Source organism: Pseudomonas sp. LBUM1659 (genome assembly GCF_059716045.1).
In genome coordinates, this window is the sequence record NZ_CP166797.1 from 458069 (window position 1) to 515588 (window position 57520).

Sequence of the window (57520 nt, forward strand, 5' to 3'; positions counted from 1 at the left end):
CGGGTTGATGCTGAACACATGGCTGACAGGGTCGGGGCGGTTTGGATTGCGCAAGCGCGCGCTGACGGTGCGCTCGGTGGTTTCTGAGAGTTTTGATAGGTCGGCGGTGTCAGCGTCTTTCTGGTCTGGCGACTGCGGACGATCGGGATTGATTTTTTTCATTGTGGAACTCCCTTATTTTTTGAAGAAAAGCGGCATCCTTTCCGGCTATTCATGATTCATCGGCAGCGATATATGGGCTGGCGATACGGATAGATTTATAACTAAAAAAGACCTTCTTATTGTTCAAATAAGTGAACATTTGTGTAATTAAATGATTCGTTAGAAATTTCTGTAAGCAAGATCATTTTGTTCTGTGGGATTCGTCTACTGCATAGTGTGTGGAAATAAACATCGAATTAAACGCTATTTTATGAATGTATAATCAGGCTGAATGCGTCTATTTGTGCGCCAAGCAGGCGGCCGAATGATAGTCACAAAAGCAAATCGATATATTTGGTTGAAGTGATCGAATTTATTACGGGTGATTGGAAGGTTTTTAATGCATAAGATAGAAAAGACAGAAAACTTAAAGAAAAACATTAAATACCTTATTAAAAGCCGAGGAGAAACACAGATATCGTTGTGTAATTCAGTTGGGTTGACCAGGACTACTATCTACAACATTCTGGAAGGGAGGGTTGTTAATGTTCAGCAGTCTACCATTCGTAAAATTTCTGATTTTTTTGGCGTGTCCTATAAGGAGATAGAAACGGTAAATTTTGAAGAGATGGAAGTTATAGACAGCAGCGTTTCTTTGCTGGGTAATATGAATCCTGCGGCGGTTCCTGTAATTAAAGAAAGTTTGCTTGTGCAGAGTCTTGATAAGAGGATTGGTGAGTTGGTAGTAACCCATCCTTTGACCTATTTTTTCGGTACAGCCTGCAATTTAATCGGTGTTCTTCTAGAAAGCGAAATCAGCGGCGTGAATGAGTCAGGGGACTTGTTGATAGTGAAGAAAGGTTTTTCAAGCAGCGATAAAGAAAAACTTGCATACGACAAGGTAACAAAGAATTTGTTTATAATCAGAGAGCATTCCTGTTGTTCTGATGATGTTCTTGTAATAGGAGAGATAGTTGAGGAAAGGTTCAATGGATAGCCATTCGGAAAATAGTAGCTACAAATTGCTAGGGTTTGAAAATAGTAAAGGCCTTGCCGTTATCATGATCGTTTCAACGGGGAAGGTCATAAAAATTAAGCTTGATGATTTATTGAAAAGTGATGTGGTTGATAATTTAAACAGAGCAGAAATAAAATCTGTGTACAGGAAGTTTTATTCTGGTGGGGCGGCATTGACAGCATACGAAATAAATGATCGGCAAGAGAAGTCATGGATGACTTATGTTGCTCTTAATCTGCTGCTTTTTGCGCTATATATCTTCACAAATGTTGCCGCGACGAAGCTGGTATACATAGAGTGGCTTGATATCGTTGTCACTCCAGGGGTTTTTATTTATCCATTAACGTTTTTAATAGTTGATATGTTGAATGAGTTTTATGGGCTTAGGCTTGCGAGGAAAGCCATATTATTTGCTTTTGCGAGTAATGCTCTGATTACTGTTTTGTTAAGCGCTACCAGCGTTCTTCCGGGTTTGTCAGGCTGGAAGCTTGATGGCCCATATAGCGAGGTCATGACTCATGTGTCGTCTGTGTTGGTGGCGTCTTCCATTTCCTTCATTTTTTCTGAATATGTAAATTCTTACTTGTTGAATAAAATAAAGCAGCTTACAAGCTCTAGGTTTTTATTCTTGCGGGTTTTTTTAAGTACGTTGTTTGCGGTGATAATAGACAGTTTCATTTTTTGTTTTATTGCATTTTACGGATCAATGACTACTGCCGAAATACTTGATATCATTTATGTTCAGATCGCCATAAAAATGTGCTTCGCTATTTTTAATATTTTGCCCGCCTATGGAGCCAGGTCCTTATTTAAAAGATATGTGGTTAGCGCATGAAACGTGGAGAGGGGGAAGTGGCATGGCTTCCCCTGGACTTTTACAGTTTTATTTTTAGTTTGTTTTCCAGGCTTTGCATAACCGTAGCCTTGTTCTCCAGAAACTCATTCAGCCCTTTCGCTCGAAGATTGCACGCATCGCAATTCGCGCATCCAGTTCCGATTATGCCGTTGTAGCAAGTCAGTGTCTGGTGCTGAATCAACTCAAGCTTTCCATGCTGCTCCGCGAGAGCCCATGTTTCCGCCTTGTTCAAACACATGAGCGGTGTTTCGATGTGCAATTTATAATCCATGCCCAACCCAATGGCATCATTCAAGGTTTTGACAAAATCATCGCGGCAATCTGGATACCCTGAACACTCGGTTTCACAAATACCAGTTATTACAGTTTGCGCTTGCACTTGATAGGCATAAATAGCAGCCAAGGTTAAAAACAGAATATTCCGGCCGGGCACAAAAGTACTTGGCAGGCTGTCCCCTGAACTATTTACGCTAGGTACTGGAATGTTGTCACGCGTCAAACTGCTGATAGCCAGTTCATTCAACAACGTAGTGTCCAGCACCTTGTGCACGGTCACGCCAAGCTCTTTCGAAAGCTGCTGCGCCACCTCGATTTCCGCGCGGTGGCGCTGGCCATAGTCGAACGTAATGCAATGGATTTCATCGTAGAGCGGTAACGCATGGATCAAGCAGGTGGTGGAGTCCTGCCCACCGCTGAAAACAATAACGGCCTTTTTAGTCATGGATCGTTCTTCCTTGTGATGCCCCGACGTATCTCGGGCATAGACCCTAGCGCGAAGGCCCCATTCTGGCTGTGGGACGCTTCCGAAATGGAGTACTCCGCTTTCCGTTTGTGTCTGTTCGTTCCTTATGGCCAACGCCGAAAAATCAGCGAAGTATGCACACCAGGATTCCAGCGCACCGCAGGCGCGGAGGGTTGCACTCAGAAGTTCCGCGAGGCCAGGAATCCTGCCGCATCGCATCCGTCGGGATATATTGTCAGCGGCTTACGCGTGTGCCAGTCGGATCTTGTGCGGTTCTTGGCCTCCATAGTTGAAAGCTTCGGCTCCATACCACGTACTCAGCAGTCAGTGTTTTGAAGGCTTCGAGTATCGGCTTGTTTACGGCCCAGTTTCCGTGGCAGTTTTGGTATACATAAGCTTCGCCGAACATCAGACGGATCTCCCGCGCAGCGAGGGCTTGCGGTAGAAAGTTCTGTTTTCGGTATTCGGCCAGCATCCACTGGGCGATGCACATGTCTTCATTTGTCCAGGTCATGGCGTGGATTCCTGCTGAAGGCCCTTCGTTCACAATTGCTGATCGGGGCGCAAGAGGTGTTGATCGAGAATGCGTTCAACCTGTTGCGGCGTCTTGCATGAGAACCACAAATTAGCGGGGTAAATCACCATGACCGGGCCGTGGTCGCAGCGTCCCAGGCAGCCCGATGCGTTGGCGCGCGATGTTCCTGGGTCACCCATTTTGGCGAGCTTGCGCTTTGCTGCGCTGAGTAGTTCATGAGCACCTGAGCCCGAGCAACTACGGCGTCCATCGGGGCGCAGATTGGTGCAAATCAATACATGGTGTTCGTAGGCCAGGGTCGGATTTTCTGCGTCATTCATAGGTGATTACGACCTCTGTTCAAACTTTGTCGACAGGTACTGCGGCTTTAGAGGGTTCGAGATTGAGGGCGAGTACGCTCGTCAGCACAATGGCCGTTCCAGTGATGACCATGGCAGTAGGGCGTTCACTCAGAACTAACGAGGCCATCAACATCGCTGTGGGGGGGATCAGATAAAGTGAAATGGACGCGCGGCTCACATTGCTCTGCGCCAGTACGTATGCCCACGCGAGGTACGCGAGGGCGCTGGGGAAGATGCCCAGAATGAGCACCGCCAGGTTGACCGAAGTTGAGGCGTTTTGTGCTTCGTTCCATAGCCCCGGGACATAAACAAGCAGCAGTACCGTGCCTGACCAAATGGTGTAACACACCATCGTCAACCCGTTATAACGATGGGAATGGCGTTTTTGCAAGGCGAAATACAGACTCCAGGATAACGCCGCCAGCAGAATCAACAGCCCATGCGCGTTCAACTCACCCAAACCATGGTCAGCGGTGACTACTACCGCGGCGCCGAGTAACCCGCATAGCACACAGATCCATTGCCAGCCGTTGACCCGATCTTTGAACACGAAATGCGCCAATAACGTGCTGAACAGCGGCGTGGATTGTGCCAGTACGCTGGCGGCCCCGGCGCTAACACCTTGTTGGCCGTTGTTGAGGGCTATGTGGTGCAGGCTGACGGCAAAGAACCCCAGTACCGCCAGCAGTGGCAGGTCTTTCAGACGAGGCAGGGAAATTCGCATCACCAATGCAACGCCAGCCATGAACGTTGACGCGATGAGAAAACGCACCAACGCGAGATGCCCAGGCTCATAGGCCGTTAGCCCGATGTGGATTCCAATGGGGGAATAGGCCCAGCAAAGAATTACAAAAATCGCCGCCAAAGCGATTTTTATGCCGGGCCTTGTATTCATTGAGCCATAACCTTGGACGCAGCCCGATTTTGCATGCTAGGCATGGCACGGGCTATACCGTCCCAGTACTGCTCGGTGATGTTCAGGAAGCGGTTGAACGAAGCGCTGACTTCTTCTATGTGCTGGTCGGAGGTGCATTCTTGAGTGGCTGCTTTCACCGCCTGAGTCTTATGTTCTTTTTCTGCATCCCCGATGTGGATGTAGAAGTACTCGCAGTGCTCATGAAAATCGTCGTTATTGGCGTACAGGTGCTTATAGTTGCGCGCCCCTTCGTACAAACGGGTGAGCATCGAATAGGCCAGCCACTCTTGAGCCAATAACGTGCCGAGCACATGGCGTGGATTGTTGTTATGGCCACCGTCGGTATAAAGACTCAATTGTTCGCGGCTAAACGTCTGGGTGCTTTCCAGCACAGGCAAAGCCGTGAGTTCGTCCATGCTGTATGGCCGATCAGCGAGACGACTGAGAAGGTCGATGAGGTAACTTTCCAGTAAGGCAAGGTGGGCCTTTTCTGGGTTGCCGTAGCCCATTTCGGAGTACAGGTTTTTGACGATTTCGACTTGAGCATACAGGTCGTCAGTGCCCACAAATGATAGGGCAACCATACGAGAAGTCTGTGTGGTGCGGGCTAGGTAGTTTCGAGCAAACACCTCAACGTCGGCGAGGGGCAGTGACCCGCCCATCCACCGTCGATAGAACGCATTATCCAAGGCTTTATGGGTAAAAACACTTTCGGCTAGGGACTGGATTTTCCGCTCAACTAACTCCATGAAAACTCCTGTTTATCGAGGGATAGGAAGGCAACGACGCACTGCAACGTGCGCCGGTTGAAGTATCAAAAACATCGGTGTTTACTACAAGTGACTTAAACTGAGCTGTCCATTCACTATGGGTGAACGATGGAATTGTCCCAACTGCGTATGTTCAAGACGGTTTATGACGTCGGCAGCATCGCGCGCGCCGCCGAGTTGTTGCACTGCGTGCCGTCCAATATCACCGCACGACTCAAGTCCCTGGAGCGAGAGCTGGGTACACCGCTGTTTTTCCGCGAGGGTCGAGGATTGCGGATCACTCCTGCCGGGGTGGTATTTCTCGATTACGTGACGAAAATCCTGGGGTTGGCTGAAGAAGCTAAACGCGCGGTAGCGCCCACCAATACGCCTTGCGGTCCTCTGCGCATTGGCGCCATTGAATCCAGTGCTACGGGACGGTTGCCACGGTTATTGGCCAAGTACCATGCGCGGTACCCGCAGGTATCGCTGGAGTTGAGCACTGGCACTTGGGCTCAACTGCTGGACGACGTTCAGCATCACCGGCTTGATGGGGTGATCGTGGCGGTGAACATTGAACGCCCCGGTCTCGAGCGGGCAGTGGTGTACCGGGAAGATTTGATTCTCATCGCGTCCGAGTCGCATGGGCCATTACGCAAAGCAGCGGATCTGCAAGGTAAGGAAATTTTCATGTGGCCTCCGGGCTGTCCATACCGGTTGGCACTGGAGCAGTGGCTGTTGCGCCATGACCAGGTGTTGCCGATCGTCAGCATTGCAAGCTACGGCACCATAGTAGGTTGCGTCAGTGCCGGTGCCGGCGTTGCGCTGGTACCTCGCGGCATCTATGAGCAATACCGCCAAAGTGCGGGTTGGCAAGGATATGAGTTCCCGGAACTGACGAGTATCGACAACCTTTTTTATTGGCATGAAAACGCAGGTCGACACCCCGCTCGGGAGGCGTTTTTAGCGCTACTGCAGACTGAGTTCGAGGACTTGGAGGCGTTGGAAGAAGGCGCTTGCGCGCCTCAGGTAAAACCAGCCTGATTACCGAGCCTTCACCAGACCCCTTCAACGCAATCCGGCCATCGTCCCGGCGTGGCATTCATAGGTCTTGGGGTGTGCGTTCATCGCTCTTGTAGACGCTGAAGACATCCTTGACCTTGAAGTTCCAAGTCACGACCAACGCCGAAAAATCAGTGAAGTATTCACACCGCCAAACGCAAAATTGTTGTTCATCACGTATTCATTGCTCATCTGCCGAAACTCACCGCGCAAGTAATCCAGCTTGCCGCAATGCGGATCGACCTCGTCGAGGTTCAGCGTGTGTGCATACAGATCGCGGTTCATCATTTCGATGCTGAACCAGGATTCCAGTGCACCGCAGGCGCCCAGGGTGTGGCCGAGGAAGCTTTTCTGCGAACTGATCGGCATGTGTTCGCCGAACAACGCGCTGGTTGCCAGTGTTTCGGCAATGTCGCCCTGTTCTGTTGCGGTGCCGTGACCGTTCACGTAGCCGATGTCCGACGGCTGAAGCCCGGCGTCTTCCAGGGCCAGCTCCATGGCTCGGCGCATGGTGAGCTGTTCTGGACGGGTGGTGTGCTGGCCGTCGGCGTTGCTGCCGAAGCCGACGAGTTCGGCGTGGATGCGCGCACCGCGAGCCAAGGCGTGTTCCAGCTCTTCAAGCACCAGCATGCCGCCACCTTCACCGATCACCAGGCCGTCGCGGCCTTTGTCATAAGGGCGAGGGGTGGATTGCGGGGTGTCGTTTTTCAGGCTGGTGGCGTAGAGCGCGTCGAAGACCATGGCTTCGGTCGGGCACAGCTCTTCGGCGCCGCCAGCGAGCATCAGCGGCAGGCGGCCGAACTTGATCGACTCGTAGGCGTAACCGATGCCCTGGCTGCCGCTGGTGCAGGCGCTGGACGTCGGGATCAACCGACCGGTGAGGCCGAAGAAGATGCTGATGTTCGCGGCCGTGGTGTGCGGCATCATCCGCACATAGGAGTTGGCGTTCAGGCCTTCGGCCACCGAGTTGAGCAGCATGTTGCCGAATGCCTTGATCTCGTCGGTGCTGCCGGTGGACGAACCACACGCGACACCCATTCGCCCGTCCTTGATCAACTCGTCGCCGAGCAATCCGGCATCGGCCAGCGCTTGTTCAGCGGCGCCGACGGCCAGCCGTGACACGCGGCCCATGCTGCGCAGTTGTTTGCGCGTCCAGTGGCTCGGGACTTTGAAGTCATCGATGGGGCCGGCGAGGCGGGTATTGAGTTCAGTAAAGCGATCCCACTCGTCCATCCGGCGAATGCCGCTGCGATTGGCCGCAAAGTGGCCGGCGATGGTTTCCCAGTCGTTGCCCAACGAGGTAATGCCGGCCATGCCGGTGACGACGACGCGCTTCATCAGCACAGGCCTCCATTGACGGCCAGAACCTGCCGGGTGATGTACGACGCTTCCGCCGACATCAGGAAATTCACTGCGCCGGCCACCTCTTCAGGGGTGCCCATGCGTTGTGCGGGGATCATTTTCATCAGTTCTTCCACCGGCACATTTTCGTCGAGCATGGCGGTGTCGATAAGGCCGGGCGCGACACAGTTGACGGTGATTTTGCGCTTGCCCAACTCGATCGCCAATGCCTTGGCCGCGCCGATCAGCCCGGCCTTGGAGGCGCTGTAGTTGACCTGGCCGCGATTGCCGATCAAGCCGGAAACCGAGGTGATGCAGACAATTCGCCCGGCGGCGCGACGACGGATCATCGGCATCATCACCGGGTGCAGCACGTTATAGAAGCCGTCGAGGTTGGTGCGCATCACCACGTCCCAATCATCCTCGCTCAGCGCCGGAAAAGCACCGTCACGCGTCAGGCCGGCGTTCAGCACCACGCCGTAATAGGCACCGTGGGCTTCGACGTCGGCTTCGAGAACGTCTTTGCAGCTGGCGCGGTCGGACACGTCGAATTGCAGGACGCGGGCGGTGCGGCCCAAGGCTTCGATTTCGCCTTTCACGGCAATGGCGTCCACCAGACCGCTGCGGCAATGCAGCACGATGTCATGCCCGGCCTGGGCCAGACGCAAGGCAATGGCGCGGCCGATGCCACGGCTGGAACCGGTGACCAGTACGGATTCAGTCATGACTGGACTCCTTCGGGTTCGTGAAGATATTGAGCGGCCTGAGGCGGACGATATACGTTCAGGCGAGCGCTGGCGTGGATGCCGGGGGCGTTGATATGGCATTCGAACACGCCCATGCCATTGTCGTCTTCCAGCGAGCGAATTCCGTGGATGGTCAGTTCGGTGCCGGCCGGGAACTGCTCGACGTTGCATTCGAATTTACGGCTACCGAGCAGAAAGCCCAACTCCACCTCATCACCGCGCTGGCGTGCACGGCAACCGGCAAAGGCGGCGACGCTCTGGGCCATTATTTCAATGCCGACCCAGGCCGGCAGGCTGCCATCGCAATTGTTGAACAGGCCGCCGGGTCTGACGGTCAGGCGGGTGTGAATCTGCTCTTCATCGAACGCCAGGATCTGCTCGATAAGGATCATGTCGCCAGCGTGCGGCAGCAACTCGGCGAGCGGCCAGTCAATCATGGTGCGTCTCCGATAATCAGGCTGACGTTGTTGCCACCGAAGGCAAAGGAATTGCTCATCAGATAGCGAGGTGCAATGGACGTCAGGCGATTGGCCGGGGTCACCCAATGCAAGGCGGGCAGCAGCGGGTCGGGCTGGGCGTCCCAAATGTGGGGTGGCAGCGCGTGGTCGCGATTGTCCGGGCTCAGGCTCAGCCAGCAGAACGCGGCTTCCAGGGCGCCGGCAGCGCCGAGGGTGTGACCGGTCATCGGCTTGGTCGACGAGCATGGCACGCCTTGCGGGAACAGCGCCGTCACAGCGAGGCTTTCCATGGCGTCGTTATGCTGGGTCGCGGTGCCGTGCAGGTTCAGGTAATGGATCTGTTGCGGTTGCAGGTTGGCCCGGTTCAGGGCTTTGTTCATGGCTTGCAAGGCACCCCGGCCGGTCGGTTCCGGCGCAGAGATATGGTGTGCATCGGAACTGGCGCCGCTGCCGAGCAGGGCGATGGCCTGGCCATTTCCGGCGGTTTTGCTCATTAGGAACAACACGGCCGCCTCGCCGATGTTGATGCCGTTGCGGTTCACCGAAAACGGATTGCAGCGCTGCCCGGACACCGCTTCCAGTGCCGAGAAACCGTTCAAGGTCAGTTTGCACAAGCTGTCGACGCCGCCGCACAACACGGCGTCGCACAGGCCCAGATCCAGCAGCCGTTGGGCACTCATCAGCGCCCGTGCGCTGGAGGTGCAGGCGGTGGAAATCACATAGGCCGGGCCACTCAATTGCAGCCAGTCAGCCAGGAAGTTGGCCGGCGCACCGAGTTCTTGTTGCTGATAGTCGTACTCAGCAGGGAATTCATGCTCGCGGATGTAATGGGCCAACCCACGGCTGGCCTCATCGATGCCCGAGGTGCTGGTGCCCAGAATCACGCCGATACGGTCGCGACCATAAGTCTGGATCGCCTGGTCAATCTCTTCGCGAATTTGCAGCGCGGCTTCCAGCAGTAATTGGTTGTTACGGGTGTTTTGCTTTTTCAGCTCAACCGGGACCGGTGCCAGTTCGCCGCACACCGCCGCCACTGGCAAGGCACGCTCCGGCACCCAGCCGGTTTCGGTACGCAGACCTGAGCAATCGCCGGCAAACAGATTGGCGGCGACTTGCCGTTTGCCACGACCCAACGCGCAGATCACACCGAGGGCGTTCAGATAAGCCGTCATGGCGTTTCCCCACTCAGCGGCGTGACTTGATACCGGGGCCCCTTGGGCAGGTTCAATTCAAAGCTCATGGGTTGTGAATAACTGACATCCCAGCGCTTGGGCAGGGAACGTTGCCGGCCGTGCTGCCAGGCGGTGGGATAGTTGCCCGCCAGTTGATCTTTGGGGGTCAGGGCAAACAGCAACGCGGCGAACAGCTCCCGGGCTTCCGGGTTGGGCGGCAACAGACCGTCGGCCTGCCACTTGCCATCGATCAGTACCTGACGCGCCTGTGGAATGCCCAGCAAGTCCATCATCGACCAGCGAAGGCCCGCGTCTTCATGCTGGATCACCAATACCCAGTCCTGACGTTGGTCAGCCACCAGGCGCTGGATGTGCATTTGCAGGGGCAACGTCAGGTTTGGCAGGTGCTCGGGCAGCGGTGCCCGGCTGGCGCAAGCGCTCAGCAACAGCAGGCACCCAAGGAGCAGAAAACGGGTCATCAGGCATTACCTTCAAGGGTGTTGCGCCGCAAACAGGCGGTTCTGTCATTCATGTGACATCTTTTGCGCAGAGTTCTGACAACACCCGCAGCCGACGCTTGGGTTCACTGACGAACGGGTTGCGTTCGTCCCAGGCATAACCGGCGAGAATCGCGCTGATCATGCGGCGGATGTCCGGCGAGCTGCCTGGATGGTAGATCACATCCTGGAAGGTCCCGGCGTACCAGCCTTCGACGTAACAACGGAAGGTGTCGACGCCACGCTTGAGCGGTTCGGCGAACTCGGTCTGCCAGTCGACGCTTTCCCCTTGCAGTTGGCGATGCAACACGCCGGCGGCCATGCTCGCCGAACGCATGGCGATGGTCACGCCGGAGGAGAACACCGGGTCGAGGAATTCCGCGGCGTTGCCGAGCAGCGCAAAGCCCGAACCGTGGAGCGTTTTCACGTTGGCCGAGTAGCCGCCGATGGTTCGTGCAGGGGTGTCCCACACGGCATTTTGCAGTACGCCAGCCAGGCTTGGGGTTTCAGCGATGAACCCGCGCAGGCATTCGTCCAGATTCTCCATGCGGCCTTCGAAATGTTCGGCGGCCGCGACCACCCCCACCGAGCAACGGCCGTTGCTGAACGGGATGGTCCAGAACCAGATGTCGCGATGGATGGGATGGGTGGTGATGAGGATTTTTTCCCGCTCGAAGGCCGGGCTGTCGATGTGGTCTTCGATGTGGGTAAACACGGCCTGGCGCACCGGGAAGTTCGACGGCGCTTCAAGGTCCAGCAGGCGCGGCAATACGCGACCGTAGCCGCTGGCATCGAGCACGAAATCGGCTTCGATACGGTACTGGCTGCCGTCTTCGCGCAGCACGTCGAGCTGCGGTTTCGGCAAGTCGAAATCAACACTGACGATGGCTTCGCCGTAACGAACTTCCACGCCTTGCAGCGCGGCCTGATCGGCCAGCAGCTTGTCGAAATCGGCGCGCTGCACCTGAAACGTGGTCGGCTTGCCATGGCTGAACGTGTCACCGAAATCAAAAGCGCTGTACTGCTCACCCCAGGCGAATGCGGCGCCGTTTTTTAACTGGAATCCGGCAGCATTCACGGCATCGAGCATGCCGGCTTCTTCAACGAAATCCAGGCAATGCGACAGCAGGCTTTCGCCGATGGAAAACCGTGGGAAGTGCTGGCGTTCGATCATCAGCACATCGTGACCGTTGCGTTTGAGCAGCGCGGCAGCGATGGCACCCGAAGGCCCCGCGCCGATGACGACGACTTGTCGACGTTGCATTTCAACTGTTGGCACGAGGGCTCCTTGCCGGGGCGGCGATGTTCAAAGGGGGAGTGTGCATGCCGGCCAGTGCCGGCAGTAATGTCGCGATCAGGCCCATCACCATCAGCGCAAAGTACAGCGCGGGGCTGATGAGCTGTAGTTGCAGCAGCAGGTTGAGAAAAACGATCTCACTCAAACCACGAATATTCAGCAGCAGGCTTTCCCGCCATCGGCTGGCGCCTTCAAAGGATGCGCCGGCCCATCCCAGACCCAGCCAGTTGCCCAGCAGTTTGCTGGCAATCGGCAACAGCAGCAGGGCGGCCAGTTGTAGCCAGCTCAGGCTGGTGATGGCGGCGTGTACGTTGATCTGCACGATGCCGAACGTGAGGATCAGCGGAATGGCGATCCAGGTTTGCAAACGGCTCATCCACACCGCCGATACTGGCCACACCAGCGGTACTTTCAGCGCGGCCATGCACAGCAGATAACCGATGCCGAAAATCAGCGCATTGAGCTTGAAGTGCTCGGCGACCACCAGCTGCGCGAAGAAGCAACCGCTGTGCAGCAACGGCTGTCGCAGACCGAGCAAGCGCAGCAGTACCGGCAGACAAGCGCCGGCCAGCGGCAACAGCAAACTGCTCAGGTGCAGGCTGCCCTGAGCGAAGCCGAACAACGTCCAGCACGTCAGGTCGATAAGGATTGCGGTCTGCACCAGTCGCCGGGTGGCATCGGGCGGGTAGTTGATGTGCCGCAGGTACAAATACAACACCGGGATCGCGGTGATGGCGAATACCAGACCCACCGCCAATGAACTGATCCACGGCTGTGCGGGTAGCAACCAGACCGCCGTCGTCAGCCCGCCCGCGAACGGAATGCAAAAACTCGGCAGGGCGATTTTCAGGCTCTGGCGATCCAGCCGCAGGTCGATCACGTCGCTGAGAATGTGCCCCAGCAGCAAGGCGAAGCTCAGGCTGTAGAGATTTTTCAGCCATGCAGGCGAGATCAGTTCAGCGCCGCTGAGCTGCCAACCGGGTTCGATCCAGAAGTACATCAGCAGCGGCAGGCCGAAAGTTGCCAACAGCAACTGGCTGACGATGGGGATCAGACCGAAATGACGACCGACACGGGTGGCCACGGCGAACAACGCGAGGGCCATCAGCCAAAACAGGGCGATCATCATGCTGCCGACTCCGCGACCGGAACGCTGTGGACATGTCGTCCCGCCCACGGCGCCAGGATGAAACTGAAGGCCAGGCCCAGACTCACCGACAGACCAAAATTGCTCACCGCCGGTGTGCTGGACACCGCGAGCAAACCGAACGACAGCCAGGTGGTCAGCGCCGCCAGCAAGGTGCCCAGCAGGCTCACTGCCGCGCCGCCGACCTGTTCGCGCATGAGGATCGCGTAATCGACGCTGATCGCCGTCACCAGCAGCAAGCCAAACAGGCTGAACAGCGTCAGCGGTTGCCCCAGCCAGCCGAGACTGGCCAGGCTGCACAGCGCGGCGAGCAATGGCAGGGCGACGATGCGCAGGGCGCCACCGAGACCGAATGGCAGCATCAACACCAATACGATTAACGCGCAGGAGGCGAGTTTGAGCTCTGCTGCGCTGATCTGTGTTGCCGCGAAAACGCTGTTCAATTCACCGAGACGGTCGACCAGTTCGACGCCTGGCAAGTCCAATGCTTGAACGCGTAACAGGGTTGGGTCGTTCAAGCCTTGCAGGCTGACCATCGCCGCCACGCCACCGTCATCGGTCGGTCCCAGCCACAGTGGGCGATAGGGCTCAGCCAGCGGACCGAGCAGTGCGCCGTCGATGTCTTCGGCGGGCAACGCCTGCAATTTCGTCAACTCTGCGTGCAGCGCTTCTGCCGGTACGCCGACGTCGAGCAGCGGCTGCCAGAACTGCGGCAGTTTGCTCAACGCGTCACGCACTTGCTGCTGATCGCTCGGCTGGCTGACCAGCTGATTCAGCGACAGGTAACCCTGGAGTTTTTCCAGGCCGACCAACTGATCCAGGCGCTCGCTCAACGCGGTCTGACGCTCCAGCAACTCCTGCTGATTCGCGCCGCGCACCAGGAAAAACTGGCTGGTCGGTTGAAATCCGGTGATGCGCGCAATGGTCCGGGCTTCGTCCGTCAATTGCTGTGGTGCGCCGATCCACTGGCGAATATCGTTTTTGCTTTCGAGTTGCAGCAGGCCGCCCACGCAGAAGGTAATCAGCAGTGCCAGCAGTACCGGCGTGTTGAAATGTCTGAGCACTGCCTCACGCAGACTCAGCAAGGATTCACAGACGCGCAGCGGCCATTGCGCCGGACGTATATCCATGCCCTTGAGCAGTGCCGGCAGCAGGCAGACAGCGGACAGATATGCGCCGAGCAAACCGGCGGCGGAGAACACGGCGATTTGGGTCAGGGCCGGGAACGGTGTCCACGCCAGCGCGAGGTAGCCGATGCAACTGGTGATCAGGCTCAACGTCAGGCCCGGCAGCGTCAGCCGCAGCGCTGGCCAGCTGTGCCAGGGTTTCAGGCTCCAGCTTTTCGACAAATAATGCAGCGGATAGTCGACGGCTACGCCGATCAGGCTGGAGCCGAGCACGAGCGTCATCACATGCATATGGCCGAACATCGCCACACAGGCCACCGCGCCAAACAGCATGCCCACCAGTACCGGAACGAACGCGAGCAATACCCGCCAGCGCCGGAAGGCCAGCAACAGCAGGGCCAGAATGCCCAGCGTGGCGCCACCACCGACCCACGTCATCTCGCGGGTGGCTTTCTGCTGACCGCTGGCGGCGTAGAGCAATCCGCTGGCAGCCAGCAGTTGCACGTCAGACTGAGCCGCTTGTTCGCGGCTGTGTTCAAGCAGGCTGGCCACTTGCAGCGGCAGGCTCATGTCAAACGCATTGCCGGTGGTTTTCGCCCGCAGCAGCACCCAGCTTTTGCCGTCGGCATCGGCGATCAACGCGCCGCTGCCGATGTCCAGTTGCACGGCGCCGTGTTGCGGCTGGCTGTTCTGGATGCGTCCGGTCAGGCCCAGCCAGTCATCCTGGCTCGGCACCAGGCTGAACCCGGTGAACGGGTCGAACAGTGCCTGTACCCGCTGCTGGATGAAGGCGTCCGGATGTTCAATCAGTTGCTGGCGATCCGCCTCGGACAGCATCGCCAATCGGCCTTGCAGCAGTTGTGTGCGCAACGCAGGCAAGTCGGCTTGCAGGGTCCACTGGACCTTTTCGAACAAACCGCTGGCCTGCCATTGCTCGCCGAGTTTCTGCGCCATGGCGATGGCTTGCTCACGATCTTTATGGCCGACCAGCATCAGCAATTCGCGGTTCAGCGGTTCTTGCATGCGTTGTTCGGCGCGCAGTTCCAACGCGTCCGGCGCCGTGCCCGGCACCAGTTCCATCAGGTTCGCCGACAGCGGTGCGCCGTCACGCCATTGCCAACCGGCGAGCGCAAGCACCGCCAGCAGCAGGAACAGGAACAGCCATGGCAGCCTGCGTTCACTCGGCAAAGTCATGTTGCTCCGCAGTGCTCAACGGTTGGGCGCTGGTGCTGTCCTGCATGCGCAAAAGCGTGCTGTCGCCTTGGGTTTCCAGCAGCTCGATGGTGCTCACCAATTCGCCACCGGTGATGTTGATCTGGTTGAACACCTGCTTGAGTAACAGCGAACGCGGAATCAACGTCAGCTTCCAGTTCTGCGCATCGCCGCTCATTGAAAGCTCGAAGTCACGCTGCAAACCGCTGCTGTCGCCTTGCAGCACGGCGAGAAACAAGCGGTTCTGCTCGGCGCCTGCACTCTTGCTCGGCAGCATCTGCCAACCACTGGCGTCACGTCGGGCGATGCCTTTGGCGGTGATTCGATAATCCTGTTGCAACGGGGTTCTTAGCAGCCACAGCAGGCCATGGTTTTTCGCGAGGACGAACGTGCCTTTGCTGGTCAGCGGCTGGGGCAGGGCGCGCAGGTGTTTTTCCTGGATGAAGTTGCCGTGGATCACCTCCGGTTTGGCCAGTTGATCGCTGAGCTGTTGCAGATCGAAAGCGTTGGCGAGTGATGAAATGACGAGCAGTACCAGAGCGCCGAGGCATTTGAAGATCGGGTTCATGCGAGCGTCCTTTCGACGGCGTCGGTAAAGACCTTCGGTGAGGCCAGCTGCATTTCGCGGCTGGCCATGTCGACGGCGACCTGCACCGAGCTGGCGCGAGTCAGGCGTTCGCCGGTTTCCAGGTCACTGATCAAGTAGTTGATCTTCAACCGGTTCTCCCACTCCACCAGATTGGCGCGCACGTTCAATTTTTGGCCGAACATCGCGCCGCGCACGTACCGCAGTTGCAAGTCGATCACCGGCCAGGCGTAACCCGACTCGGCCATCGCCGTGTAGTTGTGGCCGATCTTGTCCAGCAGCGCGCAACGGGCGACTTCCAGATACTTGACGTAATGGCCGTGCCAGACCACGTGCATGGTGTCGACGTCAAAGAACGGCACGAGGATTTCCGAATCGGTGTGAAGCACTCCCTTGCTACGCATGCAGCCTCCAGTGTTGCTCGGCAATTCGTTTCAGGCACAGGCGCAATTCACCTTCCAGGGCGCGATCTTCGATGACCGGAGGGAAGTCCTTGGCCAGCTCTTCATGCATGGCGGCCAGGGCTGGCGGCAACGGGCGAGCGTCTTCGGCCTTGCTGCGCAGCCAGACGCCCTGATTGGCGGCGAGCAGGGTCGCGGCGGCGACCTGCTCGGTCAGCTCCAGCACGCGAATCGCATCACGGGCGGCGATGGTGCCCATACTCACTTTGTCCTGGTTGTGGCACTCGGTGGAGCGCGAGAACACGCTGGCCGGCATGGTGTTTTTCAGTGCTTCGGCGGTCCAGGCGCTGGTGCCGATCTGCACGGCTTTAAAGCCGTGGTTGAGCATTGCCCGGTCAGCGCTGGCGCCGGACAAATTGCTCGGCAAACCATGGTTGTAACGTTCGTCCACCAGCAGTGCGAGTTGACGGTCGAGCAGGTCGGCGACGTTGGCCACCAGGTTCTTCAGGCTGTCCATCGCGAATGCGATGTGGCCGCCGTAGAAATGCCCGCCGTGCAGCACGCGCTCGGCTTCGGCATCGATGATCGGATTGTCGTTGGCACTGTTGAGTTCAATTTCGATGAACGAGCGCAGCCAATTCAGGCTGTCGGCCAACACACCGAGGACGTGAGGCGCGCAACGCAGGGAGTAGCGGTCCTGCAGGCGGTGCAGCGGCGCGGTCGGCGCGTCGATCGCCAGATCCTTGCGCAGCCACGCGGCGACTTGCATCTGTCCCGGGTGTGGTTTGGTAGCGAACAGACGTTCGTCGAAGTGTTCCGGGTTGCCCTGCAAGGCCACCACGTTCAGCGCGGTGATGCGCGTGGCCAGTTGCAGCAGATAATCAGCGCGGGCGAAGGCCAGGCAGGCAAGGCCGGTCATCACCGCGGTGCCGTTCATCAATGCCAACGCTTCTTTGGGGCGCAGCACCAACGGTTGCCAGCCGAGTTCGCGGTGGACGTCGGCCGCGTGTCGGCGCTCGCCACGGAACATCACTTCGCGCTCGCCCGACAGGGTCGCGGCGACGTAGGACAGCGGCGTCAGATCACCGCTGGCACCCACCGAACCTTCTTCCGGGATCAGCGGCAGGATGTCGTGTTCGAGGAACGCTTGCAGGCGTTCCAGCAGCTCCACGCGCACTCCCGACACGCCATGACACAGCGACTGCAAGCGCGCCGCGAGCACCGCACGAGTGGCCTGGGCGTCGAGCAGTTTGCCCAGGCCACAACCGTGAAAGGTGTACAGATGACGAGGCAGCGCCTCGACGTGATGCAGCGGCACCGCGACCACGCAAGAATCGCCATAACCGGTGGTCACGCCATAGATCACGCCTTCCTTGTCCAGCAGGGAGTCAAGGAATCGCGCGCCCTTGGCGATACGCTCGCGGTAAGCGGGATCGCCCTGCAACTGCGTCGGCACCTGACGGTTGGCCAGGGCCAGCACGTCTTCGATGCGCAAAGGGAGTTCGCCGAAGGTTACCGGCTCATGCGTTGGCGTCGTCATCGGTCTTCCAGAAAGGGTAAAAGTTGAACCATTGTTGGGGCGTTTCGAGGCAATAGTGACCCAGTCGCTCGGCGTAGCGGGACGCCCACTGATGAATGACCTGTTCACGGTCGCTGCGTTTCCACACCACGGCCTCGGCAAACGGTTCGAGGGTCACGCGATATTCGCCCGACGGTTTCTTCAGACACATCAACAGATTGATCGGGCATTTCAGCAAACCGGCGAGCAACCACGGCCCCTGCGGGAACGCCGCCGGATGGCCGAGAAAATCCACGTTTACACTGCGTCCGCCGTGCAGCGGCACACGGTCGCCGGCAATCGCCAGCCATTCACCGCGCTCAAGGCGCTCATGTAATTGCAGCATGATCACCGGGTCCAGCTCGCTGACCTGGATCAACCGCAGATTGGTTGCACCGGCCTCGCCGAGCAAACGGTTGAACTGCTCGGCGTGTTTGGTGTGGACCAGCACGTTCATCGTGACTTTTTCGCCGATTTCCGCCAGTGCGCGGCAGACCTCGAGATTGCCCAAATGCGCGCCCACCAGCATCTGTCCGCGGCTGCCACGCAGTTGATTGCGCAGCAGTGCCGGGTCGATGATTTCAATCTGGTCGATGCTCAGCTTGCCGTTCCACACGTCGAGCTTGTCGAGCATGGAGTCGGCGAACGCCATGAACTGGCCGAACACGCGCCAATGGGTAGGGCCCAATTCAGGGCGAGCGCTCCAGTCGGCGAGACGTTGCTGGTATTGCCAGGCGCTGTGGCGAGCGCTGCGCCCGAACAGGAAAAAGTACAGGACGATGCCGTACAAAATCGGGCTCAACAGACGCCGCCCCAGGACTTTGGCGCCGAACGCGGTGAGCTTCATCAGCCAGAAACTGCCTCGCTCCTGGCGGTCAGCCCAGTGCTTCTTGTCTACGTCACTGCTCATGCTCGCCACCGTCGCCAAAGGATCACCGGTGCCCGCAGCAACATGCCGAAAAACAGCCGCGTGTGCATGCTGGAGATCAGCACATTGTCGTGAAACAGGCGAAAGTGCGAGATGCCGTCCAGCGGGTAATGAACCCGGGTCGGCAGCCATTGCATCGGCAGGTTGCGCCAGGCCAGGCGCACGAGAATGTCGGAATCGAAGTCCATGCGCTTGCCGATCTTCGCCGAGTCGATCAGCGCCAGGGTGGGCGGCAATGGATAGACGCGAAAGCCGCACATGGAGTCGCGAATCTGCAAGGACAGCGTGTTGATCCACACCATGACGTGTGTCAGGTAGCGGGCGTACAACCGACCTTTGGGCACACTGGCGTCGTATTGCGGGTAACCACAGATAATCGCGTCCGGGTGGGTGCGTGATTGTTCAATGAACAGTGGGACGTCTTGCAGGTCGTGCTGACCGTCGGCGTCCACTTGCAACGCGTGGCTGAAACCCAGGCGTGAAGCTTCGCGTAAGCCAGTCATCACGGCGCCGCCCTTGCCCTGGTTGGTGGCGAGGCGGATCAAGTTGACCATTTCGCGCTGGGCGAGTTGATCGAGGACTCTGGCGCAGGCTTGATCGCTGGCATCGTCCACCAAAATGCACGGCAGACCACTGGCGATCAGCGCGTCGACCACCGTAGTGATTGCGGTTTCGTGGTTGTAGACCGGGATCACGGCGCAGGGGCTATGCATAGTGGTAAGCACTCGAGGCATCGAGTTGATCCCATCGCGAGCAGCACTCACCAAAGTTATGCATTGCTTGCCGCCTCCAACAAAATCCGCCCACTGGAGCAGGTGGCGATCTCGTTGCGATAGGCGAAATACAACTTGCTGCGTTCCGGGTCAAAGCGCAGGTGCAGCTGGATTTCGTCGCCCGGGCGCACCAGTTGCTGGAACTTCAGCACTTCCATGCCGGCGAATTTAGCCGGCAGCTCCATCAATTGGCGGCCGAGGCTCAGCGCCCACTCCACTTGCACCACGCCGGGCAGTACCGGCGTTTGCGGGAAGTGGCCGCTGAAATAAGCGAGGTCCGGCGGGACTGCCAGTTGCAGGCTCCACTCTCCCTCGACTTCGACCTGTTCGAGCACTTCGGGCGCTTTGACGCGGGGCGCCAGCAGCAAGGCCTCGACATCGGCCTGAGGCAGTTTGCCCTGAGCGTTCAGTGGCAATTGCCGCAGCAATCGCCAGCGCCGGGGCAGAGCGAGGGCTTCGCAATGCTGGCTCAGGTGCTGTCGCAGTGTTTGCGTGAGCGTGCGTCGACCCTGATTGCGCAAGGCATGCAGGCCTGATTCGCTCAGCACTAGCAGCGCACCTAGCGAGGCGCGGTTTTCCTGGATCACGCCGAGGCGTGCTTGCGCGACCCAGTCATGGTCCATCAGCGCTTTTTCCAGCATGGGCAGCGAGATGCGTTTCTCTTCCAGTTTGACAATCCGGTCCAGTCGTCCCAGCAGTTCGAAGCGGCCGTTGGCCTCGATCCGTACGGCGTCGGCGGTGTGTTCCAGGTGGCCGGCCGGTAAGTACGCAGATTTGATCAGCAGCGCGCCGTCGCTGTCCTGGCTCAACTCGACGCCAGCAAACGGCTGCCAGAGATCGCTGCCCTGACGCCAGGCGATGCCGCCGGTTTCCGAACTGCCGAAGATTTCCGTCGGCCATTGTTGCAGGCGTTGGTGCAGGCTCTGCGCAGCCTCGGCGGGCAATGCGCCGCCGGAGGAAAACACCCGTCGTACGGCGCTCAAGGCCGGCCAGTCGAGGTTGTCACCCATGCGTTTGAGCAGCGCCGGGCTGGCGACCCAGGCGAAGGCTGGGTGTTCACGGCTGGCGCGCTGTAAGTCTTCGGGGAACGCCAGTTGCTTACGCACGAACGCCCGTCCTGCGCACAAGGGCCACAGCACCCGAAACAACAGACCAAAGATGTGTTGGGTGGCGACGCTGCCGATGATGCACGCCTCGCCCAGATCCGCGCCCCAGAGCTGTTCCAGCGCTTGAACTTCATTGGCCAGTTGGTGCAGGGTTTTGTCGATACGCTTGGGTTCGCCACTGGAACCGGAGGTGCAAAGGCTCAGCTGACAGGTGTCTAAATCCAGCGCGGCACCCGCGAGAGGCGAATGGCGGTAATCGCTCAGGTGCGCGTCATCGGCCAGATCGGTCAGCCACAGATCGACTTCGCTGGACCAGCGCTGGCGCGTCTGCGGTTGTAAATCGGCAGGCAGCAGCACGCTGACACCGGCACGCCAGGCACCGAGCAGGGCAATCGCGAGGTCGGCGGCGTCTTCAAGATGCACGGCGATGCGCTGCACACCTTGGGCTTGCAGGCCGGCCGCCAGGCCCAGGGCCTGTTCGCACAGTTGTGCATGATTCAACGCCGGTTCGACCGTTACGGCACGCTCCGGCTGAGCCTTGAGCAACAACTGCTCAAGCTTTATCCAATTCATGAGTGGCCTCGTACCCGTTGTCGTATCAGCCATTCAATGGCAAACAGCAGGCCCATCAATCCGTAGGAAATCAGGCCGGTGTACAACATCCACCAGCTCAGCGGCGCCCAAAGGGTCAGGGCGGCAGCGAGCAAGCCGTTAAAGATGAAAAACACACACCAGACAATCGTCACCTGGCGCGTATAAATAATGGCCCTGGCCGGCAGGTGCGGTTCACGCAGGCGCGCCAGGCGTTCGACCATCGGCGGGCCGAATTTGAGGCTCAGGCCGAATAGCCCGAGCATGAACGCGCTGATCAGCACCGGGTACCAGCGCAGCAACAGCGGACTGTCGAACAGCGCCAGCAACAGGCAAAAAACTATCGCGATGGTCGCCATCCACAGGCTGCCGGGACGGCGCTTACCGAGCAATGCCCGAGCGAGCCACAGGCTGCCCAACAGCAGGCCGAATTGCCATGGAGCAAAATGTTCCATGCCGAAATACACCGCGAAGGGGTACAACAGGCCCGCGAGCAGCAGGCCAAGGCCGATCAGTCGGCTCATGCGGCGGGTTGAACCAGGCGATAGACCGCCTCGACCACGTCGCTGACAGTACGCACCGATTTGAATTCTTCGGCGGCGATTTTCTTGCCGGTCTGGCGCTTGATGTGATCGATCAGATCGACGGCGTCGATACTGTCGATTTCCAGATCCTGATACAGGTTCGATTCGAGGCTCACGCGTGCCGGGTCCAGCTCGAAGAGTTCGACCAAGGCATCACGCAGGGTGTTGAAAATGTCGTCACGAGTTTGCATGGTCCGGTCTCAAGCTGCCTGCTTTGCAGTGACGAACGCCGCAAGGCTCGCCACGTTAGTGAAGTGATTGCGGGTGTCTTTGGCGTCGGCATCGATTTTGATGCCGTATTTTTTCTGGATCGCCAGACCGAGTTCCAGAGCGTCCACCGAATCCAGACCCAGGCCTTCGCCGAACAGCGCCTGATCGTTGTCGATGTCGTCGGCACTGATGTCTTCGAGGCCGAGGGCATCGATGATCAGTTCTTTGATTTCCAGCACCAGGCTATTCGTGTGCAGATCGCTCATCTTCGGCGAGCTCCTTAATAAAGTAAGTATGCAAATAATCGTTGAGCTTGCGAGAAGCCTGTGGGGGCGGGCCACTCTCGGCGAAAGCCTGTGGGTCTATATCGGCCCCGACGCGCAAGCTGAAGTGCACGCGGCGTTTCGGGATCCGATACCAGGGCTCGGCCTTGGTCAATGTCGTCGGGCTGACCTTGATGATCACCGGGGTCAGGATTTTCGCACCTCGCAGGGCGATTGCCGCGCCCCCCCGATGAAAGGCCGGTGCCTCGCCAGGCTGGGTGCGCGTGCCTTCGGGAAAGATGATCAAGGTCTGACCGCTTTTCAGCGCGTCGGCAGCCGCGTCGAGCATGTCCATGCTGCCGTCGTTGCTGATGTATTCGGTACGGCGCAGCGGGGCGCGGGTAAAGGGGTTTTCCCAGAGGCTTTGTTTGACGACGCAGTTGGCGTGTCGTACCAGGCCAATCAGAAACACGACATCGATCAGCGACGGGTGATTGGCGAGAATCATTTGCCCGGGGCGACCGAGCTTTTCCGCGCCCTGGATGTCGTAGGTCAGAACGCCCGCGCGGGCCATGAACCGGATAAAAAGCCAGAAGCAGCGGCTGACGGTTTGTCGCGCGCGTAGGCGGTGGGTCTGGGCATCACCGGGCAGCCAATTGAGCAACGGGAAAACCACCAGCCGCAGGCACAGGCCACCCAACCCGAAGAGGGTGAAGCTTGCTGCAGTGGCCAGCAGACGCCAGTAATAAGCGTCGCGGTTTTTTTCGGTTACCGGGTGCGATGCCAGGTCCATACACGATTCTTCCAGGCATGTTGGCAGGTGGTTTGCTGGCCGAGCAGGATACGCAACAGATTCAGGGCATGGGGCCAGTGGGCGTTGGACAACCTTTGCGTCGTACTGTTCAGGGACAGCTGCCAGTCGGTACCGGGGGTCAGCAACAGAGCGACGGCATAGGGAAACGGCACATCGTCGATCCAGGTTTCGTAGGCGTTGGGCGGCTGTTCTTCGGTGACAATCAGCAGGACGGCAGGTGCGCCTTCGTCCAGCATCGCCGCGGCCTCTAGCATGCCGTGTTCAAGCCCGTCGCCGGCTGCGGCGAGGGCCGTCATTTCGCTGGTTTCGCCACGCATGATCGACCAAAGGCCAATGACGGCATTGTGGACGGACAGGCTGAAGTGAGTTGGCGACAACGGTTGGTCGGCTGCCAGATCGCTGAGGATTTCGAACGTGCGCGGGGTTTCGCCATGGCGGGAAATAAAGACCAACGGTAGGTCAAGGCGGCCATCGGCCAAGGGCCAGCCGACACTGAATGCCATTCGCGCCAAACGGCTGAGTCGTCGGCGCTGCATGGCGGGCAGAAACGACACATCAGGGGCGGCATCGCTGCTCGCAAGCACGACCGGCTGTCGGCTCCATGCCTGCCAATCGTCCACGCTTTCGAGCCCGGGAGCCCACGCGCGCCATTGGGCGATGTTGAAGTTGATCACAGACATACATCCCGCCCCAACGGGGCTTCTTTGACGCGGTGAATCGCACAGACAGCGACAGACCTTACGTGACGCGTACCGCCGAGTGGCGCGCATTATCCCGGTGCTACGGGTGCGTAGCAAATGCTGGTTACATTTTGCGCAATCAAATGTACCGTCCGGTTCGGCAAAAAGTATCGATTAGCCATTATCCACAGTGTGAAGTTCATGGCTGTCGGCATTTGCCCGGATCAATGGACGTTATTACTGTTTTTTCATAAGGAGATTGGAACTGACCGTGTAGTCCTGTTCCGCCGAGGTAGCTAAGCGATGCTCTGGAACACTACACTCGGTCATTCTTTGAAACACGGAGAGGTTTTGACATGCGGCGCGTGGTGTTTAATCAAAAAGGTGGCGTGGGCAAATCCAGTATTGCCTGCAATCTGGCGGCGGTCAGCGCCAGCGAGGGCTATCGCACCCTATTGGTGGATCTCGATGCCCAGGCCAACTCCACTCAATACCTGACAGGCCTCACCGGCAGTGACATTCCGATGGGCATCGCCGACTTCTTCAAGCAAACCCTGTCCTCCGGACCGTTTTCGAAGAAAAACCAGGTCGACATCTACGAAACGCCCTTCGACAACCTGCACGTGGTCACCGCCACCGCCGAGCTGGCCGATTTGCAGCCCAAGCTTGAGGCCAAACACAAGATCAACAAGCTGCGTAAGTTGCTTGAGGAGCTGGGGGAAGATTACGACCGGATCTACCTGGATACACCGCCCGCGCTGAATTTCTATGCGGTTTCGGCGTTGATTGCCGCGGATCGTGTGCTGATCCCTTTCGACTGCGACAGCTTCTCGCGTCAGGCGTTGTATGGCTTGCTGGCGGAAATCGAAGAACTCAAGGAAGACCACAACGAAGGCCTGGAAGTCGAAGGTATCGTGGTCAACCAGTTCCAGGCCCGCGCGAGCCTGCCCCAGCAAATCCTCGACGAGTTGATTGCCGAAGGTTTGCCGGTATTGCCGGTGTACCTGGCCAGTTCAGTGCGTATGCGCGAATCCCACCAGGCCAACACACCACTGATCCACCTCGACCCACGTCACAAGCTGACCCAGCAATTCGTCGAGCTGCACAAACTGCTGGAAAGTGCCTGATCCCGGCTAACACCACCAATCAAATGTGGGAGCGGTGGTGGATTTAGATCCCCTGGCTACGTAACCAACTCATCAACTGCGGTAACGGGAAAGCCCCGCTCTGGCGCGCCACTTCCCGGCCGTTCCTGAACAGAATCAAACTCGGTATCGAGCGAATCCCCAACTGCGCCGACAACTGCGGGTTCGCCTCGCTGTCCAGTTTCGCCAACCGGCACTTGCCCGCCAACTGACCGGCCGCCTGCTCGAACACCGGCGCAAACGACTTGCACGGCCCACACCAATCCGCCCACACATCCACCAGCAACGGCAGATCGCCTTTGATCTGGCTGGCGTAATCGCCTTGCTTCAATTCGAACGACTTGCTCAGCAAGACCTCAGCCTTGCAGCGACCGCATTTTGGGTGGTCGTTGAGACGCTCGGCGGGGATGCGGTTGAGGCCGTTGCAGTGGGGGCAGGGGATGAGGAGGGGGTCGGTCATGAGGGAGGTCCTGATAAGAAGCCGAATACATCTATTTGGAGACGTTTTCTCATATTTTCAATCGTGCAGCGTCCGGCGATAAAACTAGGCTGAGTCGTACCGAACGATACCGTTGGTCTGCTCAGATTATCGCAACTTGCGATATCTGTGGTCTGTGATTAACTCCCCATAGCAGAATGCGATAAGGATGTTGCATGCATGTCATCACCGAAAAACGGATACGTGAAGCCAAGGCCAAATGGCCGAATACGGCCACCGCATTGGATTATTGGTATCAACTGGCCAAAGGAAGTCGGCCATCGGATTTTGCGGCGATGAAGGCCATATTTCCTGCTGTCGACAAGGTGGGGGAGCTTCACGTTTTCGATATCGGTGGCAACAAATTGCGGCTGATCGCTTTGTCAGGTATCGATCGCAAAAGCTTTATATCAAGCATGTGCTGGATCACCGCGAATATGATCGCGGAAAATGGAAGGAGGAAAGAGCATGAGTGTTCTGATCAAAAGAGCGGCCGAGCATTGGGAGTTTGTTTCGCCGGTGCTGCGCAAACCAAAAAACGAAGACGACTATGACATGTTGGCGCGGGCGCTAGACGAGTTGCTCGAGATGGCCGGTGGTGATGAGTCCCATCCGCTGATGAGTCTTGTAGACATCATCGGTGACTGGATTGAAGAATGGGATCACAAACATCACCCAATGCCCAAGCCCAGTGGTGTCGAGGTACTCGGCTACTTGATGCGCGAGCACGGTTTGAGTCAACGCGACCTGCCTGGTGTCGGCGCGCAGTCTGTTGTATCCGAGATCCTGAGCGGCAAGCGTCAGCTCAACCTGCGGCAAGTCCGCTGGTTGGCCGAGCGCTTCGGTGTGTCAGTGGAGACCTTTATCTAGCCGACATCACGACGAACAACTGATCTCCAAATGCTTCCCCCACTCCGGCGGCCGCTCAGCATAACTGTCCATCCCCGGCTGTTCCTCAAACGGATTGCTCAGCACCGTGTGCAACCGACGAACCTCTGAATAGTCGCCGCTCTCCGCCGCATCGATAGCCTTTTGCGCCAGGTAATTACGCAGGATGTATAACGGATTGACCGCGTGCATTCGTGTTCGGCGCTGTTCCTGATCAACCACACCCTCGCGGGCCACCCGGGCGACGTAAAGCTCGCCCCAGGCATCGAAGCCTTTGATGTCGACGAAGTCATCGCGCAAACGGGCGACGGCCCGTTCAGGTGACTCATCCCCAAGTCTGCGGAAGAACAGGCTGTAATCGACGCCACTGTTCTGCATCAGTTGCAGCAGCTGTTCCAGCAGTTTCTGGTCATCGTCTTCCGCGGTGGTGAAACCGAGGCGACGGCGCATCAGGTCGAGGTAATGGGCCTGGTACAGCGGCAGGTACAGCCCGAGGGTTTCGCGCAGGGCTTCGACGCTGATGAACGGCGTCAGGGCCTGGGCGAGGGCGCTGAGGTTCCACTGGCCGATCGGTACCTGGTTGCTGAAGGAGTACCGGCCCTGATCGTCGGAGTGGTTGCAGATGAAGTGGGCGTCGAAATCATCGAGGAAGGCGAACGGGCCGAAGTCGAAGGTGATGCCGAGGATCGACATGTTGTCGGAGTTCATCACCCCGTGGCAGAAGCCATACGCCTGCCACTTGGCGATCAGCTCGGCGTTGCGCTCGACAATTTCACGGAACATCGCCAGATACGGCTCCGGTTGTTCCAGGCATTCGGGGAAATGCATGGCCAGCACGTGTTCGCCGAGCTCTTTCTGCTTCTCGGGACGTTTGGTGTAGTAGAAATATTCGAAATGCCCGAAGCGCACATGGCTGGGTGCCAGTCGCAGGACCATTGCCGCGCGTTCCTGCTTTTCGCGCCAGACCGGCGTGTCGGAGCCGATCACGCACAGCGCGCGGGTGGTCGGGATGTTCAGCGCGTGCAGCGCCTCAGAGGCGAGAAATTCGCTGATCGAGGAGCGCAAGACCGCGCGGCCATCGCCCATGCGTGAAAAAGGCGTCTGCCCGGCACCCTTGAGGTGCAAGTCCCAGTGTTCACCGGCCTCGTTGTAGACCTCGCCCAGCAACAAACCGCGACCGTCGCCCAGCTGTGGGTTGTAGGAGCCGAACTGATGTCCGGAATAGACCATCGCCCGTGGCACTGCGTCGGCCCAGAGCTTGTGGCCGCTGAACAGCTCGGCGAACTCCGGGGTTTCGGCTACGGCCGGGTCGAGATCCAGCAGCGCCATGGCCGCAGGGCTGGCCACCACCAGGCGCGGGTTATCGATGGGCTCGGGCAGCACATGGGCGGAAAACGTATCGCCCAGGCGGGCAAAACGATTATCGAAGGTCAGTTCGTCGAGGGCTTTCAACGGCCATCTCCAGCAGAATGTCCGAGCATTCTGCTAGGGATAGCGCGGTTAGTCGAGCTTGGCGGGTGGCGGTTCTTGCAGCGGTTTACCATCGGCCATCGGCACGATGGTTTTGCTTTCCGGCTCGATCGGCACCAATTTGTATTCCTGGCCGTGAAGGTTCTTGAGGTAGACCTCCATCTGCCGGAACGAGATGTTGATGTGCTGCTTCTTGAACTCGCAGTTGATGAAGCGGTTGACCTCATCGAGCACCGGATTTCGGTCACCGAGGTCGCGCACGTGCATGCGTAGCTCGTGGTCGAGGGTGCTTTCGCCGAAATTCAGGAAGTACACGTGCGGTTCCGGGTCCTTGAGCACGCGTGGGTTGTCCCGGGCAGCTTTGAGCAGCAGCTCTTTCACCAGGTCCAGGTCCGAGCCGTAATCGACGCCGAGCTTGAGCGTTACCCGGGTGATGGTGTCGGTCAGGGACCAGTTGATCAGTTGCCCGGTAATGAACGTCTTGTTCGGGACAATGATGTCCTTGCGGTCGAAGTCGGTGATGGTCGTGGCGCGGATGCGGATCTTGCTGACCGTGCCTGACAGGTTGCCGATGGTAATGGTGTCGCCGATCCGCACGGGACGTTCGAACAGAATCATGATGCCGGAGATGAAGTTCGCAAAAATCTCCTGCATCCCGAAACCCAGACCGACCGAGAGCGCTGCCACCAGCCATTGCAATTTGTCCCAGCTCACGCCGAGCGTGGATAAGGTCGAGACGAAACCGACACCGGCAATCACGTAAGACAGCAGCGTGGTCGTGGCGTAGGCGCTGCCCTGCGCCAGATTGAGCTTGGACAGCACGAACACTTCCAACAGGCCCGGCAAGTTGCGGGCGAGGGCGAAGGTGATGCCGATGATGATCAGCGCACCCAGCATGTCGCCGATGCTGATCGGCACCATGCTCATGGCCGCGCCCGTCCCGCTGGTGTATTCGTAGAGCGTGATGTTGTCCAGGTACGAGAACACCGAAATCAGATCGGACCAGGCCCAGTACAGCGCGGCCATGAAACCGCCGAGCAGCGCCAGACGGATCAAGCGCAGGGATTGTTCGTTGACCTTCTCGATGTCCAGCGTCGGTTCTTCGATCACGGCTTCGCCGTCACCGGCCTCTTTCGCAGCCAGACGTTTGGTCAGGGCTCGCTGGTACGCCAGGCGGCGGGCCGCAACGCTGAGCCCGCGGACAAAAGTGGCTTCGATCACCAGCCAGAACATCAGTAGGTAAAGGGTGTTGATCAGTCGATCACTGAGTTTTAGCGCGGTGTAGTAGTAGCCGAAACACACGGCTACGAACAACGCGATCGGCAGCGCGGTAAACAGGATCCCCACTATTTTGCGAAATAGCGAAGCGTTCTCGTGCGTCGGGCTGCGCATCAGCAAACGGCTGAGCAGCCAGGCCATCAAGGCGTAGCAGGTCAACACCACCGGCATGCCGAGCACATCATCGGCCAGGGTCGCCGGTTGCAGCTCGGCGACGGCGACCACCGCCACTAGCGCCATCACCACCAGACCGAGTCGACGGATCCAGCCCTGAAGGAACTCGACCTGAGGTTTTTCCCAGCGGAAATGCAGTTCGGCCACGCCACCCGGCGCGAGGATCCGGTAGGCGGTGTAGAACACCAGCCACGCCTGGGCCATTTGCAGCAGCGCAGCGCCCATGTTGGCGTTCTGTCCGCGGGCGTCGATCTGCAAGGCGAGGCCGCACAGGGCCAGGCCGAGCGCGACCGGCATCGCCAGCAAAATATTGATCAGGATGGCCTGCGGCGTATGCCACTGGCTGTCGCGCTTGAAGTGGCCGATGTCCTTGTGAACCTTGTTCAGTCGGGCATATAGGCTTTTGCGTCGCCACAGCAGGGCGCCGATCAGCAGCACCAGCGGCAAAAACAACAGCGGCCGTTGAATCAGGCCATCGCTCAATTCACTCAGGCTGGAGAACCACGGCAAGGTAGTGATCTGGCGCGGCAAGCGTTCCGGTACCGCACGTATCCATTCCATGTCCAGCGGCTTGTTGCTGGGAATCCAGAACATTTGTTCGTCGAGGGTCGCTCGTAGGCTTTGGGCGGTGCTCAGCAGTTGTTTTTGATTGAGTTGCAGGGTGATGGATTCGTTGAGCACGGCGCTCAATTCGCGGTTCAGTCGCTCCAGCAGGTCGGCGCGGGTCGTGGCCAGTTCCAGCAGGCTCTTGCGCAGTTGCGGGGTGACTTGCTCCGGCGGTTGAGTCGACAGCAGGTTGTCGACATAGGTGGCCGGGTTACTCAGCAGTTCGCGTTGTTGGCTGACTTCGAATTGATAGAGGCGAATGTCGGCGATCTGGTCCGCCAGATTGCGGTCGAGCTTTAAACGCGGCAGAGACTGTTTCTGTTTGTAGAGGATCTTGGAGAGCAGCAGGCTGCCCTTGAGCACGTTGATCTGCTCGTCCAGCGCCGAATCGCTTTGTGTGACGTTGTCCAGTTGCTGCTTGGCTTGCAGGTTTTGCTGGGTGACTTCGTTGAGGCGGTCCGTGCTTTTGAGCAGGTAGTCGGAGAGCTTCAGATTGGCCGCGCTTTCCGTGGCCAGCAGGCTGCTGCCGCCGGATTTCTGCGCCTCGATGGACTGCTGGGTCACCGTTTCCTGGGACTGGGCCAGGCGTTTCTGATTGATCAGGTTTTGCAGTTCCTGGATTTCCTGATCCAGACGATCAGATTTTTCCGACAGCAAATCGTGCTGGCTGTTGCCCAGATCCTGCAACTGATTGTTACCGGCCAATTCCTGGCGACGCAGCGGAATCAGTGCGTTCAGGGCGGCGAGTTCGGCATTGAGCAAATCGCGCTGTTCGCCGTTCAAGGTTTTGCCGGCATCTTTGCCGGCCTTGAGGATGTTGTTGATTTGCTGAATGCGCGTCTGGCTGGCCGAAATCTCGGCCTGGGCGCGCTCCGGGCGGGTCTGAGCTGTGATCACCAGGGTGTTGGCGTCGGTCAGGGCCCTTTGCAGATCGCTTTGCTGGGTCGAGCGCTCGGTGAGCATTTGCTCGAGTTGCGGGACCGACACGTTGGCATAGCGTTGCGTCACCGGCTGCGCTTTGGTGGCCTTCAGGCGCGCCAGTTCACGCTGATTCTCGATGACTTGCTTTGGCGCGGTGGCCAGTTGTTGTTTGACATCGGCCAGTTTCTGCTCGTAGTCACGCTGGTTGTTGAGCTGGGCCAGCGTGTTTTGCAAAATGGCTTGCAGGGCTTTCTGATCGGCTTCCGGCAGTTTGCGGTCGGCGATCTTGTCCAGGCTCGCCTGTACGGCTTCGCTGGACGGCAGTTCGGCCGCTTGCAACGTGCCGATGGAGAGGCTCAGGCCCAGCAGGGCCATGATGAAAAAGGTGCGCAGGGTTGACATAGAGACCGATCGAAAACGAGACGAAGAAATGGGGGCGCGACCGTGATTAAACGTCAACACGCCCCCCAGTTTAGAGGAAGAGACCCGGACCCGGGCGACTTCCTTCGGGGAATCTGACGCCCACTTTGCCGATCTTGTTCCCCTCCATGACCGCGACGGTCCAAATGGTGTTGTTCCACTCCACCTGGTCACCGACAACGGGCGCACCCCCAACTTTCTGGGCGATGAAGTGGCCGAGCGACATGTTCGGATCGATGCCTTCGACTTTCAACCCGTACAGCGCCGCAACCGCGCCCAGCTGGGCGTCTCCTTCGAGCACGAAGTCGCCGAAGAAGCGCAAATCCAGACCCCGTTGCGGTGCCCGGCTGAAGAGTTTTCCGAGGGCCGGCAGGTTGTGTTCATGGCCAATAACACACAGCAAATCATCGACTTCGAGCACCGTACTACCCGACGGATGGAGCAATTGCTGGCCACGAAACAGGGCCGCGATGCGCGTGCCGTCGGGCATTTTCAGTTCGCGAAGGGGCGAGCCGATGCACCATTTCTCGGCGCCGAGGCGATAAACGAACATCTCCCACTCGCTGGTGACATGCACTTCCAGGGCGGAACGCGAGATCGGCGCGGGGTCAGGTGGCACCGTCACTTTCAGCAGTTTGGCCACCCACGGCAGGCTCGTGCCCTGCACCAGCAGCGACACCAGCACGATAAAGAAAGCGAGGTTGAAATAGAGCTGAGCGTTGGGCAGGCCGGCCATCAACGGGAACACCGCCAAAATGATCGGGACCGCGCCGCGCAGGCCGACCCAGGAAATGAACGCCTTTTCGCGACCGTGGAACGCCTTGAACGGCAGCAATCCAGCCACCACCGACAGCGGCCGCGCGACCAGAATCATCCACAACGCCAGACCCAGCGCGGGCAGGGCAATCGGCAGCAGGTCGTGCGGTGTGACCAGCAGGCCCAGCACCAGGAACATCCCGATCTGCGCAAGCCAGGCCATGCCGTCGAGCATGTGCAAAATGCCGTGCCGACTGCGCACCGGGCGGTTGCCGATGACCAGGCCACACAGATACACCGCGAGGAAGCCGCTGCCGTGCAGGGCGTTGGTCAGGGCAAACACCACCAGGCCGCCGGCAATCACCAGAATCGGGTAGAGGCCGTTGGCCAGATTGATGCGATTGACCAGTTGCAGCATGAACCAGCCACCTGCGAGACCGACGACGGCACCGATTCCGAACTCACGCACGAAGTGCACGAGCAGGCTCCAGTGCAGGCCGGTTTCCCCGCTGGCGAGCATGTCGATCAGGGTCACGGTGAGGAACACCGCCATCGGGTCGTTGCTGCCGGATTCGATTTCGAGGCTGGCGGTGACCCGTTCGTTCAGGCCTTTGCCACCCAGCAGCGAGAACACCGCTGCGGCGTCGGTCGAGCCGACAATCGCGCCGATCAACAAGCCCTGAATGATGCTCAGGTTGAACAGCCAGGCGGCCACCATGCCGGTCAATGCGGTCGTTATTAACACCCCGACCGTGGCCAGCGACAGTGCAGGCCACAGCGCAACGCGAAAACTCGCGACCCGGGTACGCAAACCACCGTCAAGCAGGATCACCGCCAACGCGAGGTTGCCGACCAGATAAGCCGTGGGGTAGTTGTCAAATATAATGCCGCCACCGTCGACACCGGCGGCCATACCCACGGCCAGGATAATCACCAGAATCGGGATGCCGAGGCGGGAGGAAAGTGAGCTCACCAGAATGCTCGCACCTACCAGCAACGCGCCGATCAGAAACAGGCTGTTGATGGTGATTGCATTCAAAGGCGTTACTCCAAAAAGCTGAAAGGCGGGCACAAACTGACCATGCAGTCCGCGTGCCAGCGATTCTAACCTGTTGAAATGTGATGCTGTCAAAAAGGTTTTTGCGAGCGATTTGTCGCCTCACGCTAGTGCGAGTGAACGGTGGCGAGGGGGCTTGCCCCCGTTCGGCTGCGCAGCAGTTGCAAAATCAGCGAACTCGTTTTACCTGAAATACTGCGGCGCCTGATTTTGGGGCCGCTGCGCGACCCAGCGGGGCGGTGCGGCGTTCCGGCACGCCCCCTCGCCACAGATTTGTCGCATAAGGGCTCCCGGCGACGAAGAGCGGGAACCCCATCCGCGAATCACAGTCTTTACTGCTCGCGAGAAAGGTCGCCCGCCAAGAAAACCAAGGCCTTGGGCCTGAATAACCCTGGCGTGCGTGATGACTTTTCTTTATCGTACGCGCCCTTTGAAAATGCTCGGAAAATCAAAATGTTGGAAGCATCCCTTAGCCAATTGGAACAGCTGGTAAATGACCTGGTGCAACAGAATCAGGCACTGCTCGGCAGCAACCAGACCCTGAGTGCAGAACTGGCTCAGGCCAAGGATGAAAACGAAAGCCTGCAACTGAGCCTGATGGAACAGGAAGAGAAACAAGGCGCCACTGCCGCACGCATTCAGGCCCTGGTTGAGCGCGTTAGCGCCGGCCCGGTCAGCGCATGAATCACGGCGCCGCAGGGGTAAAAGTCGTCTCGATCCTGGGGGAGGACTATTCGATCAAGGCGCCGGCCGGGGAAGAGCAAACCCTGCTGGACGCCGCGATGATGTTGAAAGCTGCTTTGGCTGACACCAAACGGAAGTACCCGACCCTGATCGGTGACCGCCTGTTGGTATTGGCCGCGATGAATCTGTGCTCGCAGCAGATCGAAATGCAAAAGCAGCACAAGCAGGAACTCGACCGTTACCAAGAGCAAGTCAGCGCCACGGTTGAAGTGATCTCCAAGACGATCAATCAGGCCTGAAATCAACGTTGGCTACGCTTATCCACAGTGGACGCTCCGATTGCGCCGGAGCGTTCTAGCCGACGCTAACGCGGATTAAATATCCAGCATCGATTTTTATGTAACGTTTCTTCTCTACGGTCCAGCTGCTGCCAAGCGCTATTAATTTATCGCCAATCTGAATCCATTTGGCCATTTCATTTTCGTCGATCGTCTGGTTCGTCGTGTAAGTCGTATCGCCAAATTCAACGTGGATCAGGTACTTGAACTCGTCGTTTATCTCCTCGAACGTTTTTGCCGTTACTGCACGTATTGTGTTGCCTTCCTCCTACCTTTCACCGACTCGAATTTGTTTCAGCATTTCTTCTTGAGCTACTCCCTTCTCGGTTGTGAAGGTTTTGCTCTCCTGCAACTCCTTGTGGTTCATGGCTGCCTCCATCGTGGTGCGCGTGATTTGTGAATTGAACACTACGCGCCCTTGCTGGATAGCCGTAACCTGTCAGCTCTGACAGGTACCAAGGTCCGTTTTTTATGATTTGGATCGAACTGGAAAAGTCGCACCAATTAGATTGGCGACGAAGATTTACGCCATTCAGCCCAATCATGTGTTTTTTTGTATACATTTGGCGCGACTGTTGCAGTGTTTCAGCCTCTTATTCTTTGGGGGTGTTCCATGCAGTTCTGGCGACGCAGTATTCAATGGCAGTTGATCCTGAGCATGGGCACTGCCCTGCTGGTCAGTATCCTGATCGTAGTGGGCGTTTATACCCTCGTGGTTAACCGTCTCGCCCAGAGCTATCTGGTCGAACAAGCCCTGCCGTCGAGCATCGAAGCGATGCGCAACGACATTGAACGAATCCTCGTTCAACCCCTCACCGCCGCCAAGGACATCGCCAGCAATAGCATGGTGCGCGACTGGTTGGCCGGGGGTGAAGACGATGCCCGGACGGCGACGTTCGTGCAGTACCTGGAAGGCATTCGCGCTGAACACAAAGCCTTTACCGCGCTGATCGTCGGCACGGCGTCAAACCACTATTTGACCGAAAAAGGCCTGGAACGGACCCTCAGCCGTTCCAACCTCAAAGACGCCTGGTTCTACTCATTCCTCGACAGCAATCAGCCGCGCACCCTCAATATCGACAATGACACCGCGACCGGAGAATTGGCGCTGTTCATCGACCTCAAGGTCGAGCAGGCCGGTAAAGTCGTGGGCGTTGCCGGGCTTGGCCTGAGCATGAAAGAGCTGTCGGAGCTGATCCACAACTTCAGCTTCGGAGCGCGCGGCAAGGTCTATCTCGTGCGTTCCGACGGTTTGATTCAGGTGCATCCCGAGGCGCACTTCAGTGGCAAACGCACCCTCGCCGAGCAAATTGGCGGGCTCGCCGCGCAAGCGGTCATGGGTCAAAAAACCGCCACCAACAGCAGCTTCGTGCGCGATGGCGAGGACTTCCTCGCGTTGAGCCTGCCGCTTCGAGACCTGGGCTGGACGCTGGTGGCCGAAGTGCCGCAGTCGCAGATCTATGCTGAAGCCCGCCGCGCGATGTGGATGAGCAGCGGCATCGGCCTGGCGGTAGCGCTGGTGTGCCTCTTGCTGGTGGTATTGCTGGCCCGTGGTTTGGTGCGTCCGATCCGACAAGTAACAGCGGCGCTGGTAGCCATTGGTAGCGGCGGTGGCGATTTGACCCATCGGTTGGATGCCAGTCGCGCCGATGAACTGGGCGATCTGGCGCGCGGCTTCAATCGGTTTCTGGACAGTCAGCGCGAGATGATTGGTGAAGTATTGACCACCAGCGAACAACTGCGCACCGCGGTCAGTCAGGTGGCGAAGGTGGTGGACAACACCGCCGAACGTTCTGGCCGTCAGCAAGAAATGACCGACATGGTGGCCACCGCTGTTCATGAGATGGGCCTGACCGTGCAGGAAATCGCCCAGAACGCTGGCAACGCAGCGGTCGCGTCGCAGAATGCTCGCGATGAGGCGATGCAGGCTCGCGAAGTGGTGGGCGGCTCGATCCGGCATATCGAAAGCATGTCCGACGAAATCGGCATTGCGGCGGATGCCGTGGGTGAGTTGGCCAATCAGGTGGCGTCGATTGATCAAGTGCTGGCAGTGATTCGCGGAATATCCGAGCAGACCAATTTGCTGGCGCTCAACGCCGCCATCGAAGCGGCGCGGGCCGGGGACATGGGCCGTGGTTTTGCGGTGGTGGCGGATGAAGTGCGCACCTTGGCGCGACGCACGCAGTCGTCGACCGATGAAATTCAGCAAATGATCGGCAGCCTCAAGCAAGGCGCGGAGAATGCGGTGTCATCAATGCACAGCGGACAAGCGGCGACCGGCACTGGCGTTGAGTCGAGCCAGCGCACCGGGGCGTCGTTGACGGCGATTACCGGGCAGGTGGAGCGGATCAGCGACATGAACCATCAGGTGGCGACGGCGACGGAAGAGCAGTCGGCGGTAACCGAGGAGATCAACCGCAACGTGCAGGGGATTTCGGATTTGGCGCGGGCCACCGCTGGAGAAGTGAGAGCGTGCCGTGAGGACTGTCAGACATTGCAGCGGTTGGCGGATGATTTGGCGCGGCAGATGAGCAGTTTCAAGCTGAGCTGATGCATCGTCAGCTCAGGCGCCTTCGCGAGCAAGCCCGCTCCCACACTCGATCTCCTGAGAGCACATAATGTGTGAACGCCAGCGATCAAATGTGGGAGCGGGCTTGCTCGCGAAGAGGGCATCAGCAGCTATACAGGGCTCTGATCAGAACCATTCATCCTGCATCCCAAGGCACACATCATCCCGAGCCTCCAGAATCGCCAGCTCATGGTGGCAACCCGGTACTTCCCACGTCAGGAAATACCGCGCCGCCTGCAGCTTGCCTTTATAGAAGCTCACATCCGCCGCGTTGCCCTTGGTCAGCCCTTCTTCAGCGCGGATCGCCTGTTCCAGCCAGCGCCAGCCAATCACCGTGTGCCCGAACACTTTCAGGTACAGCGCCGAGTTCGCCAGGCTGCTGTTGACCTGGCCCTGAGCCAGATCAGTCAACAGGCCAATGGTCACCGTTTGCAGGCGTGCCACCAGTTTCTCCAGCGGTTCACGCAGCGCGGTCAAGGATTCATACGCCTGCGCCCGCGCGCCTGTGTCGGCGATCAGTCGAATCAATTGCTTGAGCCCGGACCCACCGTTCTGCGCGAGCTTGCGCCCTAGCAAGTCCAGTGACTGAATGCCGTGCGTACCTTCATGAATCGGGTTCAGACGGTTGTCGCGGTAATACTGCTCCACCGGGTATTCGCGGGTGTAGCCGTGGCCGCCGAGAATCTGGATCGCCAGCTCGTTAGCCTTCAGGCAAAACTCCGACGGCCAGGATTTGACGATGGGCGTCAGCAAATCCAGCAGTTCATGGGCCTGCTTACGCTCGGCTTCGGTCTCAAGCGTGGTGGTGTCATCGAACAATCGCGCCGCGTACAGGCCGAGATCGAACGCACCTTCGACGTACGCCTTCTGGGTCAGCAACATGCGTTTGACGTCGGCGTGCTGAATGATCGCCACCGGGGCGGTATTCGGGTCTTTGCTGTCCGGCACACGCCCTTGCGGCCGCTCGCGGGCGTATTCCAGCGAATACAAATAACCGGCGTAACCGAGCATCACCGCGCCCATGCCGACGCCAATCCGCGCCTCGTTCATCATCTGGAACATGTAGCTCAAGCCTTGGTGCGGATTGCCCACGAGATAGCCGACACACTCGCCGTTATCGCCGAAGTTCAGCGCGGTGGACGTGGTGCCGCGCCAGCCCATCTTGTGGAACAACCCGGCCAGCAACACGTCGTTGCGCTTGCCGAGGCTGCCGTCGTCGTTGACTAGAAATTTCGGCACGATGAACAGCGAAATGCCCTTCACACCTGCCGGAGCATCCGGCAGTTTGGCCAGCACCATGTGCACGATGTTTTCCGACAGCGGGTGATCGCCGCCGGAGATGAAGATCTTGTTGCCCTTCAGGCGATAAGTGCCGTCGGACGCAGGCTCGGCGCGGGTACGAATATCCGACAGCGACGAGCCGGCATGCGGCTCGGTCAGGGCCATGGTGCCGAAGAAACGGCCGTCGATCATCGGCTGCAGGAAGCGCTGTTTCTGCCCTTCGGTACCGAAGCTTTCAATCAGGTTTGCCGCGCCCATGGTCAAAAACGGGTACGAAGTCGATGCCGCATTGGCTGATTGAAAATGCGCAAAGCAGGCCTGGGACAGCAGGGTAGGAAGCTGCATGCCACCGGCGTCGAAACTGCGCGCCGCGTTGAGGAAACCGGCTTCGAGGAACGCATCCACTGCCGGCTTCACTTCCGGAATCAGAATCGCCTGACCGTCCTCATAGCGCGGCTCGTTCTCGTCACCCTTGCGGTTGTGTGGGGCGAAGAATTTTTCGGCGATGTTGCGGGCGGTGCCGATGGCGGCATCGAAGGTTTCGCGATTGTGCTCGGCGAAACGCTCACGCTGGGTCAGGCCCTCGGCATCAAGGACTTCATACAGCTCGAAAGCCAGATTGCGGGAACTGAGCAACGTCTCGGACATGGCGGCCTACCTTTTTTGGAATGGGCCGAGTCTAGGCGCGGGAATAAAGGCTGAACAGGATGATTGATGAGCGTGATGGTGGGGTCCGGTCACCGCTAATCAAATGACTTGATTGGCCTTGAGATCACTGAAGATCCAATGTGGGAGCGGGCTTGATCTGGTCCAGTAATTTTGGACATTGTTTTCGGTTTTTACGCCGCCATCTTTTCTGCTGCCGCCGGCGAGTGGTAACCGTTGTAGCTGTGGCGCCTTACATTGTTGTAGCGCGTCACATAACGATTGATATCAGCTCGAGCCTCGTGCTCTGAATCGTATCCCTCTTCAGGGACCCATTCGGATTTCAAACTGCCGAAAAAACGCTCCATCGGGGCGTTATCCCAGCACTGGCCTTTTCGACTCATGCTTTGCTTTAGCTCGTGATCCATCAGCTCGTCCCTGAATTTATGGCTGGTGTATTGGCATCCCTGGTCGGAATGAAACAGCACCCCTTTAGGTCGCCCTCTCAGTTCGACGGCCATGCGCAGCGATTCGCTTGCTAGAGTCGCGTCGGCGACCAATGAGTACGACCATCCCACCACTCGTCGTGCAAACAGATCCAAAACCACCGAGAAATAGAGCCAACGCTTGCCCAGTTGGATATAGGTGATGTCCGCGCACCAGACTTTATTGATATCAGCTACGTAAAACTCACGGTCCAGCACATTCTCAGCCACGAGCGATTCAACGCCCGACGATTTGTACTTATGAGGCCGGCGTTGGCAGCTGGAAATCCCGGCTTCCTTCATCAAGCGACTCGCCATGTAGCGTCCAACCTTATGCTTTGCACCCTGCATATCTTTGGAGAGCGTTCGTGCGCCCGCCGAGCCTTTTGATGCTTTGTGAAACTTGATCAGCGCGACCTTGAGGGCTTCGCGCTCCGGATTGGTTTTCTCCTGACGCTGACGCCAGGCGTAATAGCTGCTGCGGTTGACCTCAAACACGCGACAGCAATCTGAAATGCCATATTGTTCGCCTAGCTCGCTGATCAGAGGGAATGATCTTTGGAGTCCAAAAGCAGGAGAACACTGGCCTTTTTTAGGATTTCGATATCCCGGTCTTTCTGCCTGAGCAGAGCTTGAGTTCCTGGATTTGTTTTTGGTCGGCGGTAATGGCCTTTGTGCCAACCAGTGTCGAACCGGCACGCTCTTTTCTGACCTGCTCAACCCAGCGGCGCAAGGCAGTGGGCCCGATATCGAAGTTGGCGCAGACCTCAAGAATGGGCTGATCTTCATCTAGCACCATGTTTGCCGCTCTGAGCTTGAACTCGCTGGAGTAGGACTTTCGCATCATCATGAACACCTTAGATTTGGGCGCCATCATAGCGCCCTATTGATGTGTCCAATTTCATTAGGCCAGATCAGCTTGCTCGCGAATGCGGTGTGTCAGTCGACATAAATGGTGTCTGACACACCGCATTCGCGAGCAAGCCCGCTCCCACAAGGGTTTTGCATTCCAGGCGTCCATTGCGGGCGCCTGGATTTATTGCGGTTTAGCCAATCGTCATCAAGCTCGCATTACCACCCGCCGCAGCAGTGTTGACGCTCAATGCGCGCTCGATCACCAAACGCTCCAGCGCAATGTTGGTCTCGCCCTGGGACAAACCATGAACCCCGACAATCGCTCCGGCACGCTTGGCCACTTGCTGGCAGACCGCACGCAACTGATCGGAATGGCCATGATGCAGAACCGCATCAAACACCACTTCATCCTTGTTCCAGTCGGACACCAGCTTGATCCGCGCCTGAACATCCTTCGGCAAGCGTGTGAACAACGCCTTGGTCAAATCAGCGTCCGGCCACACCGCCGAACCACCGACAGCCAACACCGCCGCCAGTTGAGTCAGCAGGTCACCTTCAACTTCCGCCAGACACAGCACGTGTTCACGCGGCAGGATGGCATAGCTGTTGCGCTCGCCGGTCGGACCGGCCAGCACACGGGTGATCCCGCTTTGCGATTGCGCCGCGAACTGCACACACAGGGTGCTCAGGTCGGCAAATTTGTTGCTGTCAGCCCAGGCTTTCAGGGCGGTCAGCGGCTTGCTCATGGCGTCACGCAGGCGAACGTCCGGCGCTGCGATGGCGTCACCGCGAGCGAAGGATTGTTCGATGGCATCGGTCGGGCGCGTCGACAGCAGGCGGTAGAGGTACAGCGGACCGCCGGCCTTCGGCCCCGTGCCCGACAAACCTTCACCGCCGAACGGCTGCACACCCACCACAGCACCAACGATGTTGCGGTTCACGTAGACGTTACCGGCGTTGACGTTGTCGATCACCTTGGCGATGGTCTCGTCGATGCGCGTATGTACGCCCAGCGTCAGGCCATAGCCGGAAGCGTTGATCTGACCGATCAGTTGATCGATGTCTTTGCGCTTGTAGCGAACCACGTGCAGCACCGGACCGAAGATCTCCCGTTGCAGCTCGTCGAAGCTTTCCAGTTCGATCAGGGTCGGCATCACGAAGGTGCCGCGTTTGACTTCTTCGCTGTTGGCGATGGCCACCTGGTACACGTTGCGACCTTTGTCGCGCATGGCCTGGATGTGCTTCTCGATGCCAGCCTTGGCTTCGGCGTCGATCACCGGGCCGATGTCCACAGACAGGCGCTCCGGATTGCCGAGGCGGCATTCAGCCATGGCGCCTTTGAGCATTTCGATGACACGGTCAGCGGAATCTTCCTGCAAGCACAAGACGCGCAATGCCGAGCAACGTTGGCCGGCGCTGTCGAAGGCCGACGACACCACGTCGATGACGACCTGTTCGGTGAGTGCCGAAGAGTCGACGATCATCGCGTTCTGGCCACCGGTTTCGGCGATCAGCGGGATCGGACGGCCCTGGGCATCCAGGCGGCCGGCGATGTTGCGTTGCAGCAAACGAGCAACTTCGGTGGAGCCGGTGAACATCACGCCTTTAACGCGATCGTCACCCACCAGTCCGGCACCGACGGTTTCGCCACGGCCCGGCAGCAGTTGCAGCACGCCTTCCGGAATCCCGGCTTCGAGCAGCAAACGCACGGCTTGAGCCGCGACCAGCGGGGTCTGTTCCGCAGGCTTGGCCAATACCGGGTTGCCGGCAGCCAGTGCCGCCGCGACTTGACCACTGAAGATGGCCAGCGGGAAGTTCCACGGGCTGATGCAGACCACCGGACCCAATGGGCGGTGGGCGTCATTGGTGAAATCGTTGCGCGCCTGCACCGCGTAATAACGCAGGAAGTCCACGGCTTCACGCACTTCGGCGATGGCGTTGGCGAAGGTCTTGCCGGCTTCGCGAGCCAACAGACCCATCAGCGGCTGGATCTCGCCTTCCATCAAATCGGCGGCACGTTCCAGAATCGCGGCGCGTTCGGCGGGCGGGGTGGCCTGCCAGATCGGCGCAGCGTTCAGGGCGCACTGGATTGCGTTATCAACGTCATCGACGGTGGCTTCCTGCACATGGCCCACCACGTCACGCAGATCGGACGGGTTCAGCACTGGCACAGGGGTTTCAGTGCTGGAGGCGCAACCGAGCATCGGCGCGGCTTTCCAGTGGTTGTGAGCAGTGGCCAGCAAGGCGCAGGACAGCGAAGCCAAACGATGTTCGTTGGCCATGTCGATGCCGCTGGAGTTGGCGCGCTCGGCACCATACAGGTCACGCGGCAGCGGGATACGCGGGTGCGGCAGGCCGAAGCCGCCTTCCAGCGTCGCCATCTGCTCGATGCTGGCCACTGGATCGGCCACCAGCTCCTGGATTGAAATGGATTGGTCGGCGATGCGGTTGACGAACGAGGTGTTTGCGCCGTTTTCCAGCAGGCGACGCACCAGGTACGCCAGCAGCGTTTCGTGCGTACCGACCGGTGCGTACACGCGGCACGGACGGTTCAGCTTGCCTTCGGAAACTTTACCTACAACCTGTTCGTACAGCGGTTCACCCATGCCGTGCAGGCATTGGAATTCGTACTGGCCGGGGTAATAGTTCTGACCGGCGATGTGGTAAATGGCCGACAGGGTGTGGGCGTTGTGCGTGGCGAATTGCGGATAGATAACTTCCGGCACCGACAGCAACTTGCGGGCGCAGGCGATGTAGGAAACGTCGGTGTACACCTTGCGGGTGTAGACCGGGTAGCCTTCCAGGCCTTCGACCTGGGCGCGCTTGATTTCGCTGTCCCAGTACGCGCCTTTCACCAGGCGGATCATCAGGCGATGACGGCTGCGGCGAGCCAGGTCGATCACGTAGTCGATCACGTACGGGCAACGCTTCTGATACGCCTGGATCACGAAACCGATGCCGTTCCAGCCGGTCAGTTGCGGCTCGAAGCACAGGCGCTCCAGCAGATCCAGCGACAGCTCCAGGCGGTCGGCTTCTTCGGCGTCGATGTTCAGGCCGATGTCGTATTGTTTGGCCAGCAAGGTCAGAGACAACAGGCGCGGGTACAGCTCATCCATCACACGCTCGTACTGCGCGCGGCTGTAACGCGGGTGCAGTGCCGACAGCTTGATGGAAATGCCAGGACCTTCATAAATCCCACGACCGTGGGACGCTTTACCGATCGAGTGAATGGCTTGTTCGTACGAGGCCAGGTACTTCTGCGCATCGTGCTCGGTCAGTGCCGCTTCACCCAGCATGTCGTAGGAGTAGCGGAAACCTTTGGCTTCGAACTTGCTCGCATTGGCCAGGGCTTCGGCGATGGTTTCGCCGGTGACGAACTGCTCGCCCATCAGGCGCATGGCCATGTCGACGCCCTTGCGGATCATCGGCTCGCCGCTCTTGCCGATGATGCGGCTCAGGGACGAAGTCAAACCTGCTTCGTTATGCGTGGCGACCAGTTTGCCGGTCAGCAGCAGGCCCCAGGTGGCGGCGTTGACGAACAACGACGGGCTGTTGCCCAAGTGCGGGTGCCAGTTACCGGTGCTGATCTTGTCGCGGATCAGTGCGTCACGGGTGCCTTTGTCCGGGATGCGCAGCAGCGCTTCGGCCAGGCACATCAGCGCCACGCCTTCCTGGGACGACAGGGAAAATTCCTGCAACAGGCCCTGAACAATCCCGGCACGGCCACCGGCGCTTTTCTGATTACGCAGTTTTTCGGCAATCGACGCGGCGAGCTTATTCGTGGCTTCGGCCATGGCGACCGGCAGGCGAGCCTGCTCGATCAGCATCGGCACCACTTCCGGCTCAGGGCGGCGGTAAGCGGCGGTGATCGAAGCGCGCAGCACCGATTGCGGCAGGATGCTTTCGGCGAATTCGAGGAAACACTGGTGAGCGTGATCTAGAGGCGCATCGACGGCGTCGTCGGAATCCTTGGTCAATCCGCTCAGCTCGGTCAGGGTTGCACCGCCCTCGAGTTTTTCCAGGTAATTGAAAATTGCCTGCTTGATCAGCCAGTGCGGCGTGCGATCAATCGAGGTCGCGGCAGCCTTGAGGCGCTCGCGGGTCGGGTCGTCAAGTTTGACCCCAAGGGTGGTGGTAGCCATTTTTTTATCCTCATGTTTGCCACGACCGCGTGGCATCAGCTGGCAGCAAGATTAGCCGTGCAATCGTTGAGGTGCAACCGGGTGCAACCCTTTTTTCGTCGGAATAATAAGCAGCTCGTCAGGAAATAAATTCCGGTACGAACGTGCCGCTTCAGCTTGGTGCTTTCGTTTCTGGCTAATCATCGTAACTGCCCTAAAAGGAAGCAAAAACATCGGTTTTTTACGAAAATCAGATCAGGTGCAACTTATTCTCAAAAAATGGGTTGCACCTCATTTGTGTTGTTGAATAGGATTCGCGCCCCAAGGTGCAACCGGGTGAAAAACCGGTGCGCCGGCTGATGGCTTTCCTGGGGAAACATCAGTCATAAATGCGCAGGCCTCGAAATCGTCTGAACAAACGTTGTCGTTTGTCGGCGGTTTCACACGCTGGCGCTACATAAAAACAAAGCCAGGGCATCACTTAATGAGCGTAAGCAATCCAACCCTGATCACGTTTGTGATCTACATCGCAGCAATGGTGCTGATCGGCTTCATGGCCTATCGCTCCACCAACAACCTTTCTGACTACATTCTGGGCGGTCGCAGCCTGGGTAGCGTCGTGACGGCTTTGTCCGCTGGCGCCTCCGACATGAGCGGCTGGTTGTTGATGGGCCTGCCGGGCGCCATCTACATGTCCGGTCTGTCCGAAAGCTGGATCGCCATTGGCCTGATCATCGGTGCTTACCTGAACTGGCTGTTCGTCGCTGGCCGTCTGCGTGTGCAGACCGAGCACAACGGCGATGCCCTGACCCTGCCGGATTATTTCTCTAGCCGTTTCGAAGACAAAAGCGGCCTGCTGCGGATCATTTCTGCGGTGGTGATTCTGGTGTTCTTCACCATTTACTGCGCCTCCGGCATCGTCGCCGGTGCCCGTCTGTTCGAAAGTACCTTCGGCATGTCCTACGAGACCGCCCTATGGGCCGGCGCTGCGGCGACGATTGCCTACACCTTCGTCGGCGGTTTCCTGGCCGTGAGCTGGACCGATACCGTACAAGCCACGCTGATGATCTTCGCGCTGTTGCTGACGCCGATCATCGTGCTGCTGGCGACCGGTGGCGTCGACACCACCTTCCTGGCCATCGAAGCGCAAGACCCTAGCAACTTCGACATGCTGAAAAACACCACCTTCATCGGCATCATCTCGCTGATGGGCTGGGGCCTGGGTTACTTCGGCCAGCCGCACATCCTCGCGCGTTTCATGGCGGCGGATTCGGTCAAGTCGATTGCCAATGCTCGCCGCATCTCCATGACCTGGATGATCCTGTGCCTGGGCGGCACTGTTGCCGTAGGTTTCTTCGGTATCGCTTACTTCTCGGCCAACCCGGCCGTGGCCATGCCAGTGACCGAAAACCACGAACGTGTGTTCATTGAACTGGCAAAAATCCTCTTCAACCCATGGGTTGCCGGTGTATTGCTGTCGGCCATTCTGGCTGCCGTAATGAGCACCCTGAGCTGCCAGTTGCTGGTGTGCTCGAGCGCCCTGACCGAAGACTTCTACAAAACCTTCCTGCGTAAATCCGCTTCCCAGGTCGAACTGGTCTGGGTCGGCCGCGCCATGGTCCTGGTGGTTGCCCTGATCGCCATCGCGATGGCCGCTAACCCGGAAAACCGCGTACTGGGTCTGGTCAGCTACGCCTGGGCCGGTTTCGGTGCTGCGTTCGGTCCGGTTGTGCTGATCTCCGTGATCTGGAAAGACATGACCCGCAACGGCGCACTGGCCGGCATCCTGGTCGGCGCGATCACCGTGATCGTCTGGAAACACTTCGAACTGCTGGGCCTGTACGAAATCATCCCTGGTTTCATCTTCGCCAGCCTGGCCATCTACATCGTCAGCAAACTGGGTGCGCCGACTACCGGCATGCTTCAGCGTTTTGCCGCTGCCGAGGCAGATTTCCGCCTGAACAAGTGATGGGGAGGAGCTGAAGCTCTGACCGTTCGCTGAACATGAAAACGGCCCGCTTCCTTACGGAGGCGGGCCGTTTTTTTTTGCGCAGATATCGTGCTATCGACATTCCAATGTGGGAGCGGGCTTGCTCGCGAAGGCGGTTTAACGTTCAACATTGATGCAAGCTGATACACCGCTTTCGAGATCAAGCCCGCTCCCACATTTAGTAGGTGGTGGAATTGAGGGAATGTCTGTAGCCAAACACACTGATTCTTGAAGGACAAATCTCTATAAAAGTAGGGTAAATCTGATTTCCTTGTCCCTCGCACAACACCCCTTGTCGCTCATGCAGAATCGCCCGCCTTCATTCTGCAGAGACACATCGGATGTTCGCGCCTGCCAATCAACCGCGTTTCACGTTGGCCCTCGACGGCGTCCAGAATGAGCTCAAGGTCCTTGAGTTCACGGGCACGGAAGCCATCAGCCAACCCTACCGTTTTGACCTGGAACTGGTCAGCGATCGGCCGGACATCGAGCTTGAAAGCCTGCTGCATCGTCAGGCGTTTTTGAGTTTCGATGCACAAGGTGCCGGCATTCATGGTCAGATTTTTCGCGTCGGCCAAAGCGACTCCGGGAAACGTCTGACGGGCTATCAGATCAGCCTCGTACCGCGACTGGCCTACCTCGGTCAGCGCATCAATCAGCGGATCTTCCAGCACAAAAACGTACCGACGATCATCGCGCAGGTCCTCAAGGACCATGGCATCCAGCGCGATGCGTTCGAGTTTCAACTCGGCAGCGACTACAAAGCTCGCGAGTACTGCGTGCAGTACGCCGAAAGCGATCTGGCGTTCATCCAGCGGCTGTGCGCCGAGATCGGCATTCACTACCACTTCCAGCACAGCCCCGACGGACATCTGTTGGTGTTCGGCGATGATCAAACGGTTTTCCCTCGTCTGCCGAACCCGACGTTATACCTGCCCGGCAGCGGAATGGCGGCGGATGCGCCGGCCATCAAGCGCTTCAACGTGCGTCTGGAAATCCGTACTACAGCGGTTGCCCGCCGCGATTACGACTTTAAAAAACCACGCCTGCAACTCGAAACCCGTCTCGACAGTGAGCAGCGCCCGGTGCTGGAGGACTACCACTTTCCCGGCCAATTCACTGATCGCGAACACGGCAAACAGTTGGCTCAACGCGCACTCGAACGCCACAACGCCGATTTCCGCCAGGCCGAAGGTCGTGGTGATGACTGTGCGCTGGTCAGCGGGCATTTCCTCCATCTCGCCGAGCATCCGCGTCAGGCGTGGAACGACCTGTGGCTGATCACTGAAATCGAACATCGCGGCCGACAGCCACAGGTGCTGGAAGAGTCGGCCACCAGCGACGACCCGGATGATTTCCAAGGTTATCGCAATACGTTTCTGGCGACGCCGTGGGACGTTTCGTTTCGTCCGCCACTGGGGCCGCAAAAGCCCCGAATGCTCGGCTATCAACCGGCTGTGGTTACCGGGCCGACTGATAGCGAAATCCATTGCGACGAGTTTGGGCGGGTCAAGGTCCAGCTCGCCTGGGACCGCGACGGTCAGCTCAACGAGCATTCCAGTTGCTGGCTGCGCGTGGCCACGGGTTGGGCGCATGACCGTTACGGCAGCGTGCTGATCCCACGCGTCGGCATGGAAGTGCTGGTCGGGTTCATCGACGCCGATGCCGACAAACCGCTGGTGATGGGCTGCCTGCCGAACTCGGCGACGCCCGTTCCGCTGGACCTGCCGGCCGAAAAGACGCGCAGTATTTTCCGCAGCCAGAGCAGCCCGGGTGGCGGGGGATACAACGAACTGCGCATCGAGGATCGCAAAGGCGCCGAGGAAATCTACCTGCGCGCCCAGCGAAACTGGACCCAGCATGTGTTGAATGATCAACAGGTGCAGGTGGATAACGCCCGCAGCATTGTGGTCACCGGCATCGCCCGACATGAGCTGAAAGCGGACGAGCAACGCATCACCCACGGTCAGCGCCAGGCCGAAGTGAAGCTCGACGATCACTTGGTGGTGATGGGTGATCGGCACATTCGCGTGACCAGTCAGGCGCTCAACGCCAGTCAGCAATTCCACGTCAGCGCCGGCCAGCAAGTGGTGATCGACGGCGGTGCCAGCGCGACGATTCAGGCGGGTGGGCAGTGGATCAACATCGGTCCTGGCGGGATTTTCAGCAGCGTGCCGATTCAGGTGGGCGGGGCGTTGGTGCCGGCGATGGCGGCTGCGCCGGTGTCGCCCGATACACCGCTGAAACTTGCTGCTGCCCCGGCAGCGTTGCTGAGTGCTGCGCAGATCATGAGCCTGAAAAGCGACGCGCCGTTTTGTGAGGAATGTGAGCGTTGCAAGGATGGGGTATGCCCTGCGCCGGACACGCAGACCCACTCCCCAAAGTCTTCAGCCCAGCCGGCGGTCTCCAGCGTTGAGCCGGGTTTTCACATCGTCGAGCAGGGGATGTCCCGGTCGGCGCTCGAATCAATCCTGTTTCCACAGCCGGAACCAGCAGTACTGGAGAAGTTTCGCAGCCTTAATCCACAACTCACCCAATATGCCAAGCCTGGTCAATTGATCGTCTTGAGCGATCCGCGCAATACGCAATGCACCCGCGAAGAAGCGCTGCTGATGGAGGCGGCGCAAAAAGTCGATGCAGCGCTTGAGCCGTTGAGTGATGCCGAGGCGGAGTTCATGACTCGTCATCATGGGGAAATTGAATCGTTTCTTTCGCAGGGCTCGACGGGTGTTGGGATTGGTTCGGCGATGTTCGGCAAGCACTTGGGCAACTTGAAAGAGACCCTTGTAGAACTTGAAAACCTGCATAAACGCACCTTTGACAAACACGGAAAACTCCAAGGCGCTGACTTCTTTACCGAGCGTAAAAAGCTGATGGGGCGGCTTGATAGCAGCCTTGGACCGTTGGTACGCAAAGGTGTGGGTATGCCTGATCACCCGAAACTGAAGAATGCGCTGGGGATTTCAAACCGCAGTCTTGTGCATCATTGGAGTAAGGCGGGCACAGCTGGAGGGATTCCAGGGTATGCGACGCATATTGATGGGGTGAGTAAGGCCGGGAAGGTGATGAAGCTGGGTGGGTGGGTTGGGATTGCGCTAGGGGCTTCCGCATCGGGGCTTAAGGTCAAGGAGACCTGCCGCTATGGGACTGAAGAGGCTTGCAGAAAAGTTAAGTTTTCGGAGGCAGGGAAGTTAACTGGTGCTATCGGGGGCAGCACTTTGGGGGGGCTTATTGGGACGCTTGGTGTTACTTCTTGCGTCGGAATTGGACTCGTAAGTGCTGGTACTGGAGGTGTGCTCTGTTCACTGGTTTTGGTTGGCGCAGGAACATTCGTAGGAGGAGTGGCAGGTGAAGCCGGCGGGGAAAAAATTGGTGAAATAATTTATGAGGAAGCTTATTGATGACAAATGATGATGAGGTTTTCTTTGTCTTGCTCACAGGCGGATTATTTTTTGGTCTTGGTCTGATTTTTATTTTGGGTCAACTTTATTTGGCTTGCTTCCAATTAAAAAAAATAATTGACCATTTGAGCAACTCTCATGGCGTTTTATTGCGTAAAACTGTGATGAGGCAAGGTGTTTTTGGTGTTTATTTTATGTTGATTAGTGTGGGGGCTTTCTTTGTGTTTCCGTCGAAGTCAATCAAGTGTGGAAACCTAGATAGAAACGATTATCTGAATTTCCCCCGCGGGCTTTTGAATTTGATAAGACTTTTCTATGTGGCTGGCCTTGGCGGAGGGGTGGCGATGTTTGTGCTTTTTTTTGGTGGGAAATACATGGGCTGGATTGAGTGATTTCGTCGCGCTGGTGCCTTAAATGAGTTTCGTCATTTTATGTGCGATTTATTGGGCGGGGCCGGACACGTTTGAAGCGGTGCTCAATCGGATATTTCCCGTAGTAGGTTTTCTCTTCGTTGCGTCAATAGCGGTGATGTTTTACTTAGCGTGTTTCAAAATGGACAAAATACTCGACGGTATGAGTCGATCTGAAGTGGTGACATTGCGTAGCCCAATTAAGGGGCAGTGTTTTCGCTCTAGGTATGAGGCATTGTTTGTTGTCTGGCATGTTTTAACGTTTCGCGACTTGGCACTAAAGCGTGGGCATTTGGATGAGCGCGACTACGATGATTTTTCTATTAGGTTGCGATGGTTGATTAGAGGCAGTTGCAGCAGCATCTACTTTGTATTTTTCTACTTGATCGTCGTTGAGTGGGTTTATGAGTATTTAAGTTGGGTCGATTGGTTAATAACGACTCTTGATAATATGGGTTGTTGGTGGGCTGAAATCAGGAGCGATTTTTATGAGTGTTAATTTCATTGGAAACTGGTTACAAACCCATCCGCTAAGAAATTCTGAACAACTCTTCGCCATTTTCAGCAACGCCAGCGCGGCTGAGCCGTTCAAAGCTTGGCAGCGCTCATTGAACTCCGCGCCGAGCCCGATTTGGGCTGATACGATTTACTCCGAGTGGGAAGCAGTGATGCCCTATGTCGGAATTGTCGCTGCTGACAGTCAGTTCCTCGATTGGGTCGCCACAACAGCGTCTTGCGATTGGGGTTGGTTGGCAGTGTCTTCGGCGAGCCTTGAGGCAGTGGTCGAACATTTGCGCAGCCTCTCCAGGGTCAAGCTGCCGAATGGTAAATCGGTGTTTTTCCGTTTTTGGGATGGGCGTTATTTGCTGCCGATTTTGCAGTCGGCTGAGGTAAAACCCGCAGAGCTGCTTCCGGTGATCAGCAGGTGTCTGATCAATCGGCAATCGGTCGAAATCGGCGGTAGCGCGTTGAAAGCCTCTAGGGTTTTCCCGTGGTGGGAGGTGTCTGATTCACTGCTGCAACACCTCGGTGCTGAAGATGCCTCAACCCAAATCAACAATCTGATGCAGTGGTTGAGTGAGGAGCATCCGAGTCTGTTGGAGGCGTTTTCAGAGAGTGTGTTGCGTCGCAAGGTCAAGACGTATCTTGCCGGGCCTGGCCTTCCTTCAGTGCCGAAAGCCGAGCTTTTGGAGCACTTGATGGAGGAGCTGAACTAGAGGCAATGCGAAATTTCCGGGCAAGGTCGTCGGAAGTTTCCTTCAAGTTGTAGCGGTTTCCATGAACTGGTTTGAAATGTATTCCATCGATAGTCTCTGGTGGTCACTGAAAATTCAGTGGCAGGGTGTAGGAACCCTTCAAGACTGATGGGATGCTCTTAGCGTCAATACATGGTTTGCGGCCGTTAACATGCGTCCGTAAGATCTGTTGCGGTGGCTATGCGCGAGCACGCTTCGGCGTGGTCGAGTTTTCCCAAAGGTCTCGATATTCCTACCTCGCGTATAGCTGCCACCCCTAGCCTGTAGGAAGGCTGATGGCAGCTCCTATTCTTCTTTGGGAGTCTCTAATGAAAACACTTCACCCCGATCCACCCTACGAAAAACCAATCCCCCACCCCAAAAACCGCTTCATGGCCCTCACCAGCAACTGCACTGACATGCCGACGCTGTTCGTCGACACCCACGCACCGCTCGATGTTTTATACGAAGCCGCCAACTACCGAATTCGTGCCGTCACTCAGGTACTGGAAAATATGTCGATGCGTGGTTCGGTCGAGTGCGAGTCGTTCATTCTTAGTGATTTTGCGTTGCTGTGTGCCATTCCGTTGCGGGATGGGTGTGATGTGCTGGATGTGATTGGGCGGCGGTTGCGGGCTCGGTCACCGGAGTAACGGCGTACGGCTTTTTGTGGCGAGGGGGCTTGTCGGAACGCCGCATCGCCCCGTTGGGTCGCGCAGCGGCCCCAAAACCTGCAATCCGGTTATGTCAGTTGTACCGAGGGGTTTGGTTTGGCGACTGCTTCGCAGTCGAGCGGGAGCAAGCTCCCTCGCCACAGGTTTTGTGATGTGGCGGGATGTTTTTAGGGCTGCTGCGCAGCCCAACGGGGGCAAGCCCCCTCGCCATAGGGTTTTGTGGGTGCTGGGATGTTTTGGGGCTGTTGTGCAGCCCGACGGGGGCAAGCCCCCTCGCCACAGGTTCGTGGGGCTGCAAGTGCCCGCTCGGCTGTGAGGTCCTGACGTTGGCCGCCTTACAAGGTAAACTTCCCGGCCTTCGCAGGAGCAATCATGAATTATCGTCACGCCTTCCATGCCGGCAATCACGCCGATGTGTTCAAACACCTGACTTTGACCCGCCTCATCGCCCTGATGTCGCGCAAGGAGCAGCCGTTTGCCTATCTCGATACTCACGCCGGCATTGGTCTGTATGACCTGCAGGGTGATCAGGCGAGCCGTACCGGTGAGTACCTGGAAGGTATTGCGCGTCTGTGGGATCAGCCGGATTTGCCGGCGTTGACCGCCGATTACATGAAGGTGCTGCATGACATGAACCCGGATGGCCAGTTGCGCTATTACCCAGGGTCGCCGGAGCTGGCGCGGCGCCTGACGCGGCCGCAGGATCGGGTCATGCTCAACGAGAAGCACCCGGAAGACGGCTTGCTGCTCAAGGACAACATGGCCGGTGACCGTCGGGTGAAGGTGCATCTGGGCGAAGGCTGGCATGTGCCGCGCGCGATGTTGCCGGTGCAGGAGAAGCGGGCGGTGATGTTGATTGATCCGCCGTTTGAACAGCTCGATGAGATGCAGCGCTGTGCGGCGTCGCTGAAAGAAGCGGTTGGCCGGATGCGTCAAACCGTGGCGGCGATCTGGTACCCGGTGAAGGACCAGCGCCTGTTGCGTCGTTTCTATCAGGATCTGGCAGGCTCGGGCGCCCCGAAGTTGTTGCGGGTGGAGTTGCTGGTGCATCCGCTGGATACGCCGAACAGCCTGAACGGGTCCGGGTTGGCGATTGCGAATCCGCCGTGGGGGCTGGAAGAGGAATTGCGTGAGTTGCTGCCGTGGTTGTCCAAGAAGCTGGGGCAGACCCAGGGTGGGTGGCAGATGGATTGGTTGATTGCTGAGAGTTGATGGGTGATCGTTCCCACGTTTCGCGTGGGGATGCAGCCTGTGACGCTCTGCGTCACGCCCTTCAAGAGCGGACGCGGAGCGTCCATTGAGGCATTCCCACGCAGAGCGTGGGAACGATCAGGTCAACAGATCAGATCGGGCAGGTCACGCCTGTGCCGCCAATCCCGCAATACCCTTCAGGGTTCTTGGCCAGGTACTGCTGGTGATAAGCCTCGGCGAAGTAAACCGTCGGGGCTTGGTCGATTTCGGTGGTGATGGTGCCTTTGTCGGCCTTGGTCAGTTCGGCCTGGAACACTTCTTTGCTGTGTTCGGCGGCGGCCAACTGCGCCGGGCTGGTGGCGTAGATCACCGAGCGGTACTGAGTACCGATATCGTTGCCCTGGCGCATGCCCTGAGTCGGGTTGTGCAGTTCCCAGAACATCTTCAGCAGCTCGTCGTAGCTGACTTTTGCCGGCTCGTAGACCACGAGCACGACTTCGCTGTGGCCGGTCAGGCCTGAGCAGACTTCTTCATAGGTCGGGTTCGGCGTGTAACCGCCGGCGTAACCCACCACGGTGCTGACCACGCCTTCACGTTGCCAGAAGCGACGTTCCGCCCCCCAAAAGCAACCCAGGCCGAAGATCGCAAAATCCACGTCGGTGACGAACGGGCCCAGCAATGGCGCGTCGTGGACGAAATGTTTTTCCGGCAGGGACATTGGGGTTTCGCGGCCAGGCAGAGCTTGTTCTTTTGTTGGAAGCACGTTTTTGTTCACCAGGATTTCCGAGCGCAAGACCATGATCAGTCCTCTCAGTCAGGTTGGGATGTAGGGAATCAGACCGTCAGTTTGCCCAAACCCTTTCGGTTACGCACTACCTCTGTAGGAGTGAGCCTGCTCGCGATGGCGGTGTGTCAGTCAGAATCTACGTAACTGATACACCGCGATCGCGAGCAGGCTCACTCCTACAGGGATTAGGGTGTTTCACAGGGATTTGGGGTGTGCTGTCAGGCAATCGGGCCACGCGGATAGCGCTTGAGCTTTTCGAGCAGCTCCGCGCCGGGGATCGGGCGGTCGAACAGGTAGCCCTGGCCGACGTCACAGCGGTGGCGGCGCAGGAACGCAAGCTGCTCGGCGGTTTCGATGCCTTCAGCCACGACCTTGAGTTTCAGGTTGTGGGCCATGGCGATCACCGCGGAGGTGATTTCCATGTCGTCCTGATTGTCGGGGATTTCGTGGATGAAACTGCGATCGATCTTGATGATGTCGATCGGGAATTTTTTCAAATAGCTGAGCGACGAGTAACCGGTGCCGAAGTCGTCCATGGCCAGGGTCAGGCCCAGACGCTTGAGCTGGTCGAGCTGCAAGTGGGTGTCTTCGGTGGCTTCCAGCAGCAGGCCTTCGGTCAGTTCCAGTTCCAGCAGGTTGGCCGGCAGCGCTTCTTCCTTGAGGATGTTGGCGATGGACGACACCAGATCCGGGTCAGAGAACTGCTTGGGCGACAGGTTGATCGCCACTTGAAGATTGCCCAGGCCGGCGGCGCTCAGTTCCTTGCTCATGCGACAGGCCTGGCGTGCGATCCATTTGCCGATCGGGATGATCAGGCCGGTTTCTTCGGCGACGCTGATGAACTGGTCCGGGCGGATCATGCCTTTGTCCGGGTGGTTCCAGCGCAGCAGCGCTTCCATCCCCAGCAGGCGGCCGCTGCGCAGGCAGAGCTTGGGCTGGTAGAACACGTCCAGCTCGTTCTGGGTCAGGGCGCGGCGCAGGTTGTTCTCGACGAACAACTTGTAGCTGGCCTCGGCATTCAGCGCTTCGGTGAACACCTGGACCTGATGCTTGCCGTTGGCCTTGGCCTTGTGCAGCGCCAGACCAGCGTTGCGCATCAGGGTTTGCGGATCACGACCGTGCAGCGGCGCGCAGGCCAGGCCCACGGAGCCGGTGACGCTGATCAGTTGGTTGTCGACGAACATTGGCTTGTCGAGGGTCATCAACAACTGATGGGCGACCTGTTGGCCGGTGTGCAGGTCGGTGTTGTCCAGCAGCACGGCGAATTCGTTACTGGCGAAACGCGCCAGGCTGCCGCTCGGGCTCAGGCTGTTGCGCAGTCGTCGGGCCAGGCTGATCAGCAGTTTGTCGCCGGTCTGGTGACCGAGGCTGTCGTTGATCCGCTTGAAATTGTCGATGTCCACCAGCAGCAGGATGATCGGGGTGTCGGTGTCTCGGGCGAAGCGTTCGTCGAGGTTGCGGATGAACGCCGGGCGGTTGCCGAGGTTGGTCAGGTTATCGGTGTAGGCCAGGCGCTCAATGCGCTGCTGGGCGAGTTTGGTCTGGGTGATGTCTTCGTAAATGCCGATGTAATGCGTCAACTCGCGGTTATCGCCGTACACCTTGGAGATCGACAGCTGCCCCCAGTAAGGTTCGAGGTTTTTGCGTCGGCTCTTGAACTCGCCCTGCCAGCTGTTGCTCTTGGCCAGCGCCGAGGGCGCGTCGAACAGCAGTTCGCTGAGGTTCTCCAGTGCCGGCAGTTCCGACAGTCGCTGGCCGTGGACTTCTTCAGTGCTGTACTGGGTGATCGCGGTGAAGCTCGGGTTGACGTACTCCACCACGCCATCGCAATTGACCAGCAAAAAGGCGTTGGCGCTTTGCTCGACCGCACGCTGGAACAGGTGCAGGGCGCTGGTGGCTGTGCGGCGGTTGTGGTTGTTGATGACCTGGGCGAATTGATCCGCCAACTCGCCGGCAAACGCGATTTCGTCCGACTGCCAGGCACGGGTCGCACCGGTCTGCTCCAGGCACAACACGCCAACGACCTGACCGTCGACGCGGATGCTGGCGTCGAGCATCGCGTTCACATCGCGCGGGCGCAGGCTCTCGGCCATGTGCCGGGTGCGTGGGTCACGCATGGCGTTATGGGCGTCGATGGCGCGGCTGCCGTGCAAGGCTTCGAGGTAATCGGGGAAGCCGCTGACGTCGATCGGCTCCGGCAGCTGGTATTCCCCGTTGACGCGGTGATAGGCCGAAATCGGCACCAGCAGCGAACCTTCAAGGTTCCACAGGCTGGCACAGTCAATTTCGTAGATATCGCAGGCGCTGCGGGTGATCAGTTCGGCGGCTTCTTGCAGTGAATTGTTGCTGCTGTAGCGCTGGCGAGTCAGCAACAGGATCAGGTCCTGCTGGGCGCGCACCCGCTCCAGATGCTGCAGTTGTACCTGCTGGGCGAGCTGATTGAGTTCCAGGGCGATTTGCAGGCGCGAGTTCTGGGTTTCCAGGTCGGGCAATAGCTGATTGCTTTCCAACAGGTCGTCGACCACCAGCAGATAGCCGCGCAACAGGTGCCGATTGTGCTGTTTATAGGCTTCGCCCAGTTCCAGCAGGTTCAAGGCGCCGGAGGCGGTGTGCAAGGTGTAGCGGATCTGGTAGTTCGGACTGTCGGTAAGTTGCTGCTGGACCGCGTCATGCAGCTGATAGCGCGCTTCGGGCTCCATCAGGCTGGCATAGGGAGAGTCGACCAGCGCACACAGGTCTACGGCCGGCAGACCGAAATGACGTTCGCAATTAGGATCCAGAAACAGCAGCGCCCAGCTAGGTTCATTAAGCCGTTCGAAACGCAGCATGCCGAGCCGCGAGGGCACAGGCAACTGCGTCACTACCTCGGCCGCCATACGGCTGGCGGCATCGGGTTGGCTTTTCATTGAGGGAAACTCGCTTCGAATGTGCTGGGCGCGCCGGGCTCTCGCCCTCTTAACTGTTGTCAGCGGCAAGGTTGCATCATTGCGGCCCCGACTGACAAGAGACATGAAGGCCAAGTGCTATAAGAATATGTCGGCAGGCGTGAAGTTTTCTCCAGCTCCGGCTAAAAACCAATGCATTTGGCCTTCTTCGCCTTAGTGCAGCGCGATGTTGACCGTTTGTAATGGCTTGCCGTCCCGATCATGGTAATTGACCTGAATCTGCTCCCCGTCAACGACCAGGTGGGCGAAATTGTCCTGGCTGACCACGTTGCTGGTCAGTTCATGCCGATACTCTCCCGCAGTCGTTTGCGCCAACGACTGATCCAGGATGAACGTGGTGGCCTTGGCGTACGGCAGCAGTTTGCTGTTGCACAGTGGCGAGGAGACGATGGTGTGCACCTCGAAGTCCGGGTCTTCGCTGTGGGTCAGGCGGCTGGTCAGGGAGCCGTGGACGTCGCCGGAAATGAAGACAACGTTCTTGATGCGCTGCGTACGGATCGTTTCCAACAACCGTAGGCGTTGTTCCGGAAAGGCTTTCCAGGCGTCATCGCCCTGAATTTTGCGGTCGGGGTAGAACATCACGCTGGTGACCACGAATTTGACCCTTGCCGGGCTGTGGATCAGCCATGTGAGCAGTGCCTGTTCCTGCTCTTCGTCGAGGATACGGCGATCATCGGCCGATAGATTGCGTCGAGTGCGGCTGTCGGTGACAAACCATTCAATATCGCCTTCGGCGAACTGATACCAATACTGTTCAAGTTTTCTGCTTGTTTGCCCGTTGGCTAAAAGTTCATGCGCCGGACTGTGGCTGGCTTGATATAGCTCATAGGCCGCGATGGCGTTTTTGTATAAGTAAGCATCGCCC

Annotated in this window: 50 protein-coding genes and 3 pseudogenes (2 of these 53 cut by a window edge); 17 read left to right on the forward strand and 36 right to left on the reverse strand. The window is 58.3% G+C overall.

Going from position 1 to position 57520, the window contains the following annotated elements:
* Positions 1-162, reverse strand: partial view of a DUF6124 family protein gene (locus ACA048_RS02090; RefSeq protein WP_497627736.1) — the start only. Its footprint begins 222 nt before the window's first position; only the first 162 of its 384 coding nucleotides appear in the window; the start codon lies at positions 160-162; its stop codon lies off the left edge, out of view.
* 379 nt (positions 163-541) lie between these two features.
* On the opposite strand from ACA048_RS02090, the gene ACA048_RS02095 reads away from it, so the two are divergent.
* Both ACA048_RS02095 and ACA048_RS02100 read left to right on the forward strand, forming a co-directional pair.
* Positions 542-1138, forward strand: a complete 597-nt coding sequence (locus ACA048_RS02095; RefSeq protein ID WP_497627737.1) for a helix-turn-helix transcriptional regulator — start codon at positions 542-544, stop codon at positions 1136-1138.
* Positions 1131-1994, forward strand: a complete 864-nt coding sequence (locus tag ACA048_RS02100; protein ID WP_497627738.1) for a queuosine precursor transporter — start codon at positions 1131-1133, stop codon at positions 1992-1994. The genes ACA048_RS02095 and ACA048_RS02100 overlap by 8 nt, the downstream gene beginning before the upstream one ends.
* A 40-nt stretch (positions 1995-2034) precedes the next feature.
* On the opposite strand, the gene queC is transcribed toward ACA048_RS02100, so the two are convergent.
* From queC to ACA048_RS02125, 5 genes are all read right to left on the reverse strand, one after another.
* Positions 2035-2736 carry a 7-cyano-7-deazaguanine synthase QueC gene (queC, locus tag ACA048_RS02105; protein ID WP_497627739.1) on the reverse strand — a complete coding sequence of 234 codons (702 nt, stop codon included), beginning with the start codon at positions 2734-2736 and terminating at the stop codon, positions 2035-2037.
* Positions 2737-2992: 256 nt separating this feature from the next.
* Positions 2993-3271, reverse strand: a complete 279-nt coding sequence (locus ACA048_RS02110) for a DUF6953 family protein (protein ID WP_497627740.1) — start codon at positions 3269-3271, stop codon at positions 2993-2995.
* Between the two features lie 29 nt (positions 3272-3300).
* The gene (locus tag ACA048_RS02115; protein ID WP_497627741.1) at positions 3301-3612 is read right to left on the reverse strand and encodes a (2Fe-2S) ferredoxin domain-containing protein; all 312 of its coding nucleotides are present in this window, start codon (positions 3610-3612) and stop codon (positions 3301-3303) included.
* 19 nt (positions 3613-3631) lie between these two features.
* Positions 3632-4528: a DMT family transporter gene (locus ACA048_RS02120; protein ID WP_497627742.1), complete on the reverse strand. Its 897-nt coding sequence runs from the start codon at positions 4526-4528 to the stop codon at positions 3632-3634.
* Entirely contained in the window at positions 4525-5298 is a 774-nt protein-coding gene (locus ACA048_RS02125) for an iron-containing redox enzyme family protein (protein ID WP_497627743.1), read from the reverse strand. Before ACA048_RS02125 ends, ACA048_RS02120 begins: the two co-directional genes overlap by 4 nt.
* A 129-nt stretch (positions 5299-5427) precedes the next feature.
* Here ACA048_RS02125 and ACA048_RS02130 point away from each other — a divergent pair, with 129 nt between their 5' ends.
* Positions 5428-6342 carry a LysR family transcriptional regulator gene (locus tag ACA048_RS02130; protein WP_497627744.1) on the forward strand — a complete coding sequence of 305 codons (915 nt, stop codon included), beginning with the start codon at positions 5428-5430 and terminating at the stop codon, positions 6340-6342.
* 129 nt (positions 6343-6471) lie between these two features.
* Here ACA048_RS02130 and ACA048_RS02135 read toward each other — a convergent pair whose 3' ends face one another.
* The 19 genes from ACA048_RS02135 to ACA048_RS02225 are packed head-to-tail and all read right to left on the reverse strand — an operon-like array spanning position 6472 to position 23851.
* Complete coding sequence (locus ACA048_RS02135) at positions 6472-7698, reverse strand: beta-ketoacyl-ACP synthase (RefSeq protein ID WP_497627745.1); 1227 nt, start codon at positions 7696-7698, stop codon at positions 6472-6474.
* Complete coding sequence (gene fabG, locus ACA048_RS02140) at positions 7698-8426, reverse strand: 3-oxoacyl-ACP reductase FabG (protein WP_497627746.1); 729 nt, start codon at positions 8424-8426, stop codon at positions 7698-7700. Before fabG ends, ACA048_RS02135 begins: the two co-directional genes overlap by 1 nt.
* Positions 8423-8884 (reverse strand): hotdog family protein, encoded by a 462-nt coding sequence (locus ACA048_RS02145; protein ID WP_497627747.1) that lies wholly within the window; start codon positions 8882-8884, stop codon positions 8423-8425. Before ACA048_RS02145 ends, fabG begins: the two co-directional genes overlap by 4 nt.
* Positions 8881-10077, reverse strand: a complete 1197-nt coding sequence (locus ACA048_RS02150; protein ID WP_497627748.1) for a beta-ketoacyl-[acyl-carrier-protein] synthase family protein — start codon at positions 10075-10077, stop codon at positions 8881-8883. Before ACA048_RS02150 ends, ACA048_RS02145 begins: the two co-directional genes overlap by 4 nt.
* On the reverse strand, positions 10074-10556 hold the full coding sequence (locus tag ACA048_RS02155; protein WP_497627749.1) for a hypothetical protein: 483 nt from the start codon (positions 10554-10556) through the stop codon (positions 10074-10076). Before ACA048_RS02155 ends, ACA048_RS02150 begins: the two co-directional genes overlap by 4 nt.
* A gap of 49 nt (positions 10557-10605) precedes the next feature.
* Positions 10606-11853 carry an NAD(P)/FAD-dependent oxidoreductase gene (locus tag ACA048_RS02160; RefSeq protein ID WP_497627750.1) on the reverse strand — a complete coding sequence of 416 codons (1248 nt, stop codon included), beginning with the start codon at positions 11851-11853 and terminating at the stop codon, positions 10606-10608.
* Entirely contained in the window at positions 11840-13000 is a 1161-nt protein-coding gene (locus ACA048_RS02165; protein ID WP_497627751.1) for a sodium:proton antiporter, read from the reverse strand. Before ACA048_RS02165 ends, ACA048_RS02160 begins: the two co-directional genes overlap by 14 nt.
* Entirely contained in the window at positions 12997-15339 is a 2343-nt protein-coding gene (locus ACA048_RS02170) for an MMPL family transporter (RefSeq protein WP_497627752.1), read from the reverse strand. Before ACA048_RS02170 ends, ACA048_RS02165 begins: the two co-directional genes overlap by 4 nt.
* Positions 15323-15925 (reverse strand): outer membrane lipoprotein carrier protein LolA, encoded by a 603-nt coding sequence (locus tag ACA048_RS02175; RefSeq protein ID WP_497627753.1) that lies wholly within the window; start codon positions 15923-15925, stop codon positions 15323-15325. The genes ACA048_RS02170 and ACA048_RS02175 overlap by 17 nt, the downstream gene beginning before the upstream one ends.
* Positions 15922-16347 (reverse strand): acyl-CoA thioesterase, encoded by a 426-nt coding sequence (locus tag ACA048_RS02180; RefSeq protein WP_497627754.1) that lies wholly within the window; start codon positions 16345-16347, stop codon positions 15922-15924. The genes ACA048_RS02175 and ACA048_RS02180 overlap by 4 nt, the downstream gene beginning before the upstream one ends.
* On the reverse strand, positions 16340-17884 hold the full coding sequence (locus ACA048_RS02185; RefSeq protein ID WP_497627755.1) for an HAL/PAL/TAL family ammonia-lyase: 1545 nt from the start codon (positions 17882-17884) through the stop codon (positions 16340-16342). The genes ACA048_RS02180 and ACA048_RS02185 overlap by 8 nt, the downstream gene beginning before the upstream one ends.
* On the reverse strand, positions 17865-18812 hold the full coding sequence (locus ACA048_RS02190; RefSeq protein WP_497627756.1) for a lysophospholipid acyltransferase family protein: 948 nt from the start codon (positions 18810-18812) through the stop codon (positions 17865-17867). The genes ACA048_RS02185 and ACA048_RS02190 overlap by 20 nt, the downstream gene beginning before the upstream one ends.
* The gene (locus ACA048_RS02195; protein WP_497627757.1) at positions 18809-19543 is read right to left on the reverse strand and encodes a glycosyltransferase family 2 protein; all 735 of its coding nucleotides are present in this window, start codon (positions 19541-19543) and stop codon (positions 18809-18811) included. Before ACA048_RS02195 ends, ACA048_RS02190 begins: the two co-directional genes overlap by 4 nt.
* A gap of 56 nt (positions 19544-19599) precedes the next feature.
* On the reverse strand, positions 19600-21282 hold the full coding sequence (locus tag ACA048_RS02200; protein WP_497627758.1) for an ApeI family dehydratase: 1683 nt from the start codon (positions 21280-21282) through the stop codon (positions 19600-19602).
* Entirely contained in the window at positions 21279-21824 is a 546-nt protein-coding gene (locus ACA048_RS02205; protein ID WP_497627759.1) for a COG4648 family protein, read from the reverse strand. Before ACA048_RS02205 ends, ACA048_RS02200 begins: the two co-directional genes overlap by 4 nt.
* On the reverse strand, positions 21821-22075 hold the full coding sequence (locus ACA048_RS02210; protein ID WP_007947135.1) for an acyl carrier protein: 255 nt from the start codon (positions 22073-22075) through the stop codon (positions 21821-21823). The genes ACA048_RS02205 and ACA048_RS02210 overlap by 4 nt, the downstream gene beginning before the upstream one ends.
* A gap of 9 nt (positions 22076-22084) precedes the next feature.
* Positions 22085-22360 (reverse strand): phosphopantetheine-binding protein, encoded by a 276-nt coding sequence (locus tag ACA048_RS02215; RefSeq protein WP_007947134.1) that lies wholly within the window; start codon positions 22358-22360, stop codon positions 22085-22087.
* On the reverse strand, positions 22338-23150 hold the full coding sequence (locus tag ACA048_RS02220) for a lysophospholipid acyltransferase family protein (RefSeq protein WP_497627760.1): 813 nt from the start codon (positions 23148-23150) through the stop codon (positions 22338-22340). Before ACA048_RS02220 ends, ACA048_RS02215 begins: the two co-directional genes overlap by 23 nt.
* Entirely contained in the window at positions 23126-23851 is a 726-nt protein-coding gene (locus ACA048_RS02225) for a beta-ketoacyl synthase chain length factor (protein ID WP_497627761.1), read from the reverse strand. Before ACA048_RS02225 ends, ACA048_RS02220 begins: the two co-directional genes overlap by 25 nt.
* A gap of 356 nt (positions 23852-24207) precedes the next feature.
* Here ACA048_RS02225 and ACA048_RS02230 point away from each other — a divergent pair, with 356 nt between their 5' ends.
* Positions 24208-24978: a ParA family protein gene (locus ACA048_RS02230; protein WP_223520015.1), complete on the forward strand. Its 771-nt coding sequence runs from the start codon at positions 24208-24210 to the stop codon at positions 24976-24978.
* Between the two features lie 43 nt (positions 24979-25021).
* Here the strand turns inward: ACA048_RS02230 and trxC are convergent, their stop codons facing one another.
* Positions 25022-25456: a thioredoxin TrxC gene (gene trxC / locus ACA048_RS02235; RefSeq protein WP_497627762.1), complete on the reverse strand. Its 435-nt coding sequence runs from the start codon at positions 25454-25456 to the stop codon at positions 25022-25024.
* A 194-nt stretch (positions 25457-25650) separates the two neighbouring features.
* On the opposite strand from trxC, the pseudogene ACA048_RS02240 reads away from it, so the two are divergent.
* Both ACA048_RS02240 and ACA048_RS02245 read left to right on the forward strand, forming a co-directional pair.
* Positions 25651-25946 (forward strand): annotated as a pseudogene (locus tag ACA048_RS02240) (type II toxin-antitoxin system HigB family toxin).
* Positions 25943-26344 (forward strand): helix-turn-helix domain-containing protein, encoded by a 402-nt coding sequence (locus tag ACA048_RS02245; RefSeq protein ID WP_497627763.1) that lies wholly within the window; start codon positions 25943-25945, stop codon positions 26342-26344. The pseudogene ACA048_RS02240 and the gene ACA048_RS02245 overlap by 4 nt, the downstream one beginning before the upstream one ends.
* A 6-nt stretch (positions 26345-26350) precedes the next feature.
* Here ACA048_RS02245 and selO read toward each other — a convergent pair whose 3' ends face one another.
* The 3 genes from selO to ACA048_RS02260 all read right to left on the reverse strand — a co-directional run bounded on the left by selO (position 26351) and on the right by ACA048_RS02260 (position 33026).
* The gene (selO, locus tag ACA048_RS02250; protein ID WP_497627764.1) at positions 26351-27814 is read right to left on the reverse strand and encodes a protein adenylyltransferase SelO; all 1464 of its coding nucleotides are present in this window, start codon (positions 27812-27814) and stop codon (positions 26351-26353) included.
* Positions 27815-27862: 48 nt separating this feature from the next.
* Entirely contained in the window at positions 27863-31213 is a 3351-nt protein-coding gene (gene mscK, locus ACA048_RS02255) for a mechanosensitive channel MscK (RefSeq protein ID WP_497627765.1), read from the reverse strand.
* 70 nt (positions 31214-31283) lie between these two features.
* Positions 31284-33026, reverse strand: a complete 1743-nt coding sequence (locus ACA048_RS02260) for a potassium/proton antiporter (protein ID WP_497627766.1) — start codon at positions 33024-33026, stop codon at positions 31284-31286.
* Positions 33027-33497: 471 nt separating this feature from the next.
* Between ACA048_RS02260 and ACA048_RS02265 the strand changes: the two genes are divergently transcribed.
* From ACA048_RS02265 to ACA048_RS02280, 4 genes and pseudogenes are all read left to right on the forward strand, one after another.
* On the forward strand, positions 33498-33728 hold the full coding sequence (locus ACA048_RS02265; protein ID WP_007947124.1) for a hypothetical protein: 231 nt from the start codon (positions 33498-33500) through the stop codon (positions 33726-33728).
* Entirely contained in the window at positions 33725-34027 is a 303-nt protein-coding gene (locus ACA048_RS02270) for a cell division protein ZapA (RefSeq protein ID WP_010464343.1), read from the forward strand. The genes ACA048_RS02265 and ACA048_RS02270 overlap by 4 nt, the downstream gene beginning before the upstream one ends.
* Before the next feature lie 697 nt (positions 34028-34724).
* A pseudogene (locus ACA048_RS02275) lies at positions 34725-35753 on the forward strand (HAMP domain-containing protein); the annotation flags it as partial.
* A gap of 132 nt (positions 35754-35885) precedes the next feature.
* Positions 35886-36617 carry a methyl-accepting chemotaxis protein gene (locus ACA048_RS02280; RefSeq protein WP_497629791.1) on the forward strand — a complete coding sequence of 244 codons (732 nt, stop codon included), beginning with the start codon at positions 35886-35888 and terminating at the stop codon, positions 36615-36617.
* 144 nt (positions 36618-36761) lie between these two features.
* On the opposite strand, the gene ACA048_RS02285 is transcribed toward ACA048_RS02280, so the two are convergent.
* From ACA048_RS02285 to putA, 4 genes are all read right to left on the reverse strand, one after another.
* Positions 36762-38564 carry an acyl-CoA dehydrogenase gene (locus ACA048_RS02285; RefSeq protein WP_497627767.1) on the reverse strand — a complete coding sequence of 601 codons (1803 nt, stop codon included), beginning with the start codon at positions 38562-38564 and terminating at the stop codon, positions 36762-36764.
* A 191-nt stretch (positions 38565-38755) separates the two neighbouring features.
* The gene (locus tag ACA048_RS02290) at positions 38756-39745 is read right to left on the reverse strand and encodes an IS3 family transposase (protein ID WP_497627768.1); all 990 of its coding nucleotides are present in this window, start codon (positions 39743-39745) and stop codon (positions 38756-38758) included.
* On the reverse strand, positions 39639-39893 hold the full coding sequence (locus ACA048_RS02295; RefSeq protein ID WP_497629792.1) for a transposase: 255 nt from the start codon (positions 39891-39893) through the stop codon (positions 39639-39641). Before ACA048_RS02295 ends, ACA048_RS02290 begins: the two co-directional genes overlap by 107 nt.
* A gap of 199 nt (positions 39894-40092) precedes the next feature.
* Complete coding sequence (putA, locus tag ACA048_RS02300) at positions 40093-44043, reverse strand: trifunctional transcriptional regulator/proline dehydrogenase/L-glutamate gamma-semialdehyde dehydrogenase (protein ID WP_497627769.1); 3951 nt, start codon at positions 44041-44043, stop codon at positions 40093-40095.
* A gap of 463 nt (positions 44044-44506) precedes the next feature.
* Here putA and putP point away from each other — a divergent pair, with 463 nt between their 5' ends.
* From putP to ACA048_RS02335, 7 genes and pseudogenes are all read left to right on the forward strand, one after another.
* Entirely contained in the window at positions 44507-45991 is a 1485-nt protein-coding gene (gene putP, locus ACA048_RS02305; RefSeq protein WP_497627770.1) for a sodium/proline symporter PutP, read from the forward strand.
* A gap of 362 nt (positions 45992-46353) precedes the next feature.
* Positions 46354-48369, forward strand: a pseudogene (locus ACA048_RS02310) (type VI secretion system Vgr family protein); the annotation flags it as partial.
* Between the two features lie 1043 nt (positions 48370-49412).
* Positions 49413-49805 (forward strand): hypothetical protein, encoded by a 393-nt coding sequence (locus ACA048_RS02315; protein WP_140668238.1) that lies wholly within the window; start codon positions 49413-49415, stop codon positions 49803-49805.
* A gap of 22 nt (positions 49806-49827) precedes the next feature.
* Positions 49828-50322, forward strand: a complete 495-nt coding sequence (locus tag ACA048_RS02320; protein WP_497627771.1) for a hypothetical protein — start codon at positions 49828-49830, stop codon at positions 50320-50322.
* The gene (locus tag ACA048_RS02325) at positions 50312-51040 is read left to right on the forward strand and encodes a DUF4123 domain-containing protein (protein ID WP_497627772.1); all 729 of its coding nucleotides are present in this window, start codon (positions 50312-50314) and stop codon (positions 51038-51040) included. The genes ACA048_RS02320 and ACA048_RS02325 overlap by 11 nt, the downstream gene beginning before the upstream one ends.
* Positions 51041-51387: 347 nt before the next feature.
* A complete protein-coding gene (locus ACA048_RS02330; protein WP_497627773.1) occupies positions 51388-51711 on the forward strand; it encodes a hypothetical protein in 324 nt (107 codons plus the stop codon).
* Between the two features lie 393 nt (positions 51712-52104).
* A complete protein-coding gene (locus ACA048_RS02335) occupies positions 52105-52944 on the forward strand; it encodes a 23S rRNA (adenine(2030)-N(6))-methyltransferase RlmJ (RefSeq protein WP_483841045.1) in 840 nt (279 codons plus the stop codon).
* 130 nt (positions 52945-53074) lie between these two features.
* Here ACA048_RS02335 and msrA read toward each other — a convergent pair whose 3' ends face one another.
* The 3 genes from msrA to ACA048_RS02350 all read right to left on the reverse strand — a co-directional run.
* Positions 53075-53722: a peptide-methionine (S)-S-oxide reductase MsrA gene (gene msrA, locus ACA048_RS02340; protein WP_497627774.1), complete on the reverse strand. Its 648-nt coding sequence runs from the start codon at positions 53720-53722 to the stop codon at positions 53075-53077.
* Between the two features lie 206 nt (positions 53723-53928).
* Entirely contained in the window at positions 53929-56616 is a 2688-nt protein-coding gene (locus ACA048_RS02345) for a putative bifunctional diguanylate cyclase/phosphodiesterase (RefSeq protein WP_497627775.1), read from the reverse strand.
* A 192-nt stretch (positions 56617-56808) separates the two neighbouring features.
* Positions 56809-57520, reverse strand: the 3' portion of a protein-coding gene (locus ACA048_RS02350) for an alkaline phosphatase D family protein (protein WP_497627776.1). The gene runs 683 nt beyond the window's last position; the window shows 712 of its 1395 coding nt (coding positions 684-1395); its start codon lies off the right edge, out of view; it ends in the stop codon at positions 56809-56811.

Bases quoted from the DNA above. Each gene is read 5' to 3' on its own strand.
- ACA048_RS02220 (WP_497627760.1), bottom strand. From the start codon at position 23,150: ATGGACCTGGCATCGCACCCGGTAACCGAAAAAAACCGCGACGCTTAT.
- ACA048_RS02345 (WP_497627775.1), bottom strand. From the start codon at position 56,616: ATGAAAAGCCAACCCGATGCCGCCAGCCGTATGGCGGCCGAGGTAGTG.
- ACA048_RS02210 (WP_007947135.1), bottom strand. From the start codon at position 22,075: ATGCAAACTCGTGACGACATTTTCAACACCCTGCGTGATGCCTTGGTC.
- ACA048_RS02205 (WP_497627759.1), bottom strand. From the start codon at position 21,824: ATGAGCCGACTGATCGGCCTTGGCCTGCTGCTCGCGGGCCTGTTGTAC.
- ACA048_RS02230 (WP_223520015.1), top strand. From the start codon at position 24,208: ATGCGGCGCGTGGTGTTTAATCAAAAAGGTGGCGTGGGCAAATCCAGT.
- ACA048_RS02330 (WP_497627773.1), top strand. From the start codon at position 51,388: ATGAAAACACTTCACCCCGATCCACCCTACGAAAAACCAATCCCCCAC.
- msrA (WP_497627774.1), bottom strand. From the start codon at position 53,722: ATGGTCTTGCGCTCGGAAATCCTGGTGAACAAAAACGTGCTTCCAACA.
- ACA048_RS02315 (WP_140668238.1), top strand. From the start codon at position 49,413: ATGACAAATGATGATGAGGTTTTCTTTGTCTTGCTCACAGGCGGATTA.
- ACA048_RS02095 (WP_497627737.1), top strand. From the start codon at position 542: ATGCATAAGATAGAAAAGACAGAAAACTTAAAGAAAAACATTAAATAC.
- ACA048_RS02110 (WP_497627740.1), bottom strand. From the start codon at position 3,271: ATGACCTGGACAAATGAAGACATGTGCATCGCCCAGTGGATGCTGGCC.
- ACA048_RS02200 (WP_497627758.1), bottom strand. From the start codon at position 21,282: ATGAATTGGATAAAGCTTGAGCAGTTGTTGCTCAAGGCTCAGCCGGAG.
- ACA048_RS02185 (WP_497627755.1), bottom strand. From the start codon at position 17,884: ATGACGACGCCAACGCATGAGCCGGTAACCTTCGGCGAACTCCCTTTG.
- ACA048_RS02245 (WP_497627763.1), top strand. From the start codon at position 25,943: ATGAGTGTTCTGATCAAAAGAGCGGCCGAGCATTGGGAGTTTGTTTCG.
- ACA048_RS02120 (WP_497627742.1), bottom strand. From the start codon at position 4,528: ATGAATACAAGGCCCGGCATAAAAATCGCTTTGGCGGCGATTTTTGTA.
- ACA048_RS02170 (WP_497627752.1), bottom strand. From the start codon at position 15,339: ATGACTTTGCCGAGTGAACGCAGGCTGCCATGGCTGTTCCTGTTCCTG.
- ACA048_RS02325 (WP_497627772.1), top strand. From the start codon at position 50,312: ATGAGTGTTAATTTCATTGGAAACTGGTTACAAACCCATCCGCTAAGA.
- ACA048_RS02150 (WP_497627748.1), bottom strand. From the start codon at position 10,077: ATGACGGCTTATCTGAACGCCCTCGGTGTGATCTGCGCGTTGGGTCGT.
- ACA048_RS02225 (WP_497627761.1), bottom strand. From the start codon at position 23,851: ATGTCTGTGATCAACTTCAACATCGCCCAATGGCGCGCGTGGGCTCCC.
- ACA048_RS02115 (WP_497627741.1), bottom strand. From the start codon at position 3,612: ATGAATGACGCAGAAAATCCGACCCTGGCCTACGAACACCATGTATTG.
- ACA048_RS02320 (WP_497627771.1), top strand. From the start codon at position 49,828: ATGAGTTTCGTCATTTTATGTGCGATTTATTGGGCGGGGCCGGACACG.
- ACA048_RS02155 (WP_497627749.1), bottom strand. From the start codon at position 10,556: ATGACCCGTTTTCTGCTCCTTGGGTGCCTGCTGTTGCTGAGCGCTTGC.
- ACA048_RS02285 (WP_497627767.1), bottom strand. From the start codon at position 38,564: ATGTCCGAGACGTTGCTCAGTTCCCGCAATCTGGCTTTCGAGCTGTAT.
- ACA048_RS02295 (WP_497629792.1), bottom strand. From the start codon at position 39,893: ATGATGCGAAAGTCCTACTCCAGCGAGTTCAAGCTCAGAGCGGCAAAC.
- ACA048_RS02195 (WP_497627757.1), bottom strand. From the start codon at position 19,543: ATGCATAGCCCCTGCGCCGTGATCCCGGTCTACAACCACGAAACCGCA.
- ACA048_RS02135 (WP_497627745.1), bottom strand. From the start codon at position 7,698: ATGAAGCGCGTCGTCGTCACCGGCATGGCCGGCATTACCTCGTTGGGC.
- ACA048_RS02215 (WP_007947134.1), bottom strand. From the start codon at position 22,360: ATGAGCGATCTGCACACGAATAGCCTGGTGCTGGAAATCAAAGAACTG.
- putA (WP_497627769.1), bottom strand. From the start codon at position 44,043: ATGGCTACCACCACCCTTGGGGTCAAACTTGACGACCCGACCCGCGAG.
- ACA048_RS02280 (WP_497629791.1), top strand. From the start codon at position 35,886: ATGGTGGCCACCGCTGTTCATGAGATGGGCCTGACCGTGCAGGAAATC.
- ACA048_RS02165 (WP_497627751.1), bottom strand. From the start codon at position 13,000: ATGATGATCGCCCTGTTTTGGCTGATGGCCCTCGCGTTGTTCGCCGTG.
- queC (WP_497627739.1), bottom strand. From the start codon at position 2,736: ATGACTAAAAAGGCCGTTATTGTTTTCAGCGGTGGGCAGGACTCCACC.
- trxC (WP_497627762.1), bottom strand. From the start codon at position 25,456: ATGACCGACCCCCTCCTCATCCCCTGCCCCCACTGCAACGGCCTCAAC.
- fabG (WP_497627746.1), bottom strand. From the start codon at position 8,426: ATGACTGAATCCGTACTGGTCACCGGTTCCAGCCGTGGCATCGGCCGC.
- ACA048_RS02145 (WP_497627747.1), bottom strand. From the start codon at position 8,884: ATGATTGACTGGCCGCTCGCCGAGTTGCTGCCGCACGCTGGCGACATG.
- ACA048_RS02335 (WP_483841045.1), top strand. From the start codon at position 52,105: ATGAATTATCGTCACGCCTTCCATGCCGGCAATCACGCCGATGTGTTC.
- ACA048_RS02175 (WP_497627753.1), bottom strand. From the start codon at position 15,925: ATGAACCCGATCTTCAAATGCCTCGGCGCTCTGGTACTGCTCGTCATT.
- mscK (WP_497627765.1), bottom strand. From the start codon at position 31,213: ATGTCAACCCTGCGCACCTTTTTCATCATGGCCCTGCTGGGCCTGAGC.
- ACA048_RS02270 (WP_010464343.1), top strand. From the start codon at position 33,725: ATGAATCACGGCGCCGCAGGGGTAAAAGTCGTCTCGATCCTGGGGGAG.
- ACA048_RS02265 (WP_007947124.1), top strand. From the start codon at position 33,498: ATGTTGGAAGCATCCCTTAGCCAATTGGAACAGCTGGTAAATGACCTG.
- ACA048_RS02100 (WP_497627738.1), top strand. From the start codon at position 1,131: ATGGATAGCCATTCGGAAAATAGTAGCTACAAATTGCTAGGGTTTGAA.
- ACA048_RS02190 (WP_497627756.1), bottom strand. From the start codon at position 18,812: ATGAGCAGTGACGTAGACAAGAAGCACTGGGCTGACCGCCAGGAGCGA.
- ACA048_RS02180 (WP_497627754.1), bottom strand. From the start codon at position 16,347: ATGCGTAGCAAGGGAGTGCTTCACACCGATTCGGAAATCCTCGTGCCG.
- ACA048_RS02125 (WP_497627743.1), bottom strand. From the start codon at position 5,298: ATGGAGTTAGTTGAGCGGAAAATCCAGTCCCTAGCCGAAAGTGTTTTT.
- ACA048_RS02130 (WP_497627744.1), top strand. From the start codon at position 5,428: ATGGAATTGTCCCAACTGCGTATGTTCAAGACGGTTTATGACGTCGGC.
- putP (WP_497627770.1), top strand. From the start codon at position 44,507: ATGAGCGTAAGCAATCCAACCCTGATCACGTTTGTGATCTACATCGCA.